The sequence below is a fragment of the Flavobacterium myungsuense genome (assembly GCF_042677265.1).
GTDB classification, from domain to species: Bacteria; Bacteroidota; Bacteroidia; order Flavobacteriales; family Flavobacteriaceae; genus Flavobacterium; species Flavobacterium myungsuense.
Window position 1 is genome coordinate 115343 of the sequence record NZ_JBHTIZ010000046.1, and the last position, 49867, is coordinate 165209.

At 32.2% G+C, this 49867-nt stretch carries 49 protein-coding genes (1 of these 49 only partly in view); 22 read left to right on the forward strand and 27 right to left on the reverse strand.

Annotated features, from left to right (window positions below; all coding sequences use genetic code 11):
- The 3 genes from guaB to ACFQ0S_RS13200 all read right to left on the reverse strand — a co-directional run.
- On the reverse strand, positions 1-175 hold the 5' end (the start) of the coding sequence (gene guaB, locus ACFQ0S_RS13190) for an IMP dehydrogenase (RefSeq protein WP_379759237.1). It extends 1298 nt beyond the left edge of the window; only the first 175 of its 1473 coding nucleotides appear in the window; the start codon lies at positions 173-175; its stop codon lies off the left edge, out of view.
- A 252-nt stretch (positions 176-427) separates the two neighbouring features.
- Positions 428-1291, reverse strand: coding sequence for a hydroxymethylglutaryl-CoA lyase (locus ACFQ0S_RS13195; RefSeq protein ID WP_379759234.1), 864 nt, complete (start codon positions 1289-1291; stop codon positions 428-430).
- 28 nt (positions 1292-1319) lie between these two features.
- Positions 1320-2339, reverse strand: coding sequence for a quinone-dependent dihydroorotate dehydrogenase (locus ACFQ0S_RS13200; RefSeq protein WP_379759231.1), 1020 nt, complete (start codon positions 2337-2339; stop codon positions 1320-1322).
- 275 nt (positions 2340-2614) lie between these two features.
- Here ACFQ0S_RS13200 and ACFQ0S_RS13205 point away from each other — a divergent pair, with 275 nt between their 5' ends.
- The gene (locus ACFQ0S_RS13205; protein WP_379759228.1) at positions 2615-3175 is read left to right on the forward strand and encodes a hypothetical protein; all 561 of its coding nucleotides are present in this window, start codon (positions 2615-2617) and stop codon (positions 3173-3175) included.
- A 142-nt stretch (positions 3176-3317) separates the two neighbouring features.
- On the opposite strand, the gene ACFQ0S_RS13210 is transcribed toward ACFQ0S_RS13205, so the two are convergent.
- The 5 genes from ACFQ0S_RS13210 to ACFQ0S_RS13230 all read right to left on the reverse strand — a co-directional run bounded on the left by ACFQ0S_RS13210 (position 3318) and on the right by ACFQ0S_RS13230 (position 10251).
- Complete coding sequence (locus ACFQ0S_RS13210) at positions 3318-3707, reverse strand: response regulator (RefSeq protein WP_379759225.1); 390 nt, start codon at positions 3705-3707, stop codon at positions 3318-3320.
- 7 nt (positions 3708-3714) lie between these two features.
- Positions 3715-5850 (reverse strand): PAS domain-containing protein, encoded by a 2136-nt coding sequence (locus tag ACFQ0S_RS13215; RefSeq protein WP_379759222.1) that lies wholly within the window; start codon positions 5848-5850, stop codon positions 3715-3717.
- Positions 5851-5897: 47 nt separating this feature from the next.
- A complete protein-coding gene (locus tag ACFQ0S_RS13220) occupies positions 5898-7082 on the reverse strand; it encodes an FIST signal transduction protein (protein ID WP_379759219.1) in 1185 nt (394 codons plus the stop codon).
- A 229-nt stretch (positions 7083-7311) separates the two neighbouring features.
- Positions 7312-7704, reverse strand: a complete 393-nt coding sequence (locus tag ACFQ0S_RS13225) for a response regulator (RefSeq protein WP_379759216.1) — start codon at positions 7702-7704, stop codon at positions 7312-7314.
- Positions 7705-7707: 3 nt separating this feature from the next.
- Positions 7708-10251, reverse strand: a complete 2544-nt coding sequence (locus ACFQ0S_RS13230; RefSeq protein ID WP_379759213.1) for a PAS domain S-box protein — start codon at positions 10249-10251, stop codon at positions 7708-7710.
- A gap of 423 nt (positions 10252-10674) precedes the next feature.
- Between ACFQ0S_RS13230 and ACFQ0S_RS13235 the strand changes: the two genes are divergently transcribed.
- Both ACFQ0S_RS13235 and pepT read left to right on the forward strand, forming a co-directional pair.
- Entirely contained in the window at positions 10675-11070 is a 396-nt protein-coding gene (locus ACFQ0S_RS13235) for a hypothetical protein (RefSeq protein ID WP_379759210.1), read from the forward strand.
- A 156-nt stretch (positions 11071-11226) separates the two neighbouring features.
- Positions 11227-12510 (forward strand): peptidase T, encoded by a 1284-nt coding sequence (gene pepT / locus ACFQ0S_RS13240; protein WP_379759207.1) that lies wholly within the window; start codon positions 11227-11229, stop codon positions 12508-12510.
- Positions 12511-12569: 59 nt separating this feature from the next.
- Here the strand turns inward: pepT and yajC are convergent, their stop codons facing one another.
- The 3 genes from yajC to nusB are packed head-to-tail and all read right to left on the reverse strand — an operon-like array spanning position 12570 to position 14313.
- Complete coding sequence (gene yajC / locus ACFQ0S_RS13245) at positions 12570-12842, reverse strand: preprotein translocase subunit YajC (protein WP_379759204.1); 273 nt, start codon at positions 12840-12842, stop codon at positions 12570-12572.
- 26 nt (positions 12843-12868) lie between these two features.
- A complete protein-coding gene (locus tag ACFQ0S_RS13250) occupies positions 12869-13384 on the reverse strand; it encodes a DUF1573 domain-containing protein (protein ID WP_379759201.1) in 516 nt (171 codons plus the stop codon).
- A gap of 20 nt (positions 13385-13404) precedes the next feature.
- Positions 13405-14313 carry a transcription antitermination factor NusB gene (gene nusB, locus ACFQ0S_RS13255; protein ID WP_379759499.1) on the reverse strand — a complete coding sequence of 303 codons (909 nt, stop codon included), beginning with the start codon at positions 14311-14313 and terminating at the stop codon, positions 13405-13407.
- A gap of 239 nt (positions 14314-14552) precedes the next feature.
- On the opposite strand from nusB, the gene ACFQ0S_RS13260 reads away from it, so the two are divergent.
- On the forward strand, positions 14553-16313 hold the full coding sequence (locus ACFQ0S_RS13260; RefSeq protein ID WP_379759198.1) for an ABC transporter ATP-binding protein: 1761 nt from the start codon (positions 14553-14555) through the stop codon (positions 16311-16313).
- An 82-nt stretch (positions 16314-16395) separates the two neighbouring features.
- Positions 16396-16776, forward strand: coding sequence for a PUR family DNA/RNA-binding protein (locus ACFQ0S_RS13265; RefSeq protein ID WP_379759195.1), 381 nt, complete (start codon positions 16396-16398; stop codon positions 16774-16776).
- A gap of 119 nt (positions 16777-16895) precedes the next feature.
- Here ACFQ0S_RS13265 and ACFQ0S_RS13270 read toward each other — a convergent pair whose 3' ends face one another.
- The 12 genes from ACFQ0S_RS13270 to pckA form a co-directional block, all read right to left on the reverse strand.
- On the reverse strand, positions 16896-18110 hold the full coding sequence (locus ACFQ0S_RS13270; RefSeq protein WP_379759192.1) for an ATP-grasp domain-containing protein: 1215 nt from the start codon (positions 18108-18110) through the stop codon (positions 16896-16898).
- A 3-nt stretch (positions 18111-18113) separates the two neighbouring features.
- The gene (locus ACFQ0S_RS13275; protein ID WP_379759189.1) at positions 18114-19547 is read right to left on the reverse strand and encodes a leucyl aminopeptidase family protein; all 1434 of its coding nucleotides are present in this window, start codon (positions 19545-19547) and stop codon (positions 18114-18116) included.
- 4 nt (positions 19548-19551) lie between these two features.
- Positions 19552-20691, reverse strand: a complete 1140-nt coding sequence (locus tag ACFQ0S_RS13280; protein WP_379759186.1) for an alpha/beta hydrolase — start codon at positions 20689-20691, stop codon at positions 19552-19554.
- 94 nt (positions 20692-20785) lie between these two features.
- Positions 20786-21385: a bifunctional phosphoribosyl-AMP cyclohydrolase/phosphoribosyl-ATP diphosphatase HisIE gene (gene hisIE, locus ACFQ0S_RS13285; protein ID WP_379759183.1), complete on the reverse strand. Its 600-nt coding sequence runs from the start codon at positions 21383-21385 to the stop codon at positions 20786-20788.
- 36 nt (positions 21386-21421) lie between these two features.
- Positions 21422-22177, reverse strand: coding sequence for an imidazole glycerol phosphate synthase subunit HisF (gene hisF / locus ACFQ0S_RS13290; protein WP_379759180.1), 756 nt, complete (start codon positions 22175-22177; stop codon positions 21422-21424).
- Positions 22178-22205: 28 nt separating this feature from the next.
- The gene (gene hisA, locus ACFQ0S_RS13295; protein ID WP_379759177.1) at positions 22206-22943 is read right to left on the reverse strand and encodes a 1-(5-phosphoribosyl)-5-[(5-phosphoribosylamino)methylideneamino]imidazole-4-carboxamide isomerase; all 738 of its coding nucleotides are present in this window, start codon (positions 22941-22943) and stop codon (positions 22206-22208) included.
- An 85-nt stretch (positions 22944-23028) separates the two neighbouring features.
- Complete coding sequence (gene hisH, locus ACFQ0S_RS13300; RefSeq protein ID WP_379759174.1) at positions 23029-23610, reverse strand: imidazole glycerol phosphate synthase subunit HisH; 582 nt, start codon at positions 23608-23610, stop codon at positions 23029-23031.
- A gap of 73 nt (positions 23611-23683) precedes the next feature.
- The gene (hisB, locus tag ACFQ0S_RS13305) at positions 23684-24820 is read right to left on the reverse strand and encodes a bifunctional histidinol-phosphatase/imidazoleglycerol-phosphate dehydratase HisB (protein WP_379759171.1); all 1137 of its coding nucleotides are present in this window, start codon (positions 24818-24820) and stop codon (positions 23684-23686) included.
- A gap of 2 nt (positions 24821-24822) precedes the next feature.
- Entirely contained in the window at positions 24823-25881 is a 1059-nt protein-coding gene (gene hisC, locus ACFQ0S_RS13310) for a histidinol-phosphate transaminase (protein ID WP_379759169.1), read from the reverse strand.
- Positions 25871-27163, reverse strand: a complete 1293-nt coding sequence (hisD, locus tag ACFQ0S_RS13315) for a histidinol dehydrogenase (protein ID WP_379759166.1) — start codon at positions 27161-27163, stop codon at positions 25871-25873. Before hisD ends, hisC begins: the two co-directional genes overlap by 11 nt.
- A 10-nt stretch (positions 27164-27173) precedes the next feature.
- On the reverse strand, positions 27174-28031 hold the full coding sequence (gene hisG / locus ACFQ0S_RS13320; RefSeq protein WP_379759163.1) for an ATP phosphoribosyltransferase: 858 nt from the start codon (positions 28029-28031) through the stop codon (positions 27174-27176).
- 350 nt (positions 28032-28381) lie between these two features.
- On the reverse strand, positions 28382-30004 hold the full coding sequence (gene pckA / locus ACFQ0S_RS13325; RefSeq protein WP_379759160.1) for a phosphoenolpyruvate carboxykinase (ATP): 1623 nt from the start codon (positions 30002-30004) through the stop codon (positions 28382-28384).
- A gap of 253 nt (positions 30005-30257) precedes the next feature.
- Between pckA and ACFQ0S_RS13330 the strand changes: the two genes are divergently transcribed.
- Positions 30258-31952, forward strand: a complete 1695-nt coding sequence (locus ACFQ0S_RS13330; RefSeq protein ID WP_379759157.1) for a putative transporter — start codon at positions 30258-30260, stop codon at positions 31950-31952.
- Positions 31953-32022: 70 nt separating this feature from the next.
- Here the strand turns inward: ACFQ0S_RS13330 and ACFQ0S_RS13335 are convergent, their stop codons facing one another.
- The gene (locus tag ACFQ0S_RS13335) at positions 32023-32514 is read right to left on the reverse strand and encodes a hypothetical protein (RefSeq protein ID WP_379759154.1); all 492 of its coding nucleotides are present in this window, start codon (positions 32512-32514) and stop codon (positions 32023-32025) included.
- Between the two features lie 305 nt (positions 32515-32819).
- Here ACFQ0S_RS13335 and ureA point away from each other — a divergent pair, with 305 nt between their 5' ends.
- The 13 genes from ureA (at position 32820) to ACFQ0S_RS13400 (ending at position 43688) form a co-directional block, all read left to right on the forward strand.
- Entirely contained in the window at positions 32820-33122 is a 303-nt protein-coding gene (gene ureA, locus ACFQ0S_RS13340; RefSeq protein ID WP_151105761.1) for an urease subunit gamma, read from the forward strand.
- Between the two features lie 26 nt (positions 33123-33148).
- On the forward strand, positions 33149-33466 hold the full coding sequence (gene ureB / locus ACFQ0S_RS13345) for an urease subunit beta (RefSeq protein WP_379759151.1): 318 nt from the start codon (positions 33149-33151) through the stop codon (positions 33464-33466).
- 5 nt (positions 33467-33471) lie between these two features.
- Positions 33472-35193 carry an urease subunit alpha gene (gene ureC / locus ACFQ0S_RS13350; RefSeq protein WP_379759148.1) on the forward strand — a complete coding sequence of 574 codons (1722 nt, stop codon included), beginning with the start codon at positions 33472-33474 and terminating at the stop codon, positions 35191-35193.
- 45 nt (positions 35194-35238) lie between these two features.
- The gene (gene ureE / locus ACFQ0S_RS13355) at positions 35239-35742 is read left to right on the forward strand and encodes an urease accessory protein UreE (RefSeq protein ID WP_379759145.1); all 504 of its coding nucleotides are present in this window, start codon (positions 35239-35241) and stop codon (positions 35740-35742) included.
- A complete protein-coding gene (locus ACFQ0S_RS13360) occupies positions 35735-36421 on the forward strand; it encodes an urease accessory protein UreF (RefSeq protein WP_379759142.1) in 687 nt (228 codons plus the stop codon). Before ureE ends, ACFQ0S_RS13360 begins: the two co-directional genes overlap by 8 nt.
- 26 nt (positions 36422-36447) lie before the next feature.
- On the forward strand, positions 36448-37086 hold the full coding sequence (gene ureG / locus ACFQ0S_RS13365) for an urease accessory protein UreG (protein ID WP_379759140.1): 639 nt from the start codon (positions 36448-36450) through the stop codon (positions 37084-37086).
- Positions 37083-37880 (forward strand): urease accessory protein UreD, encoded by a 798-nt coding sequence (locus ACFQ0S_RS13370; RefSeq protein ID WP_379759137.1) that lies wholly within the window; start codon positions 37083-37085, stop codon positions 37878-37880. Before ureG ends, ACFQ0S_RS13370 begins: the two co-directional genes overlap by 4 nt.
- Positions 37870-38571, forward strand: coding sequence for a hypothetical protein (locus ACFQ0S_RS13375; protein ID WP_379759134.1), 702 nt, complete (start codon positions 37870-37872; stop codon positions 38569-38571). Before ACFQ0S_RS13370 ends, ACFQ0S_RS13375 begins: the two co-directional genes overlap by 11 nt.
- Before the next feature lie 81 nt (positions 38572-38652).
- Complete coding sequence (locus ACFQ0S_RS13380; RefSeq protein WP_379759131.1) at positions 38653-39624, forward strand: YeiH family protein; 972 nt, start codon at positions 38653-38655, stop codon at positions 39622-39624.
- Positions 39625-39768: 144 nt separating this feature from the next.
- A complete protein-coding gene (gene panB / locus ACFQ0S_RS13385; protein WP_379759129.1) occupies positions 39769-40587 on the forward strand; it encodes a 3-methyl-2-oxobutanoate hydroxymethyltransferase in 819 nt (272 codons plus the stop codon).
- Between the two features lie 167 nt (positions 40588-40754).
- On the forward strand, positions 40755-41444 hold the full coding sequence (locus tag ACFQ0S_RS13390) for an RluA family pseudouridine synthase (RefSeq protein WP_379759126.1): 690 nt from the start codon (positions 40755-40757) through the stop codon (positions 41442-41444).
- A gap of 64 nt (positions 41445-41508) precedes the next feature.
- Positions 41509-42855 (forward strand): DUF5723 family protein, encoded by a 1347-nt coding sequence (locus ACFQ0S_RS13395; protein WP_379759123.1) that lies wholly within the window; start codon positions 41509-41511, stop codon positions 42853-42855.
- Between the two features lie 56 nt (positions 42856-42911).
- A complete protein-coding gene (locus tag ACFQ0S_RS13400; RefSeq protein WP_379759120.1) occupies positions 42912-43688 on the forward strand; it encodes a hypothetical protein in 777 nt (258 codons plus the stop codon).
- A 262-nt stretch (positions 43689-43950) separates the two neighbouring features.
- Here ACFQ0S_RS13400 and ACFQ0S_RS13405 read toward each other — a convergent pair whose 3' ends face one another.
- Complete coding sequence (locus tag ACFQ0S_RS13405) at positions 43951-44994, reverse strand: RluA family pseudouridine synthase (protein ID WP_379759117.1); 1044 nt, start codon at positions 44992-44994, stop codon at positions 43951-43953.
- A complete protein-coding gene (locus tag ACFQ0S_RS13410) occupies positions 44984-45604 on the reverse strand; it encodes a PASTA domain-containing protein (protein WP_379759114.1) in 621 nt (206 codons plus the stop codon). The genes ACFQ0S_RS13405 and ACFQ0S_RS13410 overlap by 11 nt, the downstream gene beginning before the upstream one ends.
- Positions 45605-45819: 215 nt before the next feature.
- On the opposite strand from ACFQ0S_RS13410, the gene ACFQ0S_RS13415 reads away from it, so the two are divergent.
- The 3 genes from ACFQ0S_RS13415 (at position 45820) to ACFQ0S_RS13425 (ending at position 47971) form a co-directional block, all read left to right on the forward strand.
- Entirely contained in the window at positions 45820-46794 is a 975-nt protein-coding gene (locus ACFQ0S_RS13415; protein ID WP_379759112.1) for a D-alanine--D-alanine ligase, read from the forward strand.
- A 97-nt stretch (positions 46795-46891) separates the two neighbouring features.
- The gene (gene coaD / locus ACFQ0S_RS13420) at positions 46892-47356 is read left to right on the forward strand and encodes a pantetheine-phosphate adenylyltransferase (RefSeq protein WP_379759109.1); all 465 of its coding nucleotides are present in this window, start codon (positions 46892-46894) and stop codon (positions 47354-47356) included.
- A 48-nt stretch (positions 47357-47404) separates the two neighbouring features.
- Positions 47405-47971, forward strand: coding sequence for a PhnA domain-containing protein (locus tag ACFQ0S_RS13425; RefSeq protein WP_379759106.1), 567 nt, complete (start codon positions 47405-47407; stop codon positions 47969-47971).
- A gap of 215 nt (positions 47972-48186) precedes the next feature.
- On the opposite strand, the gene ACFQ0S_RS13430 is transcribed toward ACFQ0S_RS13425, so the two are convergent.
- Positions 48187-49533 carry a DEAD/DEAH box helicase gene (locus ACFQ0S_RS13430; RefSeq protein WP_379759103.1) on the reverse strand — a complete coding sequence of 449 codons (1347 nt, stop codon included), beginning with the start codon at positions 49531-49533 and terminating at the stop codon, positions 48187-48189.
- Positions 49534-49867 lie beyond the last annotated feature (334 nt).

Genomic DNA, 49867 nt, shown 5'->3' on the forward strand with positions numbered 1-49867 from the left:
TTTCAGTAACGGTATCCATTGCTGCCGATACTATGGGAACATTAAGTGTAATGTTTCTTGAAAATTTAGATTGAATACTCACTTCTCGCGGAAGTACATTCGAGTAATTAGGAACTAATAGTACATCATCGTAGGTTAAACCTTCTCCGACTATTTTAGTATTGTGTGCGTTCATTGCAATTTGTAGTTGTAGTTAAATTGCGTGCAAATATAGTAAAAAATGTAGTTGGTAAATAGTAATTGGCGTTCGATTTTGAAAATTTAATACTAAATGCTATTTGATTAGCCCAGATGGAAATGAAAATCATTTTATTGAAAAACCCTATTTTTTGTTGGGCTAAAAAAGCGACCAACGGAAGCTCTTTTTAGTGCTTACAAAAAAAGGATTTTTGATAAAAGAATTGGAATGGACAGCTGGAAATTGCTTCTAATGAAACTCCCTAAATAATTTGGTTGCCTGTGTATATGCCTTTTCGAAATGTGTTGGACTTGTATTCGTTTGCTCATTTATGGCAGTAAAAAAAGACAACAATTTTTCTGTAGGCATGTTGCCTGTTAGTGTGTTTGTAGCCATAGGACACCCACCAAAACCTTGAATAGCACCGTCAAAGCGACGGCATCCCGATTTGTAAGCAGCGTCTACTTTTTCAAGCCATTTATTGGGTGTTGTATGCAAATGAGCTCCAAATTCTATTGTTGGATATTTCGGGATTAAATGTGAAAACAAATAGGTAATGACTTCTGGTGTCGAACTTCCCACTGTATCTGAAAGGGAAAGAATTTTAACGCCCATATTCGCTAACTTTTCTGTCCACTCTCCTACTATCTCGACATTCCAAGGGTCGCCGTAGGGATTTCCAAAACCCATTGATAAATATGCTACAACCTCTTTATTGTTTTTATAGGCAATTTCAAGAATCTCCATTAAAGTAATTGTAGATTGCGCTATGGTTTTATGGGTATTACGCATTTGAAAATTTTCGGAAATAGAAAACGGAAAACCTAAATAGTGTATCGCATTTTGTTGGGAGGCCAAAGTTGCTCCTTGCGTATTGGCTATAATTGCCAATAATTTACTAGTTGTCTGTGATACATCTAATTGAGATAAAACCTCTCTAGTATCTTGCATTTGAGGAATGGCTTTAGGAGACACAAAGCTTCCGAAATCTATCGTATCGAAACCAACTTCTAGCAATGATTGAATGTAAGCTACTTTCCTTTGAGTAGGAATAAAGGCTTTTATACCTTGCATGGCATCGCGCGGACATTCAATAATTTTTATTGGTTTCATAAAGGTAAAGATAGCAAAGAATTGGTTTTTATACTCTTTCTACTATTTTTTTGTTTATGGCTTTTACTAAAGCTGGCCCTTCATAAATAAAACCAGTATATAGTTGTATTAAACTCGCTCCAGCATCTAATTTTTCAATGGCATCTTCAGGAGAATGAATGCCTCCTACTCCGATAATAGGGAAGGCTTTATTGCTTTTTTCGGATAAAAATCGGATGACTTCAGTGGAACGTTTGGCTAATGGCTTTCCTGACAAACCTCCAGTTTCTGTTTTATTTTCAGATTGCAACCCCTCTCGTGAAATGGTGGTATTGGTAGCAATTACTCCTGCTATTTTAGTTTGCTTTACAATATCAATGATATCCAGCAACTGATCATCTGTCAAATCGGGAGCAATTTTTAACAGTATGGGTTTTTCTTTTAGTTTTTTTACATTCTTATTTTGCAAGGTTTGCAGCAATTGCGTCAATGGCTCTTTGTCCTGTAATGCTCTAAGATTAGGCGTGTTGGGTGAACTTACATTTACTACAAAATAATCGACATAGTCGTATAAGGCATCGAAACAAATTTCATAATCGGATGTTGCTTCTTCGTTTGGGGTAACTTTATTTTTTCCGATATTACCTCCTATCAAAACACCATTATTGTTTTTTAATCTTTCAACTGCTTTTTGTACCCCTCCATTATTAAAACCCATTCTATTGATGATGGCGGCATCTTCTTTAAGACGAAATAATCTTTTTTTAGGATTTCCCTCTTGCCCTTTTGGGGTTAGAGTTCCAATTTCTATAAATCCGAAACCAAAATTTGACAACTCTTTATATAAGGTTGCATCTTTATCAAAACCTGCCGCAAGACCCACAGGATTTTTAAATTTTAAACCGAAAACTTCCGTTTCTAATCGTTTGTCGTTGACAAGATATATTGCCTGGAATAATGATGAAAAACCTGGAATTTTTGATAAAAAACGTATTAATGAAAAAGTAAAATAGTGCACCTTCTCAGCATCAAACTTGAATAGAATTGGTCGAATAAATAATTTGTACATGGTAGTTGTGTTGTGTATTGCAAAAATAGAATTATCATTTCAATTTTCTTATGATTCATACTAATTTAAAGTAAATATAAATTTTCAGATGCCCATTATATATAGGAAATACTTTTGCTTACATTCAAAAAATAGATTCCTATTCTAGATATTTTGTTAATTTATTCGTATCTTTGAGAGACACTGTCAGTAATTATTTCTGATTTAATAGCTAATTGTCTATTTGCTACTAACCTAATTTTTATGTATTTAATTGACCTAAAAACGCTAAAAAAATGAAAACAATTAAACAATCACTAAGCCTTCTTTGTCTTATATTAGCAATTGACAGCTATTCTCAAGACACACCGACGCCTCTCAAACAAAACAATTTAAACACTACAATAGGACTGGGTTTGGGTCTTGATTATGGTGGAATTGGAGCCAATATTTTGTATTACCCTTTAGATCAAATTGGACTTTTTGGAGGTGTAGGATATGCTTTTGCAGGTGCTGGATTCAATGTAGGTGCCAAATTTAGGTTAAATGCGAAAAAAGAGTCTCCAAAAATTGGTCCTTACCTTATAGGAATGTACGGGTATAATGCGGCTATAGCCGTGAAAAATGCTTCAAAGTTTAACAAACTATTTTACGGCCCAACTTTTGGCTTTGGAGTTGATTTCAAACCTAAAGATAAAGGTAGAAATGGATATTGGTCATTGGCTTTATTGGTGCCTATAAGAAGTTCTGATGTAGACCAATACATCGATGATTTAAAAAATTATGAACGAATTGAATTTGAAAACGAGTTATTTCCAGTAGGATTTTCGATAGGTTATCACATCAAAATTGATTGATTCTAGTTTGAGTTGTAGTTATTGAGTTGCAACTTTTATAATTAGTCATTTGAACATTAAAAAAAACTGAATTGATAACTACAATAGGGAATAGTTATTTTCATCTACTACTAAATGACAACAGCAATTTAATCTAAAACTTTTAATGATTTTCTACAATTCCTTTAATCACTTCTATAGATAAAGGTTTTCCATAATACCCTGTTAGCATAGGGTAGGAAAATGCTTTTTTCATATCTCTATCATTCAGTGAGGAAGTAACAATATAAAGTTTTGTGTGAGCAAAAAGCTCTACAGGGTAATCAGAAAGACCATCTAACAATTCAAAACCATTCATTTCAGGCATACTGATATCTAAGAAAATATAATCAGGTAAAGTTTCGCCAGTGTCGAGTTGGGCTTTTATATATCCTAATGCCATTACACTATCTTTAAATTCTATTACCTCCCCATCTTTATCAATTATCTGTATTGTCCGTTTATGAACAAGGTTGAAAATATGATCGTCATCTATAAGTAAATACTTTTTCATAGGTTAATTATTCATTAGGAATATTAATTGTTATTGTAGTTCCAAGCCCTAATTCAGAGCTTACGAATATCGTTCCATTTAATTTATTAAGTATTTCCTTAGTTATATATAGACCTAAACCCGTTCCTACACTCGTACTTGTTCCTCTATAAAACATTTCAAATATCTTAGGCAAACTTTTAGATGAAATCCCTTCACCATTATCACTCACTTTAATTTCAATGGATTTTTCTAATTGTTTTAAGGAAAAAGTAACAAAACAATCATTACTATTAGATTTTTTATATTTTACTGAATTTCCAATAATGTTTTTAAGTACAGTATTAAGTCTAGATTTATCAGATTTCAATATTGGAGAGCCTTGAATATTCATAGAAAAATCAACATTATCAGGATTGGTATATTTAAGATCGGCAAAGATTTCATGAACCATTTCTTCGACATTAAAGGTCTCCAATTTTACTTCAAGCCTTGCATTCCTTGAATATTCTAATATTTCTTGAATAGTTTCATCCAATCGCAAAACACTATTTTGAATAAGATTGAGATACTCTGTTACATTTTCATTGAACTGTTCAGAGTGAAAAAGTAAAGTTAATATACCTTTTATAGACAAAAGAGGTGCTCTTAAATCATGTGAAACCCTATAAACAAAAGTGTCCAATTCTCCATTGATTTTATTCAACTCCAAATTTTTATTCAAAACATCATTCTGAATTGTTTTCAAATCAGTAACATTTATACCTGAAACTATAATATGTTTTAACTCCTCTTTATCATCAAAATAAGGTAATACATTGTTTAAGACATATCTCGAGTTCCCATCATTTTCTTTTTTAATTTCCTCAAACTGTACCAATCGGTTTTCTGAAACGGAGGTCTTTATAGCATTTAAAATATTGAGTAATCTTTCTTTTTCTGACAAATTATCTTGCGCAATTTGTTCCAACGATTTTCCTTGGCTTTTTATCCAGATGGTATCTTTTAGTAAAAGTTGTTCGTTAGCATAAGATAAAGTATAGTCAGGATTGAAAACAGCAATTTTAGCTGGAGAATGGTTTAAAATAGATTCGTAAAAAAACTTCAAACTACCTAATCTTGCTATGAAATCATTTCTCTCTTGCAAAAACATGGTTTCGGCAGTAATGTCTTTCTGTAAAGAAATAAAATTAATATGATTCCCTTCATCATCAAATACGGGCATTATCTCTATTAAATTGTGATAAGGCAATCCTTCTTTTGTAAAATTAACAATCTTTACTTCAATAGTTTCCTTTCTAGAAAGGGCTTCACTCAATTGGGTGTTTACATCTGAATCTGTATCTTTTCTTTGTAGAAAATCTTTTGGTTTTTTACCAATTACTTCTGCTAGCGTATAGCCTGTTGATTTAGTAAACGAATCGTTTATCCACTCAATTCTTCCCTCTTTATCCGATATAATTACCCCGTTTTTGGTTTTTGTAGCAATTAAGGAAAGTTTCTTTAATTCAATTTCAGATGCGCTGATTTTCTGAATTTGTTGTTCAATTTTTTCACTTCTTTTTCTGTTGGCCATTAGATTTTGAACTTGCTGACCAAAAATGCCAAAAATTGTTTCGTGCTTTGCATCTAACCTTTGATATAAAGGAGCTTTTTTAGATGTAACCATTCCAAATAGAGATATGAAATAACCTAGTTCCTTTTCAAAAAAATGAAAACTAATACCGTCTGAATAAAAATTCATTGATTCATAGTTTTCGAAAATTCGTTTCGTAAATATTTCAGGTATAGAATCTCCAGATTTAACAGCTATTTTTTTGATGTCTTTAGCTATCATTTCAAGATATGAATTGTCAAAATTCTTACCTTCAACATGTATAAATGAATTCTTACCCTCTCCTACATATTCAATATAGAATACTGAGATTTCAATTTCGAGAATGTCAATAATAGTCTCTGCCACTAGTTCAATGAATTCTACTTCTGACAAATTTTTCAAAACGTCTTTGTTGAATTTATTCAGTCTCTTATACAAAACCAATTCATGATCTAATTGATCACGAGTGTTTACAAGCTGTTGCTCAATAGAAGAAAATCGCGATACTCTAAGTTGCAAATCACGATATTCAGTCACTAATTTATCATAATCATTTTGTGTAGTCATAAAAAAAGATTTGGGGGCTTTAATCATTTATTAACTAAAATTTGTTACTATCTGTATAAAATGTACAAAGCAGTGGTATAATTATGAAAAGTATTTTTATTACCCAATCGGGCAAACTCACCAAAACCATACATGCCTAACCATGGCGGGCACTGACCATCACTATAAAATGGATATTGCATTCTATTCACCAATTCTTCTTTAATAATTCTATCAAATAAAAATCGTCCTCTAGCGAGACAATCTGCATGAAAAACAGCAACCGCTTGACTACCATCTAAACGTTCTTTTACACATTCAACCATTAGGTCCATTTCACTAAATATCAATTCTTCGTCTCTTGTTGTAAGCCATAACTCTGTACCTACAGGACATGTTGTGGCATAATAAATTGAATTACCCTCATGCTTAGTTACTACCCTAAGAATGTGATTATTGCCATATTCAGCCGCTAATTCCGGAGAAAGTTTTTCACCCAAAGCACCAATTGGAATAGAATCTCCACACGAAGCATTACTAGGCAAGCCTAACCTGTTTATATATTCTTGCCATGCAGGCTTTCCGTTGAGCTCTTCTATAATGTGACCTTTAGATTTGGTAACTATCAAAGGTTCGCCAATAGCCACAAAACCGTGAGTAGCTTGTGTGTCTATCTTCAAAGTAGGGTCGGAAAATCCAATCGCATAGGCGCCATGCTCCATTACTATATCATCTACTGCTTGAAAATTGATAAAGCCTTTCATATTATCTGAAGATGTCGCCCCAAATATTGTAATTTCAGAACCAAATACCTCTTCAAAAGCTGCTATGCAGCGGTCATTATCAATATCAATTCCTGAGGCCAAAAAGTATATCATATTGATTCCTTTTTGTTGTTCTTTTAGAGACTTTGCCATCTCTAAACATTTATCATAGGAATTGTGTCCGTAAATTTCATTTGTATTTGCTAAGGCAAATTCTTTTCCTTTAATACCCATCAAGGCTATATCCTTCATTGACTCGCTAACACCTTCTCTGCCCACAACCCCACAACAAGAGGCAGCAACAATTCTTGCATTAGGAGCCATCAATTTGGCCTGTTGTATTATTTCTGAAAAATCATGCCCTATTGAGGCATGAAATATTAAAAGATCTGATTCCATATAGGTATTGCCCATAGCAATTTCCATACATTCCATTACGCCTCTTTTTGTGTTTATTGATCGTGTTGTTGATGAATAGAATTCTAACATGTTTTTAGTATTTAATGATTAATATTATTTCTTGACTATTTTTAATAAAATAATCAATGCTTTTTATAATATATAATAAAATTAATAGAGTGATTTTAGTCAAAACTATTAAAAAAAATTAAACATTTTTTTTAATAATTTATTGATTTTTATTTATTGCGCTTTTAATTCTTTATTTATGTTTTTCTTTTGTAAAATATAATAATTTATATTTTCTATACAGGTATCATCAAGGAATAATTAATTCAATATCTTTTTTAGACAAAGGTTTACTCAAATATTTTTTCACATCAGAATTAGAGATACAATTGTTTTTATCCTCTGGATTCAATGAAGAAGTAACGATATAAATAGTACTGCTAAATTTTAACTCTTCTTTTAAATAATGAAATTCTGCTAGGAATTCCCATCCGTCCATAATGGGCATATTCAAATCTAAAAGAATAATAACATGATCTTCTTTATCATTTGTTTCCTTCATGTTAGTCAACATATCTATAGCTTGTTTTCCATTAAGGCAAGTCTCGATTTTATCTTTGTCAAAAAATGATTGCAAAAGTCTCTTATGAAAATAATTAACTGTTAAATCATCATCAACCAATAGTATTTTACTTATATTCATAGTTTAGATTTTTTTATCAATAGTGAAATAAAATGTAGATCCCTTTTTTGGGGTTGAGTTTACCCAAATTTCACCATTATGAATTTCTATAATTTTTTTACAATGAGACAACCCAATCCCATAACCTTTGTAGTCATTAATATTATTTAATCGCTTGAACATAATAAAAATTTGTTCAAAATGTTTTTCATCTATACCAATACCATTATCTTTAACACTGAACAACCACTTTTGTTGTGTCTCTTTAACTGATAATATTATCTTAGGTTTTATCGCTTTCTTTTTAAATTTTATGGCATTACTAATTAAATTTTGAAGCAATGATCTAAAAAAAACAGGATAACAATTGATAATGGGGAGTTTAATGTAACTTATTGAAGCTCTTGTTTCTAATATGCTAGCATGTAAATCATCTAATACCTCTACCATTAAATCATTTAAATCGCAGGTGAGCGTCTCTTTATTTTTTACAATACGATTGTATTCTAATAATCCTGAAATTAAGGCTCTCATCCTGCCAGCCGAATTACTAATGAATTCTAAGAATAATTTTCCTTCATCATCGAGTTTGTCTTCATAGTCATCTTTAAGTAAATTGGAATACCCAATTAATGTTAACAAAGGTTCTTGCAAATCGTGTGACGTTATGAAATTGAATTGCTCCAGTTCTCTATTTTGTTTGACTAATAATTCATTTTGAAACCGAATTTGTTTTTCTTTGACTTTTCTAGTACTTATATCTCTAACAAAAACAATAAATTTAGTTTTAAACCCCTGATCCTCAAGAGAAACTATTGTTAAATCTATAGAGATTTCATTATTCTTTTTTGTGACTGCGTTAAATTCAAAAGTTTTCTTTGTCTCAAATTGTACACTATTTTTATTAAAGTAATCGCGGATGTCATAATTGACATTTTCAATTTTTGGGAAAATAATTAGGGATAAATTATTTCCCATCACTTCACTAGCTTTCCAACCAAATATATTTTCGGCCTCAGGATTCCAATAGGTAACAGTCCAATTATTATCAATCATTACGACACCATCTAAAGCTGATTTAAGAATTAATTCATTTTCATATTGACTTTGGTCTAATATTTTTTGAAGATTTTTTAACTCAGAAACATTTACTCCATAGCCTATCATATTGGTAAACTCACCTTCCATATAAATGGGATAAAATCTTCGCAAAACGGATATTTTCTTTCCATCTCTATTAATTTCATCAATCCAATCTACTTGTTTTTTTGTTTCTTTAGCTTGATTAAAATACCCTCTTCTAATATTGGCTATTGAGGTATCTAGCCCTTTCATTTCGCAATAGTCAAAATCATTTCTTCCAATTAGCCAGTTTCGAGTGGTATCATCAGAAATAGCTTGAGGATTTATAAACAAATAATTATGATCTTTATCAAAATAAGCTATATCTGCAGGAATATTATACAAAATACTATCATTGAAAAATCTTTTTTTACTTATCTCAGCTTCTTCTTTCTTTCGTTCAGTAATGTTTTGTACAATTCCATTGAATGTTATTTCATCATCCTTTATTATAGGAATGGCATTGGCGTCGAACCAAATTATTTCTCCACTAGTCAATTCAAATCTACCGGTAAATTTAAATTCTTGAACATACGAAATAGCCTTGTTTTTAGCCTCAACAAACGAATCAAAATCCTCTGGATGTAATACTAAATTAGTGTCCCATTTTGATTGATACGTGAGTAATTCAAAACCAAAAATTTCCTGAAAAGATTCACTTACATATTCAAAATAGCTTTCCTTGTCTGGAGTAACATGTAACTGAAAAAAAGCCGCAGGAAAGTTTTTATGCAAAAAATCAATTTCATTATGCTGCTCCTTTATGATTTTATTATCAGATACTTTTTTGGTAATATCATTATAAATTAGAAGATAAAAACAACGGGTTTCATAAATCTTTTTTCGGATCTCAGCTTGATAAAATTTATTATTTTTATTGAAAGTAAATTTAATTGTTTTATGAAGTGATAATGAATTGATGTTTTCTTTCCAATTGTCCTTACTTATAAAATAATCAAATAATTCCCATACTTCTAATCTTTTTCGATTTGTATTGGCTATTTCTAATAAATTTTTTGCTTTTTTATTTGTAAATTGAAGTTTTCCATTTGCATCAAATACTAAGACTCCTTCTTTTATAGTATCGATAAAATCCTCAAATACATTATATTTTTGTTGGATTACATACTGTTTTTTTTCTGTGAATTTATTTTGATTTGTTTTTTGAAGAAATAGTAAATAAAATTCATTTTGGTCTTTATAATTAACCGTTTCTATATCTATAGCAACAGGATGCCCTTTTTTATCATTTAAAATTTGATTTTTTTTAGGATTTTGAAGATCAAAAAAAGGAAATAATAAAGAAATATTATTGATATTCTCCGGTATATTAATTTCGTAAAACAGGCCGTTTGTATTCTTATTTCTAAAAATAATTTTACCGCTACTGTCTGAAACTATAGTTGGTATAGGCGAATGTTCAAACAGATTAAAATCAGTTTTCATTTTTAAAGAAGATTTGGGAGTGAATCTATATCTATTTTAAAGTTACACATTACAAAGTATATCTAAATTATTTTTAGTTCAAAAACCCAAAAGTGTAGACAGAAACACTTTTTATGTAGACTAACGGTTTATTATATATGTTTGTTTTTCTTGAAAGTGTTTAAGTTATTCGAAGCTTTTGCTAATTTCAACCAAAAATAGAATGAGCATATAATATAATTCTTTTCATCGACATGTATTTTATGGAAATTCTGTTGTAAAAAGTTATCATTCATCTCTGTTTTAAAATTTTTATTCTGCTGATTATTAAAATTATAAACTTAAAAATAGTTCATAAGTAAAATGAATTTAGATGCTGTAATTCACTATCTTTTTGTAAATTTATAGGAACGAACGGAATCTTTAATTTAATTTTTTGAAGTCATGAAAAATTGGAAAAAACAAACCGGAGTTTGGATTGATGCTTCTGAAGCAATCATTGTAACGCTTTTTGATGGAGGTGAAAATGTAACTGAAATTAAATCAGGGATTGAAAACATAATTTATCAAGATGACAAAATCAATAAAGTAACGCATCGCCATCAATTTGAACAACAAAATAATAATCAATTTGACCATTTTCTATCTGACGTTATGTCCCAAGTTAAAGAATCAGATGAACTTTTTATTTTTGGCCCTTCTGAAACTAAAACCCAGTTGCAACGAAAAATATACGATGAACATTTTATAGATTATAGAAAACTAATAGATGTTCAAACCACTACTAAAATGACTCCTACTGAAATCCTTGCAAGTGTTAGGGAGTTTTATAAAAACTAAAATCCTTTTTCTTAATTTGACTGTAATAATAAGATAGCTAAAACTTTAGAATTTGAATTCAAGAAACTTTAAAAAATAATTATAGGCCAATTCATTCGTTGTTTATAGCAATAACTAATTATATATTTGTGATTCTATTCAACTACATACAAAAACATGCAACATATAATCGACCGCTTTATAAACTATGTCACTGTAGATACAGAATCTGATCCATATTCAGAAACAACTCCTAGCACCAAAAAACAATTAGTTTTAGCCAATATATTAGTAAAAGAACTCAAAGCTATTGGAATGACCGACGTCACGAAAGACAAAAACGGCTATGTCATGGCAACTTTACCTAGTAACATTGACTACGAAGTGCCTACAGTTGGATTTATTTCGCATTACGATACTTCGCCTGATTTTACAGGTGCAAATGTAAAACCACAAGTTATATCAAATTATGATGGTGGAGATATTCTTCTGAATGCAGAACATAACATTATTTTATCACCCAACTATTTCAAGGATTTATTGCAATACAAAGGGCAAACTCTAATCACTACAGATGGCACTACACTTCTTGGTGCCGACGACAAAGCAGGATTGACTGAGATTGTTACCGCAATGGAATACATGATTAAAAACCCTGATATCAAACACGGAAAAATAAGAGTTGGTTTTACCCCCGATGAAGAAATTGGTCGAGGAGCTGATTTGTTTGATGTAGAAAAGTTTGGAGCGGAATGGGGGTATACTATGGACGGAAGCCAAATAGGCGAATTAGAATATGAAAATTTTAATGCAGCTGGAGCCAAAATAACATTCAAAGGAAAAAGTGTACATCCCGGTTATGCAAAAGACAAAATGATTAATTCGATGCTGATTGCCAATGATTTCATAAATGAACTTCCTAAGAAAGAAATTCCTCAAGAAACAAAAGGCTATGAAGGCTTTTTTCATGTACATCATTTAAGTGGAAGTATTGAAGAAACTGTTTTGGAATTGATTATTAGAGATCATAATGCTAAGAAGTTCAAAAAAAGGAAAGAATTAATTCATGATATTACCAAAAAAATAAACAAAAAATTTGCCAAACAATTTGGTGACGATATTGTCATTACTGAAATAAAAGACCAGTATTACAACATGAAAGAAAAAGTTGAACCTGTATTATTTATTGTAAATCTTGCCGAAAAAGCCATGAAAGATTTAGGTATCAAACCTATCATAAAACCCATTCGAGGAGGAACTGATGGTTCTAGATTATCCTATATGGGATTGCCTTGCCCAAATATTTTTGCTGGTGGACATAATTTTCATGGTAAATACGAATATGTTCCTGTTGAAAGTATGCAAAAAGCCATTGATGTGATTATAAAAATTGCTGAATTAACAGCAACTACTGATTTCTCGATTAAAGCAATTGGCAAAAAGCAAAAAAAGAAGAAATAACGATTTACTAAATAAAAAATGCCTCCAAATTGGAGGCATTTTTAATAAAATTGATTTGATTATTTTTTGTTCAATTCTGCAGTCATTTCCATAGAAATAGCAGAGCGCTCTATTTTTAATTTTCCTGACATTGTTTCTATAACTACAGTCGTTGTTGCTAGTTCTGAAACTTTACCATGAAAACCACTTTTTGTAATGATTCTATCGCCTACTTTTAAATCAGCTTCGAATTGTTTTTCTTGTTTTGCCTTTTTTTGTTGCGGTCTAATCATAAAAAAATAAATGACTACGAACATCAAGATAAAGGGTGCGAATTGTTGAATTTGTTCCATACGTTTTAATGTGAAGTTAGTCCAGATTATTTTCTGGGTTTTGATTGAATTAAAGATTTAATTGTTAGAATTTCATTTCCTTCTAAAGTGTTGGTAGTAAGCGATACCGTTTTCATTTGTTTTCCGTTTTTTCCAGCCGAATTAAATGAAACTACAATTTTAGCCGATTTTCCCGGTGCTATAGGCTCTTTAGGATATTCAGGAACTGTGCAACCACATGACCCAACAGCCTTAGAAATAACTAAATTTGATTCGCCAGTATTTTTAAAATTGAAAACAGTTTCTACTTTTTCTCCCTGTACTATATTTCCAAAATCATGTTCTTTTGTTTTAAAAGTCATTACCGGATATTTCCCGTCTACTGGAACAATTTTAGAAGTTATTGCTTCTTCTGTTTGATTTTCTTTGGCTTTCTGAGCTTCTTTTTCTTTCGCTTTAAGTGCTAGTGCCGTTCCAAAATGAGTTTGTGTAGCTTCTTCTTTTTTACAAGAAAAAATTATCAGGATAAAGAATAGAAAAAATGAAAGTACAATTTTTTTCATCATCGGGTAATTTGATTACACTACATTAAACCTCTTCCAGTTTTTTGAATTTTATTATTTGCTTGAAATTCCTTAACTAAATTGTCTAAAATTCCGTTGATAAAAATACTACTTTTAGGAGTAGAATATTCTTTAGCCACTTCTAAATATTCGTTAATAGTTACTTTTAAAGGAATAGATGGAAATTTCAAAAACTCGCAAATAGCCATTTTTAAAATAATAGTGTCAATTTCGGCAATACGTTCAGTATCCCAATTAGGCGTTTTATCTAGGTATTCCTTTGCTAAGTCTACTTCGTTTAAAACAGTTTTCCGAAATAAATTAGACACAAACTCCTTATCTTCAGTGTCTTTATATAATTTTGGCACTTTAAAACTATCGTTGGCTGATTTTAGAGCACCCAATTGTTTAATTATTTGAGTATTTACTAACGGAATATCATCAACCCACGTTAGCTTATTGTCCTCTAAATAATCGTATAATTTATCGTTAGTGGCAATAATATCTGTAAAAACGGCTAAAACAAATTCCTTGTCTTCTAAGAACGATGTAGTTTTGGTAGACATGTATTTTTTGTACAAACTGCTTTCCTTAATAGCCGACAAAAGCAACAAAATATAATCGTCATTCAACGACCAATTGTTAATTTTTCGGTCTTCTAAAGCAATACTTAACGAATTATTTTCGGCAAGCATTTTGAAAATAGCGTTATTTACAAATTTTTTATTGGGATTTCGTTCTTCTGAAGTAGCAAGATGTTTCTTTGATGATTTTTCTAAAAAAACAAGTTCTTTTTTAGCAATTTCAATCAAAGAAGAAAGCATAACCAAATATAAATCTTGAATATTTTCGATACTAAACAGCAAGAATTTTTCTTCTTTTTCTAAACTGTCAGAACCATTTTGATGCATTGCATATATGGTTTGCATCACTTTAACACGGATATGTCTTCTATTTAACACTAGGTAAGAACTTTTTATAAAAATTAGAATTCGAAATAAAAACTTTCGCAGTGCAAAAATAACAATAATATTGAAACCCGAAATTATTTAGCCCTTTCTTTTCTCGTTAATATCGTCTTAAATATGAGCCAAAGTTAATATCGTCCATCTCATTATTGCTTTTAAACCCCTATATTTGCTATTGAAAAATTGGCAGGAATCTTAGCATGAAAGAATTAAACTATTTAAACAAATACTTTGTCAAATACAAATACAGCTTTTTAATTGGCATTGTAACCACAATTGTAGCTCAAATTTTTTCACTATTTACTCCCAAATTAATCAGTAAATCGTTTCAAGCCATTGAAAGTCATGTAAAACAATCGGCTGTCGATTCGGCTCTTATTCAAAAAGAACTGATACATAACATTCTTCTAATAATTGCCACTACAATAATTGCAGGTTTTCTCACTTTTTTGATGCGACAAACCTTAATTGTAATGTCACGTCATATTGAATTCGATTTAAAAAATGAAGTTTTTCGTCAGTATGAAAATCTCTCCCAAAATTTCTATAAGCAAAACCGAACAGGTGATTTGATGAATCGCATTAGCGAAGATGTTGGAAAAGTTCGCATGTATGTAGGCCCAGCGGTTATGTATACCATAAATACCTTTATTCGCTTTGCTATAGTCATCATTTATATGTATGACGTTTCGCCAAGATTAACTTTATATACGTTGCTGCCATTGCCCATTTTATCGTATGCAATTTTCAAATTAAGCTCAGAAATCAATAAACGAAGTACTATTTTTCAGCAATACCTTTCTAAAATTTCGAGTTTTACCCAAGAGATTTTTTCTGGAATTAGAGTGATAAAAGCCTATTCGTTAGAAAACCAGCATCAAAATAATTTAGAGGAATTATCAAAAGAGAGCAAGGCCAAGAGTATGAATTTGGCAAAAGTGCAATCATTGTTTGGTCCATTAATGCTCGCTTTAATTGGCGTAAGCAACTTAGTGGTGATTTATTTTGGCGGTATGATGTATATTAACGGAAGTATAAAAAGCATTGGTACCATTGCCGAATTTATTTTGTATGTAAACATGCTTACATGGCCAGTAGCTTCGTTGGGTTGGATATCGTCATTGGTTCAAGAAGCTGAAGCATCACAAAAACGTATTAATGAATTTTTAAAAATACAACCCGATATTCAAAACAATCATCCTGAAAAGTCAATTATTGAAGGGACAATAGAGTTTAAAAACGTATCATTTACGTATGATGACACCCAGATACAGGCACTTAAAAACATTAATTTTACTGTAAATAAAGATGAAACTTTAGCCATTTTAGGTAAAACAGGTTCCGGAAAATCGAGTATTGTTTCGCTAATTAGTCGATTGTATGATACTACTCAAGGAGAAATTTTAGTAGACGGAAATCCTATTCATCAAGTAAATTTATTCGATTTAAGAAACAGTATAGGAATAGTGCCGCAGGATGCCTTTTTGTTTTCAGATACTATAAAAAATAATATCAAGTTTGGTAAAGAAAGTGCTCTTGATAGTGAAGTTATAGATGCTGCCAAGAAAGCAGCAGTTCATGACAATATTATCCATTTTAATTTGCAATACGAAACCATTTTAGGCGAACGTGGCATAACCCTTTCTGGCGGACAAAAGCAACGCGTTTCTATTGCAAGAGCCATAATTAAAGACGCTCCTATTTTATTGTTAGACGATTGTCTTTCGGCAGTAGATACCGAAACCGAAGAAACCATCCTAAATAATTTACTGGAATTTTGCAAAAACAAAACCACAATTATTATCAGTCATCGAGTATCATCGGCAAAAAATGCCGATAAAATTATTATTCTTGATGAAGGAACAATCATAGAACAAGGCACTCATAATCAATTAATAAACCAAGAAGGATACTACGCCGCTTTGTATTTAAAACAACTTTCAGAAAAAGAATTAACCTAAATGTTGTTTTGTAAATGTTTTTTTACCATTTTTGAAAAGGAATTAAATGTAAACAAAAAGTAAATAAATTGATAGAAGGATTATGAGAGAAAATGATATGTTAGAAAAAGAAGAGATTTTTTCTAAAGTTTTAAGAGCCGGTAGACGAACCTATTTCTTTGATGTAAGAGCTACTAAAGCAGACGATTATTACATAACTATTACTGAAAGTAAAAAATTTACTGAGGAAGACGGTTCTTTTCACTTCAAAAAACACAAAATTTACTTGTATAAAGAGGATTTTACAGCTTTTTCAGAAATTCTAGAAGATATGACTGCTTATGTTTTAAATCACAAAGGTGAAGAAGTAATTTCTGAAAGACATCAAAAAGATTTCAAGAAAGAATATAATAATGATATTGCAGAAGACGAAAGTCCAAAATTAGACAAAAGCTTCACAGATATTGAGTTTGATGACATTTAATCATCAAAAAAATTAGACTACTAAGGTCTGAAAGTCATTTGATTTTCAGACCTTTTTTTATGGAATTTTTAGTTGATCTAATATCTCGTCCAAAATTATGTTGACTAAATTTTAAACTATTAATGTAATTTTTTTACTTCATTCTGAGTCCCAATGGTAGCAAAATTTTTTACAAATCTATCTGCATAATCATCCAATAATTCTAAAACTCTTTCGTGTTTATAAGATTTTACAATTAAACCCGCATGATAATCTAAAGACACTCTAAAACAAATTTCATCATCTGAAAAAGAAGATAAATCAGGATGTTGGTATTTTGACAAGGTTAAAACAATTCCGGCATATTCATTTTTTATCTCAGGTAGTTTATACTCAATTTCTTTTACTAAAGCATTTTCTATTGCTGCCCATTCTGCCCAAAGATTTATATTTGAAGCTGATGCAATCATATCTGCAATATGAGCTCCACCAACACGTGAAGAAGTTTCTAGAAAATAAATCTTTCCGTCTTCCTTACATTTTATATATTCTGAGTGCGCTGTACCGTGTTTTAAACCAAAATCCTTAATCACCTGCTCGTTTACTTTTTTTATAGCCCTATCATCAGGAGAATCATAAGGAATATTGGCACTTCTAAAAATACCACCGTCTTGAGAAATTTCCATTGGTGTTGCCAAATATTTAGAGGTAATGCTAAAAATAATTTTACCGTCTAAAATCAAACTATCACAATGGTACACATCGCCAGGACGAAATTGTTCTACTAAATATTTAAAGCGATTGTTTCCTAATTCATTAATATGCATCCACAAACTATCTTTATCATATACCTTTATAATTCCTAAAGCCGAAGCCTCAGATCGAGGTTTTAATACCCAAGGAGATGCAACTGTATCGGCAAAAATATTAATATCAAAATCATTAAATAAAGAACAAAAACTTGGATTAGAAATACCACAACTTTTGGCTCTCATTCTCATAGCTAGCTTATCTCTAAAATAACGACCAGTTGTTTGACCCATACCATCTATTCGAAGATTTTCACGCAAATAAGTAGCTTTCTCTACATCAAAATCATCAAGTGCAACAATCGCGTCTATTTTATGATTTCTCATTAAATTTCCAACCCCTAGCAATAAATGTTCCAAGTTCCAGTCTGTATCGTGCCCTTCCATAAAAAAAATCTCATCAATATATTCAACTGGCCATGATTTATCTCGGAGCTTTTCTGAAGTTACTAAGAAAACTTTATTTCCTAATTTCTTTAAATTAATTAAAAAATCGACACCCTTAAAATAATTAGAAATACAAACAAATGTTTTAGGATTATTCATGATTTATAGATTTTCAATAAAATTAGTTAATAAATGAACACCATACCCCGTTGCATGTTTACTTTTGGCAAATTCATCATCCCCAAAAGCAACCCCAGCAATATCTAAATGCGCCCAAGCAGTATGCTCCTCAGTAAAAAATTCCAAAAATTTGGCAGCACTAATTGCTCCTGCAACTGGTTTTCCACTGTAATTTTTCAGATCAGCAATATCGCTTTCTATATCGGGTTTATAAGCATCCCAAAGTGGCAATTGCCATAGTCTTTCACCTACATAGTCGCCAGATTGCTGTAACTTTTTAGAAATGGATTCATTATTGGTAAACAAAGCTGCACATTCATAACCAAAAGTTCCAACACTACTTCCGGTTAAAGTAGCAATGTCTACAATAACTTCTGGAGCATAATTTTTTATAAGATAGGATATACCATCGGCAAGCACTAGTCTCCCTTCGGCATCTGTATCAATAATTTCTATAGTATGACCACTATAACTATTTATTACATCACTTGGCAAAAATGATTTATTATCGACGGCATTTTCGCAACACGGAACAATTGCTGTTACTTTTACAGGTAACTTTAAATCGGAAATGAGTTGCATAGCACCAAAAACAGCTGCTCCACCAGCCATATCACATTTCATGTGAACCATTCCGGAAGTTTTTATATTTAATCCTCCTGTATCAAATGTAATTCCTTTTCCAACCAAACCCACATGCTTTGTTTTAGCATCAGCATTTTCTGGAATGTAATTCATAATTACAAACTGAGGCTCTTTATCACTTCCTTTTCCTACTGATAAAAACGAATCTAATTTTTTGTTAGTTGCATCTTCAAAACCGAATACTTCAGTTGTAAATCCGTATTTTTTACCGGTTTCAGTTGCCCAATTTGACAAATATTTTGGAGTTATTTTATTTGATGGCAAATCAACTAAATTTAATATTTCTAATTGAGCCGAAGCTATTTTGGTAGCTCGTACTGCAGTTTCTTCGAAATTTTGTTTTGAAACTATTTGCAAAACAAATTCGGGATTTAAAAAAGGATGAGTTACTTTCTCTTTTTTAAAATGTCCTAAATCATAAGTTCCTAATAGTAAACCTGATATAGCAGCTTCAACTTGCTCGCTTTTTAATTCATCTGATAAAAATAATGCAACATTGTCGCCAAATAACTCTTTATTTTTTGTTGCAATTCTTCTGAAAATAGTTTTTAAAGATTTATAGTCAATAGATTTTCCTATACCTATGAATATGTGAGTTGAATCGTATTTTTCGACTAAATAACAAGTATCTTTTTTGCCGTAAAAAACTTTTGCCGAAACCGAAACACCATGAAATTCTATGGGTACTAAACTTTTAGAATAGGTTTCGAATACAGGAATTAAAATAGTACCTGTAAAGCTTTCTAGGTTTTTTATTGTATTTATTTTCATAGTATTAGTTATCTTTAGTATTAAAAAAAAGCCATTCAATTGCTTTAGGAAACTCATCACTCCAATAGGTTTCATTGTGTTTTCCTAGCATATTGATGCTTAAATTGATTTTCATTTTATTAGATACAAATTCATTTTTAATCATTCTCTTTTTGAATTTTTTTACATGATCAATCATAGTGGCACTTTCATCACCACCAGCATATAAATAAATTTTGGTATCACCCGGTTCAGAAAAATCCACACTCGAAAAATCCATTTTAGGAATTACCCAAAGTGATGGTGAAAAAATCATTAGCTTGCCATATACTTCCGGATACATTATTCCACTAAAAATACTAACCAATCCACCCATAGAGCTACCCCCTATTCCTGTATATTCGCGTTCTTTTTTTGTTCTGAATTGTTTGTCTACAAAGGGCTTTAAAGTATCTGTAATAAAACGAATGTATTTTTTTCCTTGCCCAGCTCCTAAAATGGTATTTCCTACATTGAATTCCTTTATTCGGTCTTGTTCTGCATGCTCTATGGCAATAATGATAATTTTTCCTATATTGTATTCGGCCATAACCGCTAGTTTTTTATCAATTTCCCAATTGCCATATTCTGCATTTTCATTGAATAAATTTTGAGCATCTTGCAAATACATCACAGGATAATGCTCATTTGACGATTCATAATCATGAGGAAGTAATGCCCATATTCTTCGGGTTTTGTTGAGTTGAGGAATCTCAAATTCTTCAGAAATGAGATGCACTTTAGGCAGAAAATTAGGCTTAAATGGCAACCAATTTCTTCTCCATTTATCGACATGCTCTTTTCGAACACCTGAGTTTTGTGTGCAAACTCGGTTGGGAGTTCTATTTCCATATTTATCAATCTCAACCTCACTCCAATCCCCTTTTGTAAATTTGTAAAGTAACTCTTCTGGATAAACAAAATCATTAGAGAACTTATAATGGTACAAACCGTTTCCGATTTTTTCCATCACAAAATGACTGTCTTGAGTATGCCAATTATTGAAATTTCCTGAGATGTAAACCGGACGTAAATCGTCTTCATCGGTTGTAAGAAGTATGTTGAGTTGAGGCTCAATTAATTCGTCTTCTATATCTTTTGAAAGGCTATTTGTATTAGAAACCATATAAATTTAAAAAAAACTATATAAACTTTAATTATAAAGTAAATATAGTTTTTTGATTGTTTAAAAAAAGAAGTTTAGACAATAATTATTGCTATTATTTTTCTCGTTCTTTTAAAATTGAAACCACGTCATTCAATTGAAATCCTTTTGCTTGTAATAAAATAAGATAATGAAATAACAAATCAGCACTTTCGCTTAAAAATAAATGATCGTTATTATCCTTAGCTTCAATTACTACTTCAACAGCTTCTTCTCCTACTTTTTGAGCAATTTTATTAATACCTTTTTCAAATAATGAAGCTACATAACTTTTATCAGAAGAAGCGTTTTCTTTTCTGTTTTTTATTGTATTCTCTAATTTTGAAATAAATCCATACTCTTGATTATTAGATTCTTGCCAGCAATTATCTGTACCTTTATGACAAGTTGGGCCTACAGGATTTACTTTAACCAAAAAAGTATCATTATCACAATCAATTTTAATATCTACTAGATTTAAAAAGTTGCCACTTTCCTCTCCTTTTGTCCATAGTCTTTGTTTCGATCGGCTGAAAAAAGTAACCTTTTGTGTGTCAATTGTTTTTTGATAGGCTTCTGCATTCATATATCCAAGCATTAAAACGGTTTTAGTTTCATTGTCTTGAATAATAGCCGGAATTAATCCGTGAGCACTTTTGGAAAAATCTATATTCATTTTAATTTAGGATTTAAGATTCTCGATTTGGGATTTTTAAATCCTAACTTCGATATTATTTTTTTTAAGCTCTTTTTTTAATGTCTTTATTTCAATTTCCTTGAAATGAAATACACTTGCGGCCAATGCGGCATCCGCTTTTCCTTCTACAAAGGTATCCACAAAATGTTTCAAATTTCCGGCTCCACCAGAAGCAATTATTGGAATATTTACGATTTCGGACAATTTTGCCAAAGCTTCATTGGCAAATCCGTTTTTTGTACCGTCGTGATTCATAGAGGTAAATAGGATTTCGCCCGCTCCACGTTGTTCCACTTCTTTTGCCCAATCGAATAATCTAATTTCTGTTGGGACCTTTCCTCCTACCAAATGCACAATCCATTCACCATCAATTTGCTTGGCATCGATTGCAACTACCACACATTGACTACCGAATTTATTTGATAAATCATTAATCAATTGCGGGTTTTTTACTGCCGATGAATTGATAGAAACCTTGTCAGCTCCATTGTGCAATAAGGATTCAACATCTTCAACTGTGGAGATTCCTCCGCCAACAGTAAAAGGAATATTAATCGTTGATGCTACTTTTCGAACTAAATCTAGTAACGTGCTTCTGCGTTCTTCGGTTGCTGAAATATCCAAGAAAACTAATTCATCAGCGCCTTCATCCGAATAGATTTTTGCCAACTCAACAGGATCGCCTGCATCACGTAAATCTACAAAATTAACACCTTTAACGGTTCTTCCGTTTTTGATATCAAGGCAGGGGATTATTCTTTTTGTTAACATATTTTGTTTGATTAACCCTATTAGGGTTTTAAACCCTAACAGGGTTTGTTATGATGTAATTTTCTAACTGTTTTAACGAAATTCTTCCTTCGTAAATCGCTTTACCAATTATCGTTCCTTCACAACCCAACTCAGCTATTTTAGGCAATTCATCAAAAGTTGAAATTCCGCCTGATGCGATTAACTTAATTCCTTTGGCTTCTGATAAAATCTTGGCATACAAATCAAAACTTGGTCCTTCAAGCATTCCGTCTTTTGCAATATCGGTACAAATTACATATTGAATTCCTTTGTTTTGATAATCCTGAATAAATGGAACCAGATCTTCATTTGAGTCTTCCAGCCAACCTGAAACGGCTACTTTTTCATTATTGGCATCCGCTCCCAAAATAATTTTATCCGAACCATATTCTGCAATCCATTTTTCGAAAATGGCTCTGTTTTTAACGGCAATACTTCCTCCTGTGATTTGGTTTGCTCCACTTTCAAAAGCGATTTTTATATCAGAATCGGCTTTTAAACCACCACCAAAATCAATTTTTAATTTGGTTTGAGAAGCAATTTGTTCCAATATTTTATAATTGACAATTTTACTCGATTTTGCTCCATCCAAATCTACTAAATGTAAGTATTCTATTCCGTGCGCTTCGAATGATTTCGCTACTTCCAGCGGATTTTCGTTGTATATAATTTTAGTATTGTAATCGCCTTTTGACAAGCGAACACATTTCCCTTCGATGATGTCTATTGCAGGTATTATTCTCATTTGATTGAAGATTGAAGATTAACGATTTTTGATTTCAGATTTAAAAATTGCTATTGAAATTGATTTTCGCCATTGCCATTGAAATTTATAGCTTTAAAAAATTCCCGAGAATTTGTTCTCCAATATCACCACTTTTTTCGGGATGAAATTGGGTTCCATAGAAATTGTCATTTTCCAACGCCGATGAATATTCTAGTTCGTAATTAGTAGTTGCAATCGTTTCAGTACAAATTGGCGCATAAAAACTATGCACCAAATACATATATTCGTTTTCGGCAATGCCGCTGAACAAATCTGATTTCAAGTTATAAATAGTGTTCCAGCCCATTTGTGGTACTTTCACTTTATTAGAAAATTTCAACACATTCACATCAAAAATCCCCAATCCTTTGGTATTACTTTCTTCCGAATGGTTGCACATCAATTGCATACCCAAACAAATTCCAAAAACCGGTTGTTTCAAAGTCGGAATTAAAGTATCCAAACCGCTTTCTTTCAGCATTCTCATGGCATAACTTGCCTCTCCCACTCCTGGAAAAATCACTTTATCGGCTGCTTTAATTTCGTCTGGATTGTTACTCAAAACGGCATGAAAACCTAATCTTTCGATAGCAAACATGATGCTTTGAATATTTCCAGCTCCGTAATTTATGATTACTATTTTCATTATTTAAAGTTAGAAGTTAGAAGTTAGAAGTTAGAAGTTTCAAAACTTCCCTCTTAAAACTTCCAGCTTTATTTTACAACATCCCTTTCGTACTCGGCAAAATCATTTTTTCTGTGTCGCGTTTTACGGCAACTTTTATTGCTTTGGCAAAAGCCTTGAAAATCGCTTCGATTTTGTGGTGTTCGTTGGTTCCTTCGGCTTTTATGTTGATGTTGGCTTTCGCTCCATCCGAAAAGGATTTAAAGAAATGATAGAACATTTCCGTTGGCATTTTACCCACCATCTCCCGTTTGAATTCGGTTTCCCAAACCAACCAATTTCTACCACCAAAATCTATAGCTACTTGTGACAAACAATCGTCCATTGGTAAACAGAAACCGTATCGTTCAATTCCTAATTTATTTCCTAATGCTTTGGCAAAAACTTCTCCCAAAGCAATCGCAGTATCTTCAATCGTGTGGTGTTCATCTACTTCAAGGTCTCCTTTTACTATAATTTCTAAATCCATTTGTCCATGACGTGCAATTTGATCGAGCATGTGGTCGAAAAAAGCAATTCCAGTATCGATTTTACTTTTTCCGGTTCCGTCTAGGTTTAAATTGATGTGTATATCAGTTTCATTCGTTTTTCTAGAAATTGTAGCAGAACGTTCTTCTAATTTCAAAAACTCGTAAATCGTTTTCCATTCTGTGGTTTGTAAAGTGATAACAGTATCCAATTCATGTCTTTTTGACGAAATTTCATCGCTACCTAATTCTTCGTCATTACTAATATAAATGGCTTTTGAACCTAAGTTTTTGGCTAATTCCACATCAGTAATTCGATCTCCAATGACGAAAGATTTTTCTAAATCGTATGCTGGATTGTTGATGTATTTTGTCAACATAGCCGTACCTGGCTTGCGAGTGGGAACGTTTTCGTGAGGAAATGTTTTATCAATAAAAACTTCGCTAAAAACAACACCTTCATTTTCGAAAGCTTTCATCACCAAATTATGTACAGGCCAAAAGTTGGCTTCTGGATGAGAATCGGTTCCCAAACCATCTTGATTGGTTACCATTACCAATTCGAAATCCAATTCGGCAGCAATTTTTCCTAAATATTGAAAGGCTTTAGGATAAAATTCTAATTTTTCGAAACTGTCCAATTGATAGTCATTTGGTTCTAAAACCATAGTTCCGTCTCGATCTATAAAAAGTATTTTTTTCATTTTTATATTTTTATTAAAGAAGCCAAAGCTTCTATTAATTTTTCATTTTCTTGTTCCGTTCCAATAGTCAAACGCAAGGTGTTCTCGCATAACGGCTGTGTTGTTCTGTTTCGAATTACAATTCCTTTGGCAATCAATTCGTTATATCTTTTATTGGCATCATCTACTTTTATCAAGATGAAATTGGCTTCTGTTGGATAGATTTTCTCGACAAATTTCACTTCCTCCAGAGTTTTTAACAATAAATCTCTTTGTTCAATAATTGAAACTATTTCTGATTTTATTATATCAGGATTACTCAATCTTTCCAAAGCTCTTAACTGTGTCAGTTCGTTCACATTGTAAGGTGGTTTTATTTTGTTTAAAACCGAAATTACAGCTGCCGAAGCGTAACATATTCCTAATCGAATCCCTGCTAAACCATACGCTTTTGAAAGTGTTTGCGTGATGAATAAATTTGGATATTCGTTTATTTTTGCCAACCAACTTTCTTTTTCAGAAAAGTCAATATACGCTTCATCAATAACTACTAATCCATTAAAGTTCTCCAGCAATTTGACCACACTTTCATCAGAAAAAGAATTTCCTGTTGGATTATTTGGCGAACATAAAAAGATGATTTTAGTTTTCTCGTCAACTGTTTCTAAAATCTTCTCTGCTTGAGGTTGAAAATGGGTTGAAAGCAGTACTTCTTTATTTTCAATATCATTTAGATTAGACAAAACGCCATACATTCCATACGTTGGTGGCAAAGTAATTACATTATCTACTTTTGGTTCGCAAAAAGCTCTAAAGATTAAATCTAATACTTCATCACTACCGTTTCCGAGTAAAATTTGATTGGGTTTTACATTTCTTTGCTTTGCCAAAACTACTTTTAGACTGCTTTGTTGCGGATCTGGATAGCGATTCACGCCATTCTGAAATGGATTTTCATTGGCATCCAAGAAAATCATATCTGCAGTGTCAAAATCCTCAAATTCGTCACGCGCCGAAGAATAGGGCTTCATCAGCTTGACGTTTTCTCGAACCAAATTATTTATATCAAAACTATTTTCCATTTTCAATCGCTTTTAATCTTAGTGTAACAGCATTTTTATGTGCTTGTAATCCTTCGGCCTCCGCCATAATCTCGATTGCTTTTCCTATATTTTGAATGCCTCTCTCTGATATTTTTTGGAAAGTCATTGCTTTTAAGAAACTATCTAAATTTACTCCCGAATAATTTTTAGCATAGCCGTTTGTTGGCAAGGTATGATTTGTCCCAGAGGCATAATCACCAGCGCTTTCTGGCGTATAATTTCCTATAAAAATAGAACCTGCATTTTGAATATTATCGACGTAATACTTTTCGTTTTTACTACAAATAATAAAATGTTCTGGACCGTATTCGTTGATTAAATCTATGGCAATTTGGTCATTTTCGACATAAATTAGTTTCGAGTTTTTGATGGCTTTTTCTGCAATAGCTTTTCTTGGCAAACTTTTTATTTGACTACTAACCTCATTTTCAACAGCGTCAATAAAATCTTTTGAAGTAGTTACTAAAATAACCTGACTGTCTGCACCATGCTCAGCTTGACTTAATAAATCAGAAGCTGCAAAACTAGCATCGGCACTATCATCGGCTACAATTAATAATTCTGAAGGACCTGCTGGCATATCTATAGCAACACCAAACTGAGTTGCAAATTGTTTAGAAACGGTTACAAATTGATTTCCTGGTCCAAAAATTTTATATACTTTAGGAATAGTTGATGTGCCAAAAGTCATTCCAGCAATTGCCTGAATCCCTCCAACTTTTAGAACTTTATTCACTCCACATAATTGGGCAGTATATAAGATAGCTGGATTAATTTTTCCGTTTTTATCGGGTGGCGAACACAAAACTATTTCTTGACATCCAGCAATTTTAGCAGGAACCGCCAGCATTAATACGGTTGAAAACAAAGGAGCTGTTCCGCCAGGAATGTATAACCCAACTTTTTGTATTGGGCGTTTTTCTTGCCAGCATTGCACACCTTCGGTCGTTTCAATTTCAATTTTAGCAGTTTTTTGGACACTATGAAATTTTTCAATGTTCGATTTTGCTAACTGAATCGCTTCTTTTAATTCATCAGAAACTAAACTTATAGCTATTTGAATTTCATCATCAGAAACTTGAATATCTGTTAATGAAATTCCATCAAAAAGTGAAGTGTATTTGGCTACTGCTTTATCTCCTTTTTTCTGAATTTCAGTAAAAATGCCTTTTACAGTTTCTTCAATATCACTAAAATTGGCAGTTGGTCTTTTTAAAATTTTAGACCAAGTTTCTCTTGCTGGATTGTATATTTTATTCATTTTTATTGAATTAAAGTACCATTTTATCAATTGGACAAACTAAAATACCTTCTGCTCCAGCTTCCTTTAGTTGATCAATTACATCCCAAAAAGTATCCTTATCAATTACGGAGTGAACACTACTCCATCCTTCTTCGGCTAAAGGCATAACAGTTAAGCTTTTTAAAACTGGTAAAATTTTGCCAATAGCGTCTATTTTATCATTTGGAACATTCATTAAAATGTATCTTGATTTTCTGGCTCTTAAAACCGACTCGATACGAAATTGAAGCGTGTTTATTAGCTTTTGCACTTCTGGAGTTACTTTTGGAGATACAGCTAATACGGCTTCACTTTTAAAAATAACTTCTACTTCTTTAAGATTGTTTTTAAACAGGGTACTTCCGCTAGAAACAATATCAACAATTGCATCAGCAAGACCAATATTTGGGGCAATTTCTACCGAACCTGAAATTTGGTGAATATCGACCGTTAAACCAAAAGAATTAAAATAATCTGTTACTGTATTTGGATAGGAAGTAGCAACCCGCATTCCGTCTAAATCTTTTATAGATTTATAATCGAATGTTTTAGGAACAGCCACTGACACTTTGCATTTAGAAAAACCCAATTTTTGGGCAACTTTAATGTTTTTTCCTTTTTCTACTAAAAGATTATCACCAACTATCGCAGCATCTACAACTCCGTCAATTAAATACTGTGGAATATCGGAATTACGAAGAAACAAAACTTCAAGAGGAAAATTAGTAGCTTGTGCCTTAAGTTGGTCGTTTCCGTTATCTATAGAAATACCACAATCTTTTAGAATTTGAATGCTGTCTTCGTTTAAACGACCTGATTTTTGAATTGCAATTTTTAAAGTACTCATTTTATTTGTTTTTTTGCGAGGAACGAAGCAATCTCGTTCTCAATTATTTGTTTTTTAATTTTTGTTTGAGTACCCGTTTGGTAATAAAAAACCCGTTTGGAGTTACTCAAACGGGTTTTTAGAATATTGTTACATACACACATATCATTAACACATCGCTTGAGAGCAATTGGTAAAATGATGATGGTGCAATTGATTTATTTTCATGTTTTTTTTATTGTGTTGCAAATATAGTTTAAAAAAAAATTAAAAAACAAATCATATAAAAAATTGAACAAAAAAAACATCTACAAGTAGTTTTTGTAACTATTTGTAGATGTTCTAAAACTAAAGAATCAATTTAAAGAATTCTAATTTAAAACTGGAACTTCTAGTGAAGGTCCTGCTGCAACTAAACGTTTTCCTTCTTCTGTATTGGTATATTGCTCGAAATTTTTAATGTATCGAGCTGCTAAATCTTTAGCTTTGCGCTCCCACTCCGCTTTGTCTTTGTAAGTATCTCTTGGGTCTAGCAAACCTTCGCTTACTCCTGATAAAGCAGTTGGTATAGTTAAATTTAAAAATGGAATATCTCTAGTTGGAGCTGCATCAATTTCACTATTAATAATGGCATCAATTATGGCTCTTGTATTTTTAAGTGAAATTCGTTTTCCTGTTCCGTTCCAACCTGTATTGACTAGATAAGCTTTAGCATTGTGCTCTTTCATTTTTCCGATTAATGTTTTAGAATACATTGTTGGGTGCAAGGTCAGGAACGCTTCTCCAAATGCAGGTGAAAATGAAGGTTCTGGTTCTGTAATTCCTCTCTCTGTGCCTGCTAGTTTTGACGTGTAACCACATAGGAAGTGGTATTGTGCTTGATCTTCATCTAGAATAGAAACTGGAGGTAAGACCCCAAATGCATCGGCAGAAAGATAGATTATCTTACTAGCGTGTCCCGCTTTAGAGGGCAAAACAATTTTATTGATATGATAAATTGGATAAGACACTCGAGAGTTTTCTGTTATAGAATGATCGAAATAATTGATTTCTCCGTACTCATCGACAATTACATTTTCGAGTAAAGCATCTCTTTTAATGGCTCTCCAAATATCTGGCTCATTGTTTTCGCTTAAGTCAATTACTTTTGCATAACAACCCCCTTCATAATTAAATACACCATTGTTATCCCAACCGTGCTCGTCATCACCAATTAAGTATCTTTTTGGGTCGGCAGATAATGTGGTTTTTCCTGTACCTGAAAGTCCGAAAAATATAGTTACATCACCTTTCTCACCAACATTTGCAGAACAGTGCATTGAGGCCATTCCTTTAAGAGGTAAATAGTAATTCATCATAGCAAACATCCCTTTTTTCATTTCTCCACCGTACCAAGTTCCTCCAATAATTTGAATTTTTTCGGTAAGATTAAATACGACAAAGTTTTCAGAATTGAGTCCGTGTTCTTTCCAATCTGGATTTATTGCTTTAGAACCATTCATCACTACAAAATCAGGCTCCCCAAAAGTTTCCAATTCGTAAATGGATGGTCTAATAAACATATTGGTTACAAAGTGTGCTTGCCAAGCCACTTCCATTATAAAACGTACTTTTAGTCTTGTATCAGCGTTTGTTCCGCAAAAAGCATCAACCACATATAATTTTGGAGAAGTTGAAAGTTGTTCTAGGACTAGTGATTTTAAATCATCCCAAACTTCCTTGGTGGTAGGGAAATTTACTTTATCATCCCAGTAAATAGTATCTTTAGTAATATCATCTTTAACGATGTATCTGTCTTTTGGAGAACGGCCAGTAAAAATCCCGGTTTTTACTGCAACGCAACCTGTATCGGTTTGTGCACCTTTCTCATATCCTTTTCTTTTATGAGAAACTTCTGCCTGATATAGCTCTTCATATGTAGGATTGTAAGATACTTCATGATACCCTGTAATTCCTAAATCTTGTAATTCCTTGATAACTCTGATGTTTTTCATATTGTTTGATTTTATAATTCTTACTCATTTATTCTTTAACAAATTTAAAATTCTAGAGCCGAAAGAAACCTGATTTTTATCATGTAAATCAACTAAAATTAAGAAAACGATTTCGGGAATCATCTTTTATGATAAGATGTATATCTATAAAATATTAGTTTAAATTTACAAAAAAATTAGCTGATTTATATCATATAAAACAGAAAAAAGAATTAGTTCATTTGCATCACTATTAATTAAAAATTATATCATCATGTTTGATTGGTTTAAAACATTGTTTTCTCCTAATAATGCTCCTGATATTACTCAGTCGCTAATTGTATTATTAATCGCTATAAGTGTTGGTTTTTTTGTAGGTAGAATTCGTATTAGAAATGTATCACTTGGCGTTTCGGCAGTCATGTTTGTTGGTTTATTTTTAGGCCATTACGGATATAGAATGGACGATAGTATATTAGTATTTGTTAGGGATTTTGGTTTAATTTTATTTGTATATGGAATTGGAATACAAGTTGGACCGTCTTTCTTTTCATCATTTAAAAAAGACGGATTGTTATTTAATATTCTAGCCATTGGCACGGTACTTCTTGGAGGAATTATTACCTATTTTCTTTATTTCATAGCTAAAATTGATATTGAAAATGCAGTAGGTTTAATGTCTGGATCAGTTACAAATACCCCTGGATTAGGAGCTGCTAAATCGACATTGCAAGAAATTCAAAATAAATTCCCTACCAAAGTATTTAGTGACCCAACTATTGCATATGCTATAACTTACCCACTAGGTGTTTTGGGAATTATTGTTACCATTATTTTTTCTAAATCGGTATTTAAAATCGATTTGATGAAGGAAAGTTTCTCACTTCAATCAAAAAAAAATGACGAAACATCTCTAATCATTCACGAAAAGTGTCGAATTACCAATAATGAATTGATAGGAAAAAGTATTTATCAAATTTTTAAAGAGTTAGGTATTCAAAATATAATTATTTCAAGATTAAAAAATAGTGGATCCAAAGTGGTTTATTCTCCTTCACTAGATTCTAAAATTCATCATAAAGATGTGTTGATGGTGGTTGGAAACCAAAAAGACGTTTCTCATTTTATAAGTCTTGTTGGTAAAGTTTCAACTGATTTATTTATTGAATCTGAAGAAGATGTAGTTTCTAAAAACATATTAGTAACGAAAAAATCGGCTACCCATAAAACCCTAGCCGAACTCGATTTACACAATAAATTTGATTTAAAAGTAACTCGTGTTATTCGTTCAGGATTAGAATTATTAGCTCAACCTTCTTTAGAATTGTATTATGGCGATAAATTATTAATTGTTGGTAATAAAGAAGCCATTTCGGAAGTTGAAAAGATAATAGGAAACTCTGAAAAAAGCCTTTTAGAACCCGATTTTTTATCTTTGTTTGGTGGGTTAATTATTGGAATTATTATTGGTTCCATACCTATTTTTATTCCTTTATTACCAGTTCCTTTAAAACTCGGCTTTGCAGCAGGACCACTTATAACAGCTTTATTTATTAGTAGATATGGCGGGATTGGAGTAATTCATTCCTACATTAATAATGGAGCAGTACATTTTATGAAAGATTTAGGAATCTGCTTATTCTTTGCTGCTGTTGGAATTCATGCTGGTGCTGCATTTTATGAAAACTTTATTAAATTTAACGGTTGGCTTTGGATCTATTATGGTTGTTACATTACATTTATTCCACTGATAATTTTAGTAGTAGTAAGCCGATTGGTGTTTAAACTTAACTTTTATCAATTGGTTGGTATCATGAGTGGTGCTTATACCGATCCTGCAGCATTGGCTTTTAGCACTAAATACTTAGACTCTGATATTCCTAATCAGTCGTATGCAACGGTATATCCTTTAGTGACAATTTCAAGGATATTTATTGCTCAATTACTCATTTTGTTATTTGCTAGTTAGCAATAACACAAAATAAAATCAATAAAAAAATAGGATTTTCTAATGTAGATAATCCTCTTTTTTTGTTTAATTAATCCTTGTCAGCTCCTTGTGTTTCTTGACTACCTATTGGTGAATTAGAGTTAGCTCTGATTTCTGTATGTCGAATTTCGCCTCCAGAAGTTCCAACTTTTTGAGCTAAAAAAACACCCATTAGTGCAAGTAAAAGTGTAATAATTGTAGTGTATTTTAGTAAAGAAATTTTCTTTATTGAAAAATAGATAGAAACTAATGATAATGCTCCCATTGCATATAAAACTAGTGCGAATTTTTCGGCTAATTCTTCGTGTTCATGAATGATCTCTTTGCCTATATTAGGCATATCTTCTACTAGTTCCTCTGCTCCTTCACCTGTTCCCATGCTAAATGCTGCAAAAATCGCCGCAATTATAAATAAGACATAAGCAACCGTTTTCACAGAATTGTTTTTCAAAATCATTCCTACAATTAAAATTCCTAATCCAAAAATCGTCCCGATAATTGGAAAATGGTTTACTACCAAATGTAAATGAGCGTCATTCATGAAAATAAATATAAATTTGTTTAATACTAATTATTCTTTCAAAGTTATTATTTTCTTTTTAATATTCTTCTAGTTTTAGTAATGTTAATGGAATAATAATTTAATTTAAACAAGCAAATTTAAGAATGATGAATATTATTATATTTAAAAAAAATATTTTATTGTAAAAAAAACATTTCAATTTTGTAAATAATACAGTTTTTATACTGTGAAATAAACTATTCGGTAAAAAGCATTCAATAAAAAAAATATTTGTATTCTTTTTATTATTTTTAAACTTTTAAAATAATAAACCTAAAAGATATATGCATCTTTCACCGAGAGAAACCGAAAAATTATTGCTACACTTAGCAGGAGAACTTGCAGAAAAACGAAAAGCAAGAGGTTTAAAATTAAATTATCCCGAAGCCATTGCGTTAATTAGTTCTAGACTACAAGAAGCCATTCGTGATGGAAAATCAGTTGCAGAACTCATGCAATATGGGGCAACTATTTTAACAAAAGATGATGTCATGGAGGGGATTTCCGAAATGATTCACGACATTCAAGTAGAAGGCACGTTTCCTGACGGAACTAAGCTAGTTACTGTTCATGAACCTATTCGATAAATTCCAAATTTTAAAAAAAATTAATTATGATACCAGGAGAATATTTTTTAAAAGAAGGAACTATCGAATGTAATGTCGGTCGGGCAACTACTAAAGTGACAGTTGTAAATACTGGAGATAGACCCGTACAAATTGGTTCTCACTTTCATTTTTTTGAAGTGAATTCCCAAATGCAATTTGATAGGTCAAAAGCATTTGGTATGCGATTAAATATTGCCGCAGCAACAGCAGTTCGATTTGAACCAGGGGAAGAAAAAGAAGTAGAGCTAGTCTCTTTTGGTGGAGAAAAATTAATCTACGGTTTCAATAATTTAGTTAACGGAAGTGTAGCAATTCAAAAGTAAAAAGGATGAGTTTAGAAATTAGCAGATTAAAATATGCCAATATGTATGGCCCAACAACTGGTGATAAGGTTCGCTTGGGTGATACCGAATTGTTTATAGAAATTGAAAAAGATTTTACCGTTTATGGTGATGAAGCTAAATTTGGTGGTGGTAAAACAATTCGTGACGGAATGGCACAATCGGCAAGGGCAACAAGAGCTGAAGGCGTTTTAGATTTTGTTATTACTAGCGTCATGATTATTGACCATTGGGGAGTTGTTAAAGCCGATATTGGAATAAAAAACGGAAAAATAGTTGGTATTGGCAAGGCTGGCAACCCAGATACAATGGATGGAATTACTCCAAATATGATTATTGGAGCATCTACAGAAGTTCATGGCGGCGCTGGTTTGATTGCTACTGCTGGAGGAATCGATACACACATTCATTTTATTTGTCCACAACAAATAGATCATGCGTTATTTAGCGGAATAACAACCATGTTAGGTGGTGGTACTGGTCCTGCCGATGGAACAAATGCTACTACTGTAACCCCAGGAGCATGGAACTTACAACGCATGTTAGAGGCTGCCGACTCCTACCCTATGAATTTAGGTTTTTACGGTAAAGGAAACTGTGCTTCTTTAGACCCTTTAGAAGAGCAAATAGAAGCGGGTGCACTTGGACTTAAAATTCATGAAGATTGGGGAAGTACTTCATCTGTAATTGATGCAGCTTTAACAATTGCTGATAAACATGATGTTCAAATTGCTATTCATACGGACACATTAAATGAAATGGGATTCTTAGAAGACACCATAAAAGCTATAGATGGAAGAGTTATTCATACTTTTCATACTGAAGGCGCTGGTGGCGGTCATGCTCCTGATATTATTAAAGCCGCTATGTATCCCTATGTATTGCCTTCGTCTACCAATCCAACAAGACCTTTTACAGTAAATACGATTGATGAGCATCTAGATATGTTGATGGTTTGCCATCATTTAGATAAAAATGTTCCTGAAGATGTCTCTTTTGCCGATAGTCGCATTCGTCCTGAAACCATTGCTGCTGAGGATATTCTTCATGATATGGGCGTATTTAGTATGATGAGTTCAGATTCTCAAGCTATGGGTAGAGTAGCTGAAGTTATTACTCGAACGTGGCAAACCGCTCATAAAATGAAAGTGCAACGAGGCCCATTAGCTGAAGACCAAGATAATAGCAACGATAATTTTAGAGTAAAAAGATACATTGCAAAATACACTATAAATCCTGCCATTTCTCATGGTATTAGTGAATATGTTGGTTCTCTAGAAGCAGGAAAGCTTGCTGATATTGTGTTGTGGAAACCCTCAATGTTTGGCGCAAAACCTGAAATGATAATTAAAGGAGGAATGATTATCGCCTCTCGAATGGGAGATCCGAATGCCTCTATCCCTACTCCACAACCTGTGATTTATCGTCATATGTTTGGGGCAAGTAACAAGGGTATTTTCAATACGTGTATCACTTTTGTTTCTAAAGTATCTTTAGAAAAAAATATTGTTCAAAGTTATGGTTTACATAAAATAGTTTTACCAGTAAAAAATTGCCGAAACATCTCTAAGAAAGATTTAATTCATAATGATAAAACACCTAAAATTGATGTAAATCCTGAAAACTATCAAGTTAAAGTTGATGGAGAAATAATTACTTGTGAACCCATGAAAGAATTGCCTTTAGCGCAAAGATATTTCTTATTTTAATTTAACTCTATTGGTTTTCTTACATAAAATTTAAAGAATTCTGTAATGCTAATTCAACAAAAAATTGGAAATATTAAGGATTATCCAAACAATACTAAAACTATTGATTGGCTTAAATTACAATGGTTTGAATCCAATAAACGCATCCAAAGAAAACATACCGAATCAGGTCTAGAAATTGCAATTAAATTTTTACAAGAAAATCCAAATTTAAATCAAGGAGACATTTTGTATGAAGATGAGAAATCTATTATCGCCATTGATATCTTACCCTGCGAATGTATTGTTGTTGCACCAAAAAACATGTTCGAAATGGCTAGCGTATGTTATGAAATTGGAAACAAACACTTACCACTTTTTTTTGATAAAGAAGAACTATTAGTACCCAACGAAATGCCATTATACAAACTATTAATCACTCAAGGCTATATTGTGAAACAAGAACAACGCCAATTATTGCAACCTTTAAAAACAACAGTTGCCCCACATGGCAGTACAAATGATTCCCTATTTTCTAAAATAATGAAGCTTACAGCACACCATGAATAATGCTTTACTTTCTTTATTGCACTTAACCGATCCTAATTTACCAATAGGTGGTTTTTCTCATTCAGCGGGTTTAGAAACTTATGTACAACAAGGATTGGTAAAAGATAAATCAAGTGCTTTACAATTCGTAGTAGAAATGCTATCTCAAAATTTGCGTTATACAGATGCTGCTTTTGTTTCGTTAGTTTATGAAGCTACAAAGAAAAATGATTTAGAAGAAATTCTAAGGTTTGACGAGCATTGCACAGCTCTAAAACTCCCCAAAGAAATGAGAGTTGCCAGTAATAAATTGGGCTTGCGATTGATGAAAATATTTCAGCCTTCAAATAAAGATGAACTTGTAAATGACTATGCTTTAGCAATTAAAAACCAAAAAGCTCTTGGGCATTACTGTATTGCTTTTGCAATGTATGCATCTACATTGTCCATTTCGAAAGAAGATACGCTAAGTGGCTTTTATTATAACGCAGCTGTTGGTTTTGTTACCAATGCCGTTAAATTAGTTCCGCTTAGTCAGCAAAGTGGGCAAGAAATTTTATTTGAAATTCAAGATTTGATTGAAGAATTAGTTCAACAAACAGTAACTCCTGATATTGATTTAATTGGAATGTGCTGTTCTGGTTTTGATATCAAAAGTATGCAACACGAAAGATTGTATTCGAGATTGTATATGTCCTAAAAAATTAAACTTTTAAAAAAAATTAAATGAGCGAAAGAAGCTATATAAAAATTGGTGTTGCAGGTCCTGTTGGTTCTGGTAAAACAGCATTAATTGAACGTTTAAGTAGAAAATTGGCTAATGAATATAGCATTGGAGTAATAACCAATGATATTTATACTAAAGAAGATGCTGAGTTTTTAACACAAAACAGCTTGTTGCCAAAAGAACGTATCATTGGCGTAGAAACAGGAGGTTGTCCGCATACTGCGATTCGAGAAGACGCTAGTATGAATTTAGAAGCTGTCGAGGAAATGGCGAATCGTTTTGCCGATATTGAAATTATTTTTATTGAAAGTGGTGGCGATAATTTGTCGGCGACCTTTAGCCCAGATTTAGCCGATGTAACGATATTTGTAATTGATGTTGCTGAAGGTGATAAAATACCTAGAAAAGGTGGTCCAGGTATTACAAGAAGTGATTTATTAGTTATTAATAAAATAGATTTAGCTCCCTATGTCAATGCTGATTTGGGCGTAATGGAGCGCGATGCCAAAAAAATGCGAAACGGAAATCCATTTGTATTCACAAACCTAATGAGTTTGCAAGGCCTTGAAGATGTAATTGGATGGATTAAAAAATATGCTTTACTAGAAGAAGTCGAAGAACCAAAATTATTGCGATGATTGCAAAAATTAATATTCAAACTACACTTCAAAACGGTATTACAAAACTAGGGAATTGTTATTTTTCGCCACCGTTTAAAGTAATGAATATAACCGAAGATAAAAAATCAAACCATCTGAATCTCATGTTAATGAATTCGTCTCCAGGGATTTTAGACAAAGATGAATTTGAAATTAAAATTGAAGTCGTTAAAAATGGTTCACTTCAACTGCATTCACAATCCTATCAGCGATTGTTTACCATGACAAAAGGAGCGGCTCAAGAAATGGAGATTAAATGCAACGCTAATTCGTCATTTACCTACTTGCCTCATCCTTCTGTTCCGCATAAAGATTCCATATTTAGAGCTAAAAACAAAATTTACCTTGGCAATAATTGTAAACTAATTTGGGGAGAAATCATAACTTGCGGAAGAACACTAAAAGACGAGGTTTTTACTTTTTCAAAATACCACAATAGCACAGAAATATTTTTGAATCATAGACTAATCATTAAAGAAAATATTGTCATGCAACCTTCATTCATAAATCCATCAAAAATGGGTCAACTCGAAGGATATACTCATCAAGCCAGTTTAATAATTATTGACGAAACAATAGACACTGATTTTTTTACCAATGTTGTGAATGACTATTTACAACAACAAATTGAAATTAGTTTTGGAGTTTCGACAACTCATACTAATGGAATTATAATTAGAATTTTAGGCTATAAAGGCGAACCTTTATTTAATTATTTGAATCATATTGCTCAATTAACTAAAACCATCAAATCAACAATTTATGCAACATGAGTTTCAAATAGTACTTACCGCTGCCATAACAATTGCTTGTTTGCACACGATTACAGGACCTGATCATTATCTGCCTTTTATTGCTTTATCTAAATCTAGAGGTTGGAGTTTTGGTAAAACACTCTTGTGGACTATTATTTGTGGTTGTGGTCATGTATGGAGTTCGGTTTTATTAGGGCTTGGCGGAGCTGCAATTGGTTGGAATTTATCTAAAATTTCATGGCTTGAAGGAGTTAGAGGTGGAATTGCAGGGTGGTTTATGGTACTTTTTGGGTTACTCTATTGCATTTGGGGCTTGTACCGAACCTACAAAAATAAATCGCACAAGCATTTTGACACCTACGATGATGGAAGTATATATGTTTTTGAGCACAAACACGGCGAAGCAGTTTCGGTTACTGAGAGACACAAAGTTACTCCTTGGGTTATGTTTATCATATTTTTATTAGGCCCTTGCGAACCAATGATTCCAATACTTTTTTTTCCTGCTGCACAACATTCGTGGCAAGGTATGCTATTACTTATTGTTGTATACACTACTTTTACATTAGTAACCATGATTGTTATGGTATTTCTTGGTTACTATAGCATTTCATTATTTAATACCGAAAAATTAGAAAAACACATGCATACTTTAGGAGGCTTAACGGTATTTATTTGTGGAGCTGGAATGGTATTTATGGATTGGTAATTAAAAACAATTACTTAAAGTTAAATATCAATAAAATAACTAAAAATTATTGATAAACAACAAATTAAATTAACAATTAAGATGACAACTCCTGAAGAAAATTCTTCAAAAAAAAGCATTCTAGACAAAAGTATCACTACTCGTGAAGTGATTTTTATGTTTTTTGTTGTATTGTGTTTGTCGCCATTAATCTCAGCTCCTATTGCATTATTAATGGGATTAATCATTGCTCAATTTATTGGTCATCCTTATTTGAATTTAAATCATAAAGCCACTCATATTTTATTGCAAATTTCAGTTGTTGGATTGGGTTTTGGAATGAACATAAACTCGGCAATGAAAGCAGGAAAAGAAGGTATTGTCTTTACGGTACTTTCGATTGTTGGTACTTTAATCATTGGAGTTTTATTAGGTAAAGCACTTAAAATTGAAAAAAAGATTTCCTTCTTAATAGCAACTGGTACAGCTATTTGTGGCGGAAGTGCAATTGCAGCAATCTCACCAGTTATTAAAGCCGATGAAAAACAAATATCAGTTGCTTTAGGCACCATTTTTATTTTGAATTCTGTAGCATTAATAGTATTTCCATTTATTGGACATTATCTAAACTTAACTGAAAATCAATTTGGTTTGTGGTGCGCAATCGCTATTCATGATACCAGTTCAGTAGTTGGAGCCTCAAGCAAATATGGCCCACATGCTTTAGAAGTTGCCACTACAGTTAAATTAGCTCGGGCGTTATGGATAATACCTATTGCTTTTTTATCGACATTTATTTTTAAAAATAAAGGAACCAAAATCAAAATTCCATATTTTATTGGATTATTTGTTCTTGCAATGCTTGCCAATTCTTATTCTCCGTTTGTACAGAATTACAGTCACTATGTTACTGGTTTTGCAAAAGCCACACTCACCTTAACGCTTTTTCTTATAGGATGTGGATTGTCAAGAAAAGTGCTCACTTCAGTAGGTTACAAACCATTATTGCAAGGGGTCGTTTTATGGATTATTATATCTATTTCAACTTTATTGAGTATTTTAACTTTAGTTTAATTTCTTCTATTTGATTCTTCAATTTTTTTAAGCTAAATTGTAATACTAATTTTATTTAAAATTATCATTTACCAATTTAATTTTTGTGGGTGCTACTCAACCAAATACAATTTTACTACTTTTACCGTCTAAAATACAACTATCATGTCAGTATCCAAAAAAGATTACAAACGAATTACTACTAAATCTTTAATTGAAATGAAAGCCAATGGCGAAAAAATTTCAATGCTTACTGCCTACGATTATACGATGGCAAAAATTGTAGACACAGCTGGTGTAGATGTAATTCTTGTTGGAGATTCTGCATCGAATGTTATGGCAGGACATGAAACTACTTTACCTATTACTTTAGATCAAATGATTTATCATGCATCGGGTGTAGTTAGAGCAATATCAAGAGCATTAGTTGTTGTTGATTTGCCTTTTGGAAGTTATCAATCAGACTCTAAAGCTGCTTTGCGCTCCGCAATTCGAATCATGAAAGAAAGTGGTGGTCATGCGGTAAAGCTTGAGGGAGGAAGTGAGATTAAAGATTCTATAAAAAAAATATTAAATGCAGGTATTCCTGTAATGGGACATTTAGGTTTAACTCCACAATCTATTTATAAATTCGGAACTTACACTGTTCGTGCCCAAGAAGATCAAGAAGCTGAAAAATTGATTGAAGATGCAATATTACTCGAAAGTTTAGGCTGTTTTGCGCTAGTTGTTGAGAAAATTCCGGCGGACTTAGCCGAAAAAGTAGCACAAAGTATTTCTATTCCAGTTATTGGAATTGGTGCTGGAGGCGGTGTTGACGGACAAGTACTTGTAATTCACGATATGCTAGGCATGAATAACGAATTTAGCCCTAGATTTCTAAGACGCTATATGAATTTATTCGAAGGTATGACTAAAGCAATTGGTCAATATGTTGCTGACATAAAATCGAGAGATTTTCCAAATGAGAAAGAGCAATATTAGTTTAGAATCTAAGAATAATTAGACTACTTAGACTACTTAGATTTCTAGAATTATTAATAAAAATAAATTATAATCTTTATTTCTATAACTTTTTTAAATTATAAAAATAATATCTAAATTTCGTTCGACATTAAAAGTCTAAAAATCTAAGAATTCTAAAAATCTACATGAAAATCCTTTCCAACAAAAACAACCTCCAAATTCTTCACGAAGACAATCACATTATTATTGTCAATAAACGTGTGGGTGATATTGTGCAAGGAGACAAAACAGGAGACAAACCATTAAGCGAAGTTGTTAAAGAATATATTAAAGATAAGTACGACAAGCCAGGAGAAGTTTTTCTAGGAGTTGTTCATCGTTTAGATCGTCCAACAACAGGAATCGTTCTTTTTGCTAGAACTAGCAAAGCATTAACGCGAATGAATGAACTTTTTAGTAATAGAGAAACGCAAAAAACCTATTGGGCAATTGTAAAAAACAAACCTTCAAAAACTGAAGATAAACTTGTTCATTACTTAAAAAGAAATGAGAAAAACAATACTTCTAAAGCACATTTAAAAGAAGTACCTGAAAGTAAAATTGCCAGTTTAGAGTATAAAATCATCAAAGAATTAAACAATTATTTCGCTTTAGAAATTAATTTACATACGGGTCGCCATCATCAAATTCGTGCGCAACTTCAAGCTATTGGCTGTCCTATAAAAGGCGATTTAAAATATGGTTTTGACCGAAGCAACCCTGACGGCGGGATTCATCTACATGCAAAAAAATTAGTTTTTATTCATCCTGTTACAAAAGAAAACATTGAAATTAATGCCCCTGTACCAAATGATGTAATTTGGAATGCCATATAAATAAAAAAAAATGTATTTTTACATTTAAGATATATTTAACAAGTAACTTGTAAACTCAAAAAAAATGAAAAAATCAATTTTCTTACTTCTTTTACTACAATTCTTTTTCATCTCGGCACAAGACCATTTATCAGGACTAAATACTTCTAAGAGAGTTGGGTTACTTAATGTAAGTAATAACCCAGCCGAACTTTCAAATTTAAGTTCTAAATATGAAGTCAATCTTTTTTCGGTAAGCGCTATTGTGTCTAATAATATAGTTGGTTTTAATGATATTGTTGATGGGGAAAATTTAGAAGATTTATTATTTAAAGGCAATGGGCGTGTTAATTTTAGAGTAGATTCTGAAATTTATGGTCCTGGATTTGCCATGCGCTTAAAAAAATGGTCTTTTGGTTTTAATACCAAAGGATATATTAAAGCATCAGTTGTAGATGTAAACCCTAGCTTAGGAGATGCTATCCTTAATCAAGCTATCCAATCTATTGGAGGGGCTACAACCATAAAAAATGACTATAATCAACGATTAAACGGAACAACTTGGGGAGAAGTTGGGCTTTCTGTGGCTAGAAATTTATATGCTACTGATACAAAAAAATTAAGTGCAGGTGTTACTTTAAAATTACTGTTTCCTGGTTCGTATGCCAATTTTGGGGTGGGTCAGTTTTCTGGAACTATTACTAATAATACTGATAAACAAACTATTACAGATGCTAATGCCAATTTAAATTTTGCCTATTCAGGAAATCTTGCCAACAGTTTTGTAGATTTTAGTGATTATTCACGATCTGTTTTTGGTGGATTAAATGGGGTTGCCGCTGATTTTGGGATAAATTATCAATGGAAAAGTAAAGACAAAGAAGAATATAAACTGAATCTTGGAGCTGCAGTAAAAAACATAGGTAAGATGACTTTTAAATCGGATAATAATTCTTCAATAAATTATGAATTGGATATTACAGGTTCTGAAGTTTTAGATTTAAATAAATTTAATAATATTGAAAGCTTACAAGGAATTGAAGAAATACTTATAAAGGAGGGATTTTTAACCAAAACAGATGGCGGAAATGCCGATTTTAAAGTAAATCTTCCTGCTGTATTTACAGGATATGCAGATGTAAAAGTAATTTCAAAGTTTTATCTTACGCTTTACACCCAACAAAAACTAAATGACAATGGCAAAAACGATCAAATTATTACCCAAAATGTAGTATCGGTTACGCCTAGATTGTCGTTTAAAAATTTCGAACTATTTTCTTCGTGGGCCGACAATGAAATATCAGGAACTACCGGTGGTTTTGGTTTAAGAATTTGTGGTTTTTATTTAGGATCTAGCTCAATACTTACCGCATTATCAAGCGACACTAAGCAAGCCGATTTTTATTTAGGATTTCAATATGGTCTTCGATAAAAATATATCCTAACTGGTAATATAAATTCAAAACAATAATCAAAAACAATTATAAAATGGAAAATGTAAATGAAAAAATAGCTGCTATTCGAGAGCATGGGTACGAAATTGATTTCAGTACAATTTTTAATAAAGCTATCGAAAACTACAAAAAAATTGCTTTAATTGCAGGTCTAGCTTTTATTGTATTTGGAGCAATTATAAGTATCTTTTTTCTTGGGGGTTTTGCTGCTATATGGGGGTTTAGTACCATTACAGAAAACATGTCGCAACTAGACCCAAAAAATTTTTCAGGCACAACTGTACTTATTTATACTCTTAGCATTTCAATTTTTTCGGGCATTTGTGCCCCTTTTTCGGGAGGAATTTTAAAAATGGCTTATAATGCAAGTAAAAATGAAGAGTTTTCATTAGCAACTGCATTTGAGTATTATAAAACAAGCTATTTTAAAGATTTATTTATAGCAACTACTGTCATTTCTATTTTTTCATTAGGCTTAAGCACTGCATTAGAAGCCTCGGGAATTAAATTTATTGGTTCACTATTAAGTTCTATCATTTCATTCTTAACTTTCTTAACCATTCCTCTAATTATTTTTGGAAAACTTCCTGCTTTTGAAGCAATAAAAGGTAGTTTTACTATTGTTTCTAAACATTTTTTTGTTTTATTAGGATTGCTTATTGTTAGTATAATAATGGTTTGCCTTGGTTTAATTGGATTTTGTATTGGTGTTTTCTTTACAATGCCTTTTTTAAATTCTATGTATTTTGTTATTTATAATGAAATTGTTGGAATTGATGAAAAAAGCGAATTAGAAGCATTTTTAGAGTAGATCAAATTAAAAAAAACAGATTTAGATTGTATTCAATAGAATTTGCACTTAAAATCAACAATTATTTATAACTTAATACTCGTCACAAATTATTTTAAGACATCAAAATTTGTAAAAATGAATTACGATTTCTATACTTTTTATTGTATTATTTGGTATACTAATCTATAATTTATTCCATTTAAGTAGATAATCTAATAACCATTTGTAAAAGAAACAATTGAAAAAATAATTGCTAAATGGATAAATGTAGTTTAAAAAATCATTGGTTCTCATCGACCATATTCAATTTTGAATACCCACGCCATTTTTCGATAACCTCTTTCATGTCTTGAGGCAATTCGGTATCAAAACGTAACATCTCCCCTGAAGTTGGATGTATAAATCCTAGGGTTTTGGCATGAAGTGCTTGTCGTGGTAGTATTTTAAAACAATTGTCAATAAATTGCTTGTATTTTGTAAAAGTAGTTCCTTTCAAAATCAAGTCGCCTCCGTAACGGGCATCATTAAATAATGGATGTCCTATATGTTTCATGTGAACCCTAATTTGATGCGTACGCCCCGTTTCTAAAATACAGGAGACCAAAGTAACATAGCCAAAACGTTCTAAAACTTTATAGTGAGTTATAGCAGGCTTTCCTATCTCTGGGTCGGCAAAAACCGCCATTTGCATTCTATCTTTTACATGTCGTGCAATATTGCCTTCTATTGTCCCTTCGTCTTCTTTTACATTACCCCAAACCATAGCAATATATTCTCTTTCAGATGTTTTAGCCTCAAACTGTTTGGCTAAATGTGACATGGCTGCTTCTGTTTTTGCAATTACCAAAAGTCCTGTAGTATCTTTGTCTATTCGATGCACGAGTCCAGGACGTTCACTGCTGTTCATGGGTAAATTCTCAAAATGATAGGCTAAAGCATTTACTAAAGTTCCCGTATAATTGCCATGACCAGGATGAACTACTAAACCTGCTGGCTTATTTATGAGTAGTAAGGATGCATCTTCAAAAACAATATCTAACGGAATATTTTCAGGATCCACTCTGTTTTCAAATGGTGGATGCGATAATAAAATCCGAACCACATCAAAAGGTTTTACCTTATAATTTGATTTAACGGGTATGTCATTTACAAATATATTGCCGGCATTAGCTGCATTCTGTATTTTATTTCGAGTAACATTCGGAATTAAATTCATCAAGAATTTATCTATTCGTAACAATAATTGCCCTTTAGGAACATCAAATCTAAAATGTTCAAACAATTCGTCCTCTACAATTTCCTGAAAATCACTATTATTGTCCATCAACAGGGGTTTCTTCAATTGCTGGAGTAGCAGTACTATCTATCTCAGTGTCATCAAAACCTACATTTCCGTCACCTAAAACCAAATCAATTTTTGATGATTTAAAAACTTTATCGCCAGGTTTTAACTTCTTTCCATTCAAATACATTTCAAGAACCATATCTTTTCCTAAATACGGTTTATAGGTAATTTTTCCTTCTTCCAATCCAATCGATTTAAGTGTTGGAACCGCTTGTCTATAGGTTTTCTCAATCAAATTGGGTATTTGAACGGTCTTGAAACCCGACGAATTAATCTTTATATAAATCTTTCTACCTTCCTTAACCTTAGCCCCTGCAATAGGGTCTTGCTCTACTACACAATGCTTTTTAAAACGTTTATCAAAATCTACGCTATCAAGCAAAACGTATTCTAAACTCAAATCATCTAACTTTTCTTCTACTTCTAGTTCACTCAGATTCTTTAAATTAGGAACCATTATTTCTTCATTATGATCAGTAACATAAGTAAGCCAATGAAAAAATAAATAGCCCAAAAGCAATACAATTGATATTGCTATTAGCATCTGCATAAAAAAAACTTTACTAGTCAGGTAATTGCGTAAACTCATAAAAAAAATATTTGCACAAAGATATAAAAATAGTAAAGGCAATTCATTCCAAAAAAAATGATAATTTTGTGTACAATTTTTAGGAGCTATTTCCTGCTTTACGCTATATCTTTTCCTTTTTTCACTGTTTCGTACCTCACAATAAAAAAAAGAAAAAGGATATCGCTGCAATCAGGGCTATGGTTTTGGTCATCAATTTAAAATTCTGTTATAAAATGAAGAATATTGCTATTATCATGGGAGGCTATTCTAGTGAGTATAAAATTTCACTCATTAGCGGTAATGTCGTCTATCAATTTTTAGATAAAACCAAATACGTTGGTTTCAGAATCCATATTTTTAAAGAAAAATGGGTATTTGTCGATGACAATGAAACCGAATTTCCTATAGATAAAAACGATTTTTCAGTAACCGTAAACGGAACAAAAATTACTTTTGATGCAGTCTTCAACGCCATTCATGGCACACCAGGAGAAGATGGATTAATGCAAGCCTATTTCGAATTGCTTCAAATTCCACAAACCTCTTGCGACTATTATCAATCGGCATTAACGTTCAATAAACGAGATTTACTTTCAGTTTTAAAACCCTACGGAATAAAAACAGCTACTTCATATTACCTCAACAAAGGCGATAGTATCGATACTAAAGAAATAGCAGCAAAAGTAGGAATGCCCTGTTTTGTGAAACCCAATAAATCTGGATCTAGTTTTGGGATATCTAAAGTAAAAACCGAAGCCGAATTGCCTATCGCCATAGCAGTAGCCTACAAAGAAGACAACGAAATCATTATTGAAAGTTTCCTCGACGGAACCGAAGTTTCTGTTGGAGTCATCAATTATCAAGGAAAAATTACCGTTTTGCCTATTACAGAAATCGTTTCCGAAAATGATTTCTTCGATTATGAAGCCAAATATTTAGGAAAATCGCAAGAAATTACTCCAGCCCGAATTTCAGACGAAATGACCGAAAAAGTAAGCGCCATTGCAAAACGTGCTTACGAAGTTTTAAAAATGAAAGGATTCTCAAGAAGTGAATTCATCATTGTCGATGGAGAACCACACATGCTCGAAATGAATACCATTCCAGGATTAACCACTGAGAGTTTAATTCCGCAACAAGCCAAGGCAGCAGGAATTTCTTTAGAAGATTTGTTTACTAATGCTATAGAATTGGCTTTAACTAAATAAAGTATAATTTCGTTAACTTTGTGAAAATAAATAAAAATCAGTATAAATCTGCGTTTGAAAATTCGTTTCATCCGCGTTTCATTTTGATAAAATAATAATGAAAAAAGCAATATTCCCAGGTTCCTTTGACCCCATCACTCTAGGGCATTATGACATTATCAAAAGAAGTATTCCTTTGTTTGATGAAATCATTGTTGCTATTGGTGTTAATGCCGAAAAAAAATACATGTTCTCTTTAGATGACAGAACTCGTTTTATAGAAGAAGCTTTCGCCGATGAACCAAAAGTGAGTGTGGTTACTTATGAAGGTTTAACTATTGATTTGTGCAAAAAACTTAAAGCCGATTTCATCCTTCGTGGACTTCGTAATCCTGCTGATTTTGAATTCGAAAAAGCCATTGCACACACTAACAGACGTTTATCTAAAATTGAAACGGTGTTTTTATTAACGGCTGCAAATACTTCTTATATCAGTTCAAGTATTGTTCGAGATGTTATTAGAAATGGAGGTCAATATGAAATGTTGGTTCCTGATGCTGTTAGAGTAAAAAACAAAAAGTAGAATTTAATATTAATAATACAAATATTAAAAAAATAAAAACCCTCTAAAATGAGTATAGAAAGAGAATTAGACAAACGAAGTGGAGGAAAATGTGAACTTTCTGGACTTACTAACGATTTAAAAGCATATCAAGTTTTACCAAAACGAAAAGGAGGAATTGATGAAACTATTTTAATAAATACAACTTTCATCGACCAAATCGAAAATCCTGAAAAAATGGACACAAACCTTTGGCGATGCCTAAATGATAGCATGTGGAGCGAACATTTGCCTGTGCAGGTTGTTTCATGGCGAATGTTGAGTCGTTTAAGCAATCATGAATTACTAGACCAAATGTATTTAGACGAGGACACTTTAGCTTGGGCACAAGCAACTGGTGAAGGCGAAGCAGATGAAAATAAAATCATTCATCGCGATAGTAACGGAGTCCTTTTAGAACATGGTGATTCAGTCGTTTTAATCAAAGATTTAAAAGTAAAAGGTTCCAGCATGGTTGCCAAGCAAGGCACTGCTGTTCGTAACATTAGACTAGACCACGAAAATGCGGACTACATTGAAGGAAAAGTCGATGGGCAGTTGATTGTGATTATTACACAGTATGTGAAGAAGATATAGTTGGCAGTGGTCAGTGATCAGTTGGCAGTTTTCAGTTTGGAGTAATCAGTAAGCAGATGTTAGCTAGTGGTCAGTAAGGGTGTTCACTATTTCTTATAAATTAAAAATCAGTAGTTTTAATCCTTTTTACAGCTACTGATTTTTTTTACTTTTTAAGTCAACTTCTCATAAAATTGTATGAAGTTGCCTGCTGGTCACTAACCACTGCCTACTCCCTACTCCTCTACTTTCTTAATCACTTTCCGAGCCACTTCAATTTTAAACTTCTTGCCTTTCATTTTTTCGTCTCGAATGTTTTGAAGTAGGTCTTTCACTTTATTGTATTTAACAGCGGCAAACGAAATAAAATCTTTTACTTCAATTAAACCTAAATCGCCTTTTTCTAGTTTTCCTTTTTGAGAAAAGAAACCTACGATATCTATTTTATTCAACTTATTTTTCTTTCCGCCACTAATATATACCGTTTGAAAATCAGGAGGTTTTGGTAATGCATTTGTACTTTCTACTTTTAAAACTTCCATGTTATAATCAATATAGTCTAATTTCTTTTCGCTTTCATGTGCAATGATATAGGCTGTTCCTGAGGCTAACATTCTAGCAGTACGACCGTTTCTATGGGTGAATTCGTCTTCTTTTGATGGCAAATGATAATGAATGACGTGCTTCATTTCTGGAATATCCAATCCTCTGGCTGCTAAATCGGTGGTGACCAAATAACTAACGCTTCCGTTTCTGAACTGAATTAATGCTCGTTCACGTTCGTCTTGATCCATACCGCCATGGTAGTAGGTAGCATAAATTCCTTTTTCGTTCAGGGTATCGCTTATGCGCTCAGCGGCATCACGATGGTTGCAAAATATTAGAGCCGATTGCGATTTTAAAGAACAAATCAGGTGAAACAAGCTTCCTATTTTATCCTTTTCCTTAGAAACGACCATTTTCATCGATAGCGTATTGCTTTCTTGATGTTCTGGAATAAAATCTAAAATGGTAGGATTGACTACTCTTGTATACTTCGGAATTTCAATATCAGAAGTTGCCGATACCAAAACCCGTTTGTTCAGTTTGCTTAATTTCCCGATGATGAATGACATTTGCTCATGAAAACCCAATTGTAAGGATTTATCAAACTCATCTAAAATTAGGGTTTGTATTTTATCTGTTCTAAAAGTTCCTCTATCAATATGGTCAGCGATTCGTCCTGGAGTTCCTATTAAAACGGCTGGTGGATTGCTTAAGTTTTTAATTTCAGTATCAATAGAATGGCCACCGTAACAGACATTTACCTTGTATGCTGTTCCCATCTTTTTCCAAACTTGCTCTATTTGCAAACCTAACTCCCGTGAGGGTACTAAGATTAAACACTGCACCGAAAGGATTTCAGGTTGCAACATTTCAAAAATGGGCAATAAAAAAGCCAATGTTTTCCCTGAGCCTGTTGGTGACAAGAGCAATACATTGTTATCATTTAGAATGGTTTCGTGAGCGGCAACCTGCATGTCATTCAGACTTTTGATGCCTAAATTGAGCAATATGTTATTGGAAGGGGGTTTCTGATTCATTTTGCAAAGGTAGGGAAAAGTGTTCAGTTGGCAGTGTTCAATGTTCAGTGGGTAGTGGGCAGTATAGGGAAAGATTCTTGGTTTTGAGGTTACGGGATTATTACTAGCAAACGTAATAGGGTTTAGTTTTAGGTTGATTGAAATGGTGGTTTACTTGGTTATTTAATACTTATAAGTTACTATATAGTTACTATATAGTAACTATATACTTATTATATACTTACTTTAAAATTCTATTATTTTGACCCGTCCTATGACCCGTCCTAAAATAACTATACAGGTTAATAAATAAATCCTACTATAGTTATACAAATATAATTCTTAATCCTAAAGT

Bases quoted from the DNA above. Each gene is read 5' to 3' on its own strand.
- ACFQ0S_RS13195 (WP_379759234.1), bottom strand. From the start codon at position 1,291: ATGAAACCAATAAAAATTATTGAATGTCCGCGCGATGCCATGCAAGGT.
- ACFQ0S_RS13200 (WP_379759231.1), bottom strand. From the start codon at position 2,339: ATGTACAAATTATTTATTCGACCAATTCTATTCAAGTTTGATGCTGAG.
- ACFQ0S_RS13205 (WP_379759228.1), top strand. From the start codon at position 2,615: ATGAAAACAATTAAACAATCACTAAGCCTTCTTTGTCTTATATTAGCA.
- ACFQ0S_RS13210 (WP_379759225.1), bottom strand. From the start codon at position 3,707: ATGAAAAAGTATTTACTTATAGATGACGATCATATTTTCAACCTTGTT.
- ACFQ0S_RS13215 (WP_379759222.1), bottom strand. From the start codon at position 5,850: ATGACTACACAAAATGATTATGATAAATTAGTGACTGAATATCGTGAT.
- ACFQ0S_RS13220 (WP_379759219.1), bottom strand. From the start codon at position 7,082: ATGTTAGAATTCTATTCATCAACAACACGATCAATAAACACAAAAAGA.
- ACFQ0S_RS13225 (WP_379759216.1), bottom strand. From the start codon at position 7,704: ATGAATATAAGTAAAATACTATTGGTTGATGATGATTTAACAGTTAAT.
- ACFQ0S_RS13230 (WP_379759213.1), bottom strand. From the start codon at position 10,251: ATGAAAACTGATTTTAATCTGTTTGAACATTCGCCTATACCAACTATA.
- ACFQ0S_RS13235 (WP_379759210.1), top strand. From the start codon at position 10,675: ATGAAAAATTGGAAAAAACAAACCGGAGTTTGGATTGATGCTTCTGAA.
- pepT (WP_379759207.1), top strand. From the start codon at position 11,227: ATGCAACATATAATCGACCGCTTTATAAACTATGTCACTGTAGATACA.
- yajC (WP_379759204.1), bottom strand. From the start codon at position 12,842: ATGGAACAAATTCAACAATTCGCACCCTTTATCTTGATGTTCGTAGTC.
- ACFQ0S_RS13250 (WP_379759201.1), bottom strand. From the start codon at position 13,384: ATGAAAAAAATTGTACTTTCATTTTTTCTATTCTTTATCCTGATAATT.
- nusB (WP_379759499.1), bottom strand. From the start codon at position 14,313: ATGCAAACCATATATGCAATGCATCAAAATGGTTCTGACAGTTTAGAA.
- ACFQ0S_RS13260 (WP_379759198.1), top strand. From the start codon at position 14,553: ATGAAAGAATTAAACTATTTAAACAAATACTTTGTCAAATACAAATAC.
- ACFQ0S_RS13265 (WP_379759195.1), top strand. From the start codon at position 16,396: ATGAGAGAAAATGATATGTTAGAAAAAGAAGAGATTTTTTCTAAAGTT.
- ACFQ0S_RS13270 (WP_379759192.1), bottom strand. From the start codon at position 18,110: ATGAATAATCCTAAAACATTTGTTTGTATTTCTAATTATTTTAAGGGT.
- ACFQ0S_RS13275 (WP_379759189.1), bottom strand. From the start codon at position 19,547: ATGAAAATAAATACAATAAAAAACCTAGAAAGCTTTACAGGTACTATT.
- ACFQ0S_RS13280 (WP_379759186.1), bottom strand. From the start codon at position 20,691: ATGGTTTCTAATACAAATAGCCTTTCAAAAGATATAGAAGACGAATTA.
- hisIE (WP_379759183.1), bottom strand. From the start codon at position 21,385: ATGAATATAGATTTTTCCAAAAGTGCTCACGGATTAATTCCGGCTATT.
- hisF (WP_379759180.1), bottom strand. From the start codon at position 22,177: ATGTTAACAAAAAGAATAATCCCCTGCCTTGATATCAAAAACGGAAGA.
- hisA (WP_379759177.1), bottom strand. From the start codon at position 22,943: ATGAGAATAATACCTGCAATAGACATCATCGAAGGGAAATGTGTTCGC.
- hisH (WP_379759174.1), bottom strand. From the start codon at position 23,610: ATGAAAATAGTAATCATAAATTACGGAGCTGGAAATATTCAAAGCATC.
- hisB (WP_379759171.1), bottom strand. From the start codon at position 24,820: ATGAAAAAAATACTTTTTATAGATCGAGACGGAACTATGGTTTTAGAA.
- hisC (WP_379759169.1), bottom strand. From the start codon at position 25,881: ATGGAAAATAGTTTTGATATAAATAATTTGGTTCGAGAAAACGTCAAG.
- hisD (WP_379759166.1), bottom strand. From the start codon at position 27,163: ATGAATAAAATATACAATCCAGCAAGAGAAACTTGGTCTAAAATTTTA.
- hisG (WP_379759163.1), bottom strand. From the start codon at position 28,031: ATGAGTACTTTAAAAATTGCAATTCAAAAATCAGGTCGTTTAAACGAA.
- pckA (WP_379759160.1), bottom strand. From the start codon at position 30,004: ATGAAAAACATCAGAGTTATCAAGGAATTACAAGATTTAGGAATTACA.
- ACFQ0S_RS13330 (WP_379759157.1), top strand. From the start codon at position 30,258: ATGTTTGATTGGTTTAAAACATTGTTTTCTCCTAATAATGCTCCTGAT.
- ACFQ0S_RS13335 (WP_379759154.1), bottom strand. From the start codon at position 32,514: ATGAATGACGCTCATTTACATTTGGTAGTAAACCATTTTCCAATTATC.
- ureA (WP_151105761.1), top strand. From the start codon at position 32,820: ATGCATCTTTCACCGAGAGAAACCGAAAAATTATTGCTACACTTAGCA.
- ureB (WP_379759151.1), top strand. From the start codon at position 33,149: ATGATACCAGGAGAATATTTTTTAAAAGAAGGAACTATCGAATGTAAT.
- ureC (WP_379759148.1), top strand. From the start codon at position 33,472: ATGAGTTTAGAAATTAGCAGATTAAAATATGCCAATATGTATGGCCCA.
- ureE (WP_379759145.1), top strand. From the start codon at position 35,239: ATGCTAATTCAACAAAAAATTGGAAATATTAAGGATTATCCAAACAAT.
- ACFQ0S_RS13360 (WP_379759142.1), top strand. From the start codon at position 35,735: ATGAATAATGCTTTACTTTCTTTATTGCACTTAACCGATCCTAATTTA.
- ureG (WP_379759140.1), top strand. From the start codon at position 36,448: ATGAGCGAAAGAAGCTATATAAAAATTGGTGTTGCAGGTCCTGTTGGT.
- ACFQ0S_RS13370 (WP_379759137.1), top strand. From the start codon at position 37,083: ATGATTGCAAAAATTAATATTCAAACTACACTTCAAAACGGTATTACA.
- ACFQ0S_RS13375 (WP_379759134.1), top strand. From the start codon at position 37,870: ATGCAACATGAGTTTCAAATAGTACTTACCGCTGCCATAACAATTGCT.
- ACFQ0S_RS13380 (WP_379759131.1), top strand. From the start codon at position 38,653: ATGACAACTCCTGAAGAAAATTCTTCAAAAAAAAGCATTCTAGACAAA.
- panB (WP_379759129.1), top strand. From the start codon at position 39,769: ATGTCAGTATCCAAAAAAGATTACAAACGAATTACTACTAAATCTTTA.
- ACFQ0S_RS13390 (WP_379759126.1), top strand. From the start codon at position 40,755: ATGAAAATCCTTTCCAACAAAAACAACCTCCAAATTCTTCACGAAGAC.
- ACFQ0S_RS13395 (WP_379759123.1), top strand. From the start codon at position 41,509: ATGAAAAAATCAATTTTCTTACTTCTTTTACTACAATTCTTTTTCATC.
- ACFQ0S_RS13400 (WP_379759120.1), top strand. From the start codon at position 42,912: ATGGAAAATGTAAATGAAAAAATAGCTGCTATTCGAGAGCATGGGTAC.
- ACFQ0S_RS13405 (WP_379759117.1), bottom strand. From the start codon at position 44,994: ATGGACAATAATAGTGATTTTCAGGAAATTGTAGAGGACGAATTGTTT.
- ACFQ0S_RS13410 (WP_379759114.1), bottom strand. From the start codon at position 45,604: ATGAGTTTACGCAATTACCTGACTAGTAAAGTTTTTTTTATGCAGATG.
- ACFQ0S_RS13415 (WP_379759112.1), top strand. From the start codon at position 45,820: ATGAAGAATATTGCTATTATCATGGGAGGCTATTCTAGTGAGTATAAA.
- coaD (WP_379759109.1), top strand. From the start codon at position 46,892: ATGAAAAAAGCAATATTCCCAGGTTCCTTTGACCCCATCACTCTAGGG.
- ACFQ0S_RS13425 (WP_379759106.1), top strand. From the start codon at position 47,405: ATGAGTATAGAAAGAGAATTAGACAAACGAAGTGGAGGAAAATGTGAA.
- ACFQ0S_RS13430 (WP_379759103.1), bottom strand. From the start codon at position 49,533: ATGAATCAGAAACCCCCTTCCAATAACATATTGCTCAATTTAGGCATC.